Below are 57484 nucleotides of genomic sequence, written 5' to 3' on the forward strand. Positions count from 1 at the left end.
GGGGGGGGCCCCCGCATGGGGGGGGGGGGGGGGCCAAAAACCCCCCCACCCGCCCCCTTTGGGCGCCCCGCCCTTGTGGGCGGGTCCCATTAATACACCCCACCGGGGGGGGGTTACCCCCCCGCCCGGTCCAGGGCCTTCTGCTATACTTGACCGAAATACTCAACAACAAAAAAAGAACTTCGCGATGAAGGACCGACTCCCACCGGCTGGTTCACCAGCGTCAGGGATCGGACAGGGCGGAGACGAAGTCACCGCGGTCCAGGCCACGGTGTCATTTCAACGGTAAGCACTTGAAGGAGCTTGCGATGCGTCTCACTACCAAAGGCCGTTTTGCGGTCACAGCAATGATCGATCTGGCGTTGCGTCAGAACACCGGTCCGGTCACGCTGGCTGCGATCAGCCAGCGGCAGCAGATTTCGCTGTCGTACCTCGAGCAGCTGTTCGGCAAGCTGCGCCGCCACGAGCTGGTCGAGTCGACCCGCGGCCCCGGCGGCGGCTACAGCCTCGGTCGCAAGGCTGCGGATATCACCGTGGCCGACATCATTGTTTCCGTCGATGAGCCTATCGATGCCACCCAGTGCGGCGGCAAGGAAAACTGCCTGGGCGAAGCCGGCCGCTGCATGACGCACGAACTCTGGGCCTCGCTGAACCAGCGCATGGTCGAGTTCCTTGATTCCGTCACCTTGCAGAAGCTGGTCGACGACCAGATCGCCAAGGGCGTGCAGATCGAGAACAAGCCGGTCGTCAAGCGTGCCATCTCGGCGCAGCCGGTGGTCAAGCCGATTCGCGTGAATGCGCCGAATTCGGTGTTCGCCCTCGGCAACGCCTTCGCCAAGTCCTGAGACCTGATTTCCGGCGGCGCCTCCGGGCGCCGGCACGAGCAGCCCAGATCAAGAAACAACCCCCCGCCAGCACGAGCCAGCCATGGACGTAACTCCTCATTTCCCGATCTATCTCGATTACGGCGCCACCACGCCGGTCGACCCGCGTGTGGTCGACGCCATGATTCCCTGGTTGCGCGAACACTTCGGCAATCCGGCATCGCGCAGCCATGCCTGGGGTTGGGAGGCTGAAGAGGCGGTCGAGAAAGCGCGCGGCCAAGTGGCTGAGCTGATCAACGCAGATCCCCGCGAAATCGTGTGGACCTCGGGTGCGACCGAGTCGATCAATCTCGCGCTCAAGGGTGCGGCCCATTTCTACAAGGGCAAGGGCAAGCACCTGATCACGCTGAAGACCGAGCACAAGGCCGTGCTCGATACCATGCGTGAACTGGAGCGCCAGGGCTTCGAGGTCACCTACCTCGACGTCGAGGAAAACGGCCTCGTCGACCTCGAGAAGTTCAAGGCGGCCATTCGTCCCGACACCATCCTGGCCAGCGTGCTGTTCGTGAACAACGAGATCGGCGTGATCCAGGACGTGGTCGCGCTCGGCAATGCCTGCCGCGAAAAGGGCGTGATCTTTCACGTCGATTCGGCCCAGGCCACCGGCAAGGTCGAGATCGACATCACGAAGCTGCCCATCGACCTGATGAGCCTCGCTTCGCACAAGACCTACGGCCCCAAGGGCATCGGCGCGTTGTACGTGCGCCGCAAGCCGCGCATCCGCCTCGAGGCGCAAATGCACGGCGGCGGCCACGAGCGCGGCATGCGCTCGGGCACCCTGCCCACGCACCAGATCGTCGGCATGGGCGAGGCCTATCGCATCGCCAAGCTCGAGATGAAGGACGACATCGCCCATGCACGCAGCCTGCAAAAGCGCCTGCTCGACGGCCTGAAGGACGTCGAACAGGTGTTCATCAACGGCGACCTCGAGCACCGCGTGCCGCACAACCTGAACATGAGCTTCAACTACGTCGAAGGCGAGTCGCTGATCATGGGCATCAAGGGCCTGGCGGTGTCGTCGGGTTCGGCCTGCACCTCGGCCAGCCTCGAGCCCAGCTACGTGCTGCGCGCCCTGGGCCGCAGCGACGAGCTGGCCCACAGCAGCCTGCGCATGACCATCGGCCGTTTCACGACCGAGGAAGAAATCGACTACGCCATTTCGACCATCAAGCACAACGTTGCCAAGCTGCGCGAGCTGAGCCCCCTGTGGGAGATGTTCCAGGACGGCGTCGACATCAGCACGATCCAGTGGTCGGCCCACTGATACAGGGCAGCCCAAGGCTCCACGATTGAACAAAGTTTGAGAGGTACACCATGGCATATTCTTCCAAGGTCATCGACCACTACGAAAATCCCCGCAACGTCGGCTCCTTCGAAAAGGGCGACGATTCGGTCGGCACCGGCATGGTCGGCGCACCGGCCTGCGGCGACGTGATGAAGCTGCAGATCAAGGTCAACCCCGAAACCGGTGTGATCGAAGACGCACGCTTCAAGACCTACGGCTGCGGCTCGGCCATTGCCTCGTCGTCGCTCGTGACCGAATGGGTCAAGGGCAAGACACTCGACGAAGCGGCTGCGCTGAAGAACGCGCAGATCGCCGAAGAGCTGGCGCTGCCGCCCGTGAAGATCCACTGCTCCATCCTGGCCGAAGACGCGATCAAGGCCGCCGTGAGCGACTACAAGGCCAAGCACGGCGTCAAGACCGCCGAGTCCGCTGCCGAAGCCGTCCACTGACATGGCCGTTACGCTGACCGAAGCCGCTGCGCGACACGTCACCCGCTACCTCGGCAAGCGAGGCAAGGGCGTGGGCGTGCGGCTGGGCGTGAAGACCACGGGCTGCTCGGGCCTGGCCTACAAGCTCGAGTACGTGGACGAGTTCACGCCTGAAGACGTGGTGTTCGAAGACCACGGCGTGAAGGTGCTGGTCGACCCGAAGAGCCTGGCCTACATCGACGGTACGCAGCTCGACTTCGTGCGCGAAGGCCTGAACGAAGGCTTCAAGTTCATCAACCCGAACGAGCGTGATCGCTGCGGTTGCGGGGAAAGCTTTCGCATTTGATGCGTCGTCGCTGAGCGCGACCACAGCCGCCACCATGTCATGTGCTGGCGGTTTTTTCTTGATCCATATGAGCCCCCACGTTCGGTACTTTGTGTCCTCACTGCCCCCCGAGGGGGCGCAGACCGCCTTTGGGGCGGCCCGGCAGGCAGTCTGATGAACCTGAACGACACCGACTTTCAACTGTTTGCCGTCCCGGCGACTTTCGCGCAGGACCGCGCCGCGCTCGACGCGCGCTGGAAAGAACTGCAGCGCGAGGTTCACCCGGACCGCTTTGCCGCGCAGGGCGCCGCGGCGCAGCGCGTGGCCATGCAATGGTCGGTGCGCATCAACGAGGCCTACCAGCGGCTCAAGGACCCGATCCGCCGTGCCAGCTACATCTGCGAATTGCACGATGCGCCGCTGAACACCGAGAACAACACGGCGATGCCGGCGGAATTCCTGATGCAGCAGATGGAGTGGCGCGAGGCGCTGGACGACATCGACAGCACCGCCGCGCTCGACAAGTTGCTGGCCGAGGTCGAAGCTGCTCGCGCACGCGCACTCTCGTCCCTCGACTGGCTGATCGACGAAAAAGGCGACTACCCCGCCGCCGCGCAGCAGGTGAGAGCCCTCATGTTCATTGAGCGCTTCGGACAGGACGTCGAAGCCAAATTCGATCAATTGGGACAATAAGGGCATGGCTCTTCTTCAGATTTCCGAACCCGGCCAGGCGCCCGACCCGCATCAGCGCCGCATCGCCGTGGGCATCGACCTTGGCACCACCCATTCGCTGGTCGCCGCGGTGCGCAACGGCGTGGCCGAATGCCTGCCCGACGACAAAGGCCGCGTGCTGCTGCCTTCAGCGGTGCGCTACCTTGAAGGCGATCGCCGCCAGATCGGCTTCGATGCAGCGGCCGCGCGCGCGCAGGACCCTGCCAACACCATCACCTCGGTCAAGCGGCTCATGGGCCGCGGCCTCGCCGACATCGCGAACCGTGACGCCATGTCGTACCGCATCGGCGGCGACGATGGCGGCATGGTGAAGGTGCACACCTCGGCCGGCGAGAAGTCGCCCGTCGAAATCAGCGCCGAAATCCTGGCCACGCTGCGCTTTCGCGCCGAAGACACCTTCGACGACGAGCTCTACGGCGCCGTCATCACCGTGCCGGCGTATTTCGACGAAGGCCAGCGCCAGGCGACCAAGGACGCCGCGCAGCTGGCCGGCCTCAACGTGCTGCGACTGATCAGCGAGCCTACCGCCGCGGCGATCGCATATGGACTGGACAACGCGAGCGAAGGCGTCTACGCGGTTTACGACCTGGGCGGCGGCACATTCGATATCTCGATCCTGCGGCTCACTCAGGGCGTTTTCGAGGTGATTGCCACGGGTGGCGACTCCGCCCTCGGCGGTGACGACTATGACCATGCTCTGGCCGGCTTGGTGCTTGCCCAGACGGGCCTGCACGCCGACAGCGATGCCGACAAGGCGGCGTTGCTGGTTGCCGCGCGGGCCGCGAAAGAGGCGCTGACCGATTCGGAATCCACCGTATTCCGCGCGGAAGTGGCAGGCGCAGCCGCCAGCCTCGAGCTGACGCGCGAGCAGTTCTACACCGCCACCCAGTCGCTCACCGACCGCACCATCGCCGCCGTGCGCAAGGCGCTGCGCGACGCGAAGCTCAAGCCCGACGACCTGAAAGGCATCGTGCTGGTCGGCGGGTCCACCCGCATGCCGCAGGTCCGGCGCGCCGTTGCCGATTTCTTCGGCCGCGAACCGCTGGTCAACCTGAATCCCGACGAGGTCGTGGCTCTCGGTGCTGCCATCCAGGCCAACCAGTTGGCCGGCAACAACGGTGCGGGCGAGCTGCTGTTGCTCGACGTGATCCCGCTGTCGCTCGGCATCGAGACCATGGGAGGGCTGGTCGAGCGCATCGTGCCGCGCAACCAGACCATTCCGACCGCGATGGCGCAGGACTTCACGACGTATCAGGATGGCCAGACCGCGTTGGCGCTGCACGTGGTGCAGGGCGAGCGCGACCTCGTGTCCGACTGCCGCAGCCTCGCGCGCTTCACGCTGCGCGGCATTCCGCCGATGGTGGCCGGCGCGGCGCGCATCCGTGTGACCTTCACGGTCGATGCCGACGGCCTGCTCAGCGTGAGCGCGAAGGAGCAGGGCAGCGGCGTTGAAGCCAGCGTGGCGGTCAAGCCGTCGTACGGCCTGTCGGACGACCAGATCGCGACCATGCTGCAGGAAAGCTTTTCCACCGCGCAGCAGGACATGCAGGCCCGCGCACTCGTGGAAGCACGCGTCGATGCCGACCGCATGCTGCTGGCCACGCAGAGCGCGCTCGATGCCGACGGCGACCTGCTCAGCGTCGAGGAACGCGCGGTCATCGACGCATCGATGGCGCAGTTGCGCGAGGCTGCCAAGGGCAGTAACGAGGCCGCCGCCATCGACGCGGCCACCAAGAAGCTGGCTGATGACACCGAGGCCTTCGCCGCCCAGCGCATGAACGCGGGCATTGCGCGCGCGCTTGCCGGGCGCAAGGTCGAATCTCTCTAGAACAACAACATGCCCACGATCAAGATCTATCCGCATCCCGAATACTGCCCGCAAGGCGCCGAGATCACCGCGCCGGCCGGCACCTCGATCTGCGAGGCCCTGCTCGACAACGACATCAACATCGAGCACGCGTGCGAGATGAGCTGCGCGTGCACCACCTGCCACGTGATCGTGCGGGAGGGCTTCAATTCGCTCAATGAGGCAGAAGAGGGCGAGGAAGACCTGCTCGACCGTGCCTGGGGCCTGGAGCCGCAGTCGCGCCTGAGTTGCCAGTCGATCCTGGCGCAGGAAAATGTGACGATCGAGATTCCCAAGTACTCGATCAACCACGCCAAAGAGAATCACTGAAAGAGCCACCGCATGTCGCGCCAGATCGTCCTCGACACCGAAACCACCGGCCTTTCCGCCGAGAACGGCGACCGCATCATCGAGCTCGGCTGCGTGGAGCTCTTCGCCCGCAAGCTCACCGGCAACGACCTGCACATCTACTTCAACCCCGAGCGCGAGAGCCATGAAGACGCGTTGAAGGTTCACGGCCTGACGACCGACTTCCTGCGCGACAAGCCGAAGTTCGCGACGCTGGCCAACGACATCGTTGAATACCTGCGCGATGCCGAGCTGATCATCCACAACGCGGCCTTCGACGTCGGCTTTCTCAACAAGGAGTTCGAGCGCGCCGGATTGCCGGCGCTGCGCACCTTCGTCAGCGAAGTGACCGACACGCTGGCCATGGCCAAGCAGGTCTACCCCGGCAAGCGCAATTCGCTGGATGCGCTGTGCGACCGTTTCGGCGTCGACCGCTCCAACCGCACCTTCCACGGCGCCAAGCTCGACGCGCAGCTGCTGGCGGACGTGTACATCAACCTCACGCGCGGTCAGGATGCGCTGCTGATCGACGTGGCCTCGAACGAGCCCGCGCAAGGTACAACCGTGGTGGCCATCGACCTGAGCCAGTTCGAGCTGCCGGTGATCATGGCGGCCGAGCACGAACTGACCGCGCACGAGGCGGTGTTGGTGCAACTCGACAAATCGAGTGGCGGTCGCACGCTGTTTCGGGAAAACGGCTGAAAAGCTATGGCATAATCTGAGGCTTCGCACAACGCGATACGTTTTCAAGACGCTGAAGGCAAACAGCAGCGTTTCGGGCGGTTAGCTCAGGGGTAGAGCACAGCATTCACACTGCTGGGGTCGGAGGTTCGAAACCTCCACCGCCCACCAAATCAAAAAGCGACCTGGATTTCCAGGTCGCTTTTTTGTTGCGCGTTTTCTTCTGGATCCACTGCGCGCCGAACAGGTCGGGTTCTGCGGCATGCCCGGCGTGCGGCACATGAGCTGTCGGTCCGCACCGACGGCAAGTGCAGCCAAGGGCCGTTTGAACTTTCCATGTCGGAGTTCTAGAACCAATGGGAAAGGAGCGCCACCATGGCCACCCATCCCGACCTTCCGACACCTGTCACACCGGATCTGCCCGTCGAGCCCGACGAAGGGCCGAGCACACCACCCGACGAACCCACCGATCCCGAGCCGCCGCCCTCCGTAAAGTGATTCCACGCGCGGGCCGCGCTAAGCTCGCGCGATGGAAGAAATTGATTGCGCCGTCATCGGCGCCGGTGTGGTGGGGCTGGCAGTGGCGCGCGCCTTGGCGCTCGCCGGGCGGGAGGTGCTGGTGCTCGAATCCGAAGGTGCGATAGGGACGGGCACGAGTTCGCGCAACAGCGAAGTCATTCATGCAGGCATCTACTACCCGCAGGGCTCGCTGAAGGCGAAGCTTTGCGTTGAAGGGAAGGAGTTGCTGTACGCCTATGCGGCGGAGCGCGGTGTGCCGCATCGACGCTGCGGCAAGCTCATCGTGGCGACATCGCCGGGGCAGGCGGACCAGCTCGATGCCATTCGGGTCAAGGCTGCGGCGAACGGTGTCGGCGACCTGGCGATGCTGACCGCGCAGCAGGCCGGTGCGCTGGAGCCGCAGCTGCATTGCGTCGCGGCGCTGCATTCGCCAAGCACCGGTATTGTCGACAGCCATGCCCTCATGCTGAGCCTGCTCGGCGATCTGGAGAACGCAGGCGGCATGCTGGCGCTGAAATCGTCCATCACGCGCGCCGAATGTGGCGCTGGGGCTGTTGTCCTGATCGCGGAGGACGGCACGGCGTTGCGTTGCCGTAGCGTGGTCAATGCGGCAGGTCTCGGTGCCCCTGCGTTGGCGCGGTGCTTCGAGGGCCTGCCGCCTTCGGCGGTGCCCGTGGAGCACTTTGCCAAGGGCAATTACTTCACTCTGTCGGGGCGTGCGCCGTTCGGGCGCCTCGTCTATCCCGTGCCCGAGCCCGGCGGATTGGGCGTACACCTCACGATCGACCTGGGCGGCCAAGCCAAGTTCGGGCCCGACGTGCAGTGGGTGTCCTCGCCTGGCGACCTGGTGGTGGACCCGACGCGCGGCGACGGTTTCTATGCCGAGGTGCGCAAGTACTGGCCCGCGCTGCCCGACGGTGCCCTGATTCCGGGCTATGCGGGGATGCGGCCGAAGATCTCGGGCCCAGGCGAGCCGGCGGCGGACTTCATGATCGACGGACCCGATTCGCATGGCATACAAGGGCTGGTCAATCTCTTCGGTATCGAGTCGCCGGGCCTCACGAGCAGCCTGGCCATCGGGCGGCACGTCGCGCGCCTGCTGGCGGGTGAATGAAGCGTGCTAGTACGCAATGAAGTCGCATCTCGCACCAAAGTCTGATCATCTGTCGCGCCCGAGGGCCTTTTGTGCCTGTAACATGACAGGACGCCATCGCTGGCGTGAAAGCCGCCGGCGCGGTGCCGGTGTCATCAATGGAGGAAAGATTCCAATGAGTGCATCCCAAAATCTTGAAGCAGCGGCCGAAGACATCGCAAGCGACGTGCGCGGCGTGCTGGCAAGCAAGGACCTGGATTCGGTTCCCCACATCAAGGCGCTGCGCCAGCGCATCGACACCAAGCTGGCCATCGCACGCGAACTAGCGGCCGAGAAGAGCAAGCTCGCCGCCAAGAAGGCCCGCGAAGCGGCCAACTCCGCCAACGCCTACGCCCATGACGAACCATGGCAGATCGCCGGTGCTGCACTGGCTGTCGGCGTGCTGGTGGGCCTGCTGCTTGGCCGCCGCTGACCTGAGCATTCGCCGCCGCAGCATCGTTCGCCCGGACATGGCCGGAGCCAGCCCATGAGGCTGTCGTCCCTGTTCGGGCTGAACGCCCGGATTCGCCGGCTGCGCATCGCCGCCGCCGAAGGCGCGCTGGCGGCCGAAGACCGGGTGCAGCTGCTGCGCATGGCCTGGGAGGACGAGAAGCAGCGCCTCAAGCTGTTGCTTGTCTTCAGTCTGGCCGTGTTGGGGCTGACCACGGTCACGGTGGCTCTGCTGTCCGTGGCGGTGGTGGTTCATTTCTGGGAAACGCCCCACCGCATCGTGGCCGCATGGTCGGTGGCGGGGGTGTGGATCGTGCTTTGGCTGGCGGCCGCCATCGGCTTGCTGCTGTCGCTGCGCAACGCATCCAACAGCTTCGTGCCGGCACGCCGCGAGTTCGAACGCGACTGGGCCTGGGTCCAGGACCGTTTCGGCCTCGGCAAGGACCCTGAGCAGGACGAAGAGGCGCCGCGCCCCCCGCGGCCTGCCACGCGCGAGGAACTGCTGGCGCGCATGGAGCGTCAGCGCGAGCGCATCGCGACGTTGCAGGGTGGACGCGAGCAGGCGCAGCCGGTCGGCGGTTCAGGCGAGGGCGAAGCGACTCCGCCCAACGAATCGGCGGCCGCCGCGGCACTGCGCATTGCGCGTGCGCATCCGGTGGCTACCGGCGTCGTTGCTGCGGCTGCCGTGGTGGTGATCCGGCCGAAGCGCCTGCTGCGTTGGGCCGCGGTCATCGCGCCAATACTCTGGCGCATGCGCTGAAAGAGACGAAGAAAGAAGCTCAGGCCTGGCTGCGATCCCGCAGCAGCGCCTGGGCGGCTTCGCGCACCAGCGCAGGGCCGCGGTAGATCAGGCCGGTGTAGATCTGCACCACGTCCGCACCCGCGGCGATCTTGGCCTTGGCATCGGCTGCGCTCAGGATGCCGCCGACCCCGATGATCGGAAAACCCGACCCGAGCGCCGCACGCAGCTGGGCGACCACGCGGTTGCTGGCCTCGCGCACCGGCGCACCCGACAGTCCGCCCGCTTCATCCGCATGCGGCAGGCCCTTGACCGCATCGCGCGCGAGCGTGGTGTTGGTGGCGATCACGCCGTCCATGCCGTGACGCTTCAGCGTGGCGGCAATCACCGCCACCTGGGCCTCGTCGAGATCGGGGGCGATCTTCACGAACAGCGGGGAGCGCTTGTTGTGGCTCGCGGCCAGCGCCTCGCGCCGTTCGGCCACCGCGCCGAGCAGCGCATCGAGCGCTTCATCGCTCTGCAGCGTGCGCAGGTTGGCGGTGTTGGGGCTCGAGATATTGATTGTCACGTAGTCGGCGTGCGGGTATACGCCGTCGAGGCAGAGCAGGTAGTCGTCCACCGCGCGCTCGATCGGCGTGGCGGCGTTCTTGCCGATGTTCAGGCCCAGCAGCATCGGCGACGTGGTGCCCGTGCCGGTCTTGCGGAAACGCGCCTTCTGCACATTGGCCAGGAAGGCGTCGAGCCCTTCGTTGTTGAAGCCGAGCCGGTTGATCAGCGCATCGCGCTGCGGCAGCCGGAACATGCGAGGCTTGGGGTTGCCCGGCTGCGCCTTCGGCGTCACCGTACCGACTTCGACGAATCCGAAGCCCATCGCGGCGAAGGCGTCAATGCAGCGGGCGTTCTTGTCAAGCCCGGCCGCCAGGCCCACGCGGTTCGGAAAGTGCAAGCCGGCGAGCTGGATCGGGTCGTTCACGCGCGGTGCCGAATAGGCGCAGGCCAGCGGCGTGTTCTGGGTGCGTGCCAGGCCGTCCAGCGTGAGTTCATGGGCGTGCTCGGGGTCGAAGCCGAACAGGAAAGGGCGGGCCAGGCCGTAGAGCGAAGAGGGCATCAGCAGGGGCATCGGATAATTCTGAACTTCTATGAGCCAAGGATTCTCCGCGATGACCGCACCCGCCACCCCAACCCCTCTTTCTCAGGATGAACTCAAGGCCCAGGTCGGCCTTGCCGCGCTGGCCTACGTGGTCAAGGGCGAGATCGTCGGCGTCGGAACCGGCTCCACGGTGAACAAGTTCATCGACGCGCTGGCCACCATCAAGGACGAGATCAAGGGCGCTGTCTCCAGCTCGGTAGCTTCGACCGAGCGCCTGCGCGCACTGGGCATCCCGGTGTTCGACAGCAACGAGGTGGAAGAACTGGCTGTCTACATCGACGGCGCCGACGAAATCGACCACCGCGGCTTCATGGTGAAGGGCGGTGGCGCCGCGCTCACGCGCGAAAAGATCGTGGCGGCGCAGTCGCGCAAGTTCATCTGCATCGCCGATGCGTCCAAACTGGTCGATGCGCTGGGCGCGTTTCCGCTGCCCGTGGAGGTGATTCCGATGGCCGCGCGCCGGGTGATGCGCCAGTTCGCGAGCATGGGTGGCATCGCCCAGGTGCGCGAGAAGGACGGCCTGCCGCTGGTTACCGACAACGGTCAGCACATCGTGGACGTGACTGGCCTGCGGATCACCGATCCGCTGGCCTTCGAGTCCGAGGTGAGCCAATGGCCTGGCGTGGTGACGGTGGGCGTCTTTGCGCACCAGAAAGCCGACGTGTGCCTGCTGGGTACCCCGACGGGCGTGAAGACGATGCAGTTCGCCCGATGATCCGCGGCCGCGAACGCGGCCTGGGTCAGAACTTGATGCCGGCCGGGTTGCTCGGGGTCGGTTCGCTCGAGGCGGGAGGCGGCGACGCGGGCTGCGCAGCCGGTGCCGCAGGGGCCCGGGTTGCGGGTGCTGCCTGTTGCGCGATCAGTGGCCGCGCCAGGCCGTTGCGATAGCCCGCGGGCAGGCTGTTGCTCTTGGGATAGCCGGCCGCGTCGAGGTACTGCGACCACTCGGCATCCGAAAAGCCCTTGAGCTGCTGCGATCCGATGGTCAGCAGCGGCAGCGAACTCTGGCTGCTCAGGCGCTGTAGCGCCTGGACTTCCTCGTTGCTCTTGACGGTTCGCTCTTCGAACGGGATGCCACGCGTGACAAGCAGCGAGCGTGCCGTGCTGCAGGGGCCGCATTCGTCGCTGCTGTACAGGGTGACGGGGTAGCGCTGCGCCACCTGCCGCAATTCATACGGCAGGCCCGCATTGGCGGGCGTGGTGACGCCGCCCTGCGGCCCCGAAGCCGCTTCGGTGCTGGCGGTCGGAGCGCGATCTGAAAAGGTGACCTTGCCGTTTTTGTCGACCTGGCGGTAGATGGGCTGTGCCATCGCGCCCGCGGCAACGAGCGCAAGGGCGAGGCCGCTCAGGCGATGCAGTGAGAGTTTGTGAATCGGATGCATCGCCCGAGTATCGCAAGCTTCAGCGCCGCATCAAACGGGCTGGGGCTCCGCCATGCCCTGATGTCGCAGCAGCGCATCAAGCTGGGGCTCGCGGCCGCGGAAGGCCTTGAACGAATCCATGGCGCTGCGGCTGCCGCCGGCCTCCAGGATGGCCTGGCGGTACTTGCGGCCGGTCTCGATGTTCGGCTCGCCGTCGGCGCCCACGGTTTCCTCGAAGGCCGCGTAGGCGTCGGCACTCAGCACCTCGGCCCACTTGTAGCTGTAGTAGCCGGCCGCGTAGCCGCCCGAGAAGATGTGGCTGAAGGTATTCGGCGTGCGGCTGAACGGCGGCGAGGGCATCACGGCCACCTCGGCGCGCACCTTGCCGAGCAGCGCCATCACATCGCCGGGCTTGGCCGCCGCTGCGTGGTACTCGGTATGCAGCAGCATGTCGAACAGCGAGAATTCGATCTGGCGCAGCGTCTGCAGGCCGCTCTGGAAGTTCTTGGCGGCCGTCATCTTGTCGAACAGCGCGCGCGGCAGCGGCTCGCCGGTGTCGACGTGGGCGGTCATGTGCTTGAGCACGTCCCACTCCCAGCAGAAGTTCTCCATGAACTGGCTCGGCAGCTCGACCGCGTCCCACTCGACACCGCTGATGCCCGAGACGTCGCGCTCGTTCACCTGCGTGAGCATGTGATGCAGGCCGTGGCCGAACTCGTGGAAGAGGGTGGTCACGTCGTCGTGCGTGAGCAGCGGCGGCTTGCCGTCGACGCCGCTGGCGAAGTTGCACACCAGCTGCGCAACCGGCGTTTGCAGCACGCCGTTGTCGGGGCGTAGCCAGCGGGCGCGCACATCGTCCATCCAGGCGCCGCCGCGCTTGGCGGCGCGCGCGGAGGGGTCCAGGTAGAACTGGCCGACCTTCTGGCCGGCGCGCTCGATGCGATAGAACTCCACGCTCGGGTGCCACGTGGGCGCCGAGTCGCGGCGGATCGACACCTCGAACAGCGTCTCGACGATCTTGAACAGCCCGGCCATGACCTTCGGCGCGGGGAAGTACTGCTTCACCTCCTGCTCGCTGAAGGCATAGCGCGCTTCCTTGAGCTTTTCGCCGATGTAGTTCCAGTCCCAGGGTTGCGGGTCGGTGATGCCCAGTTGCTCCGAGGCGAAGACCCGCAGGTCGGCCAGGTCGCGCTCGCCATAGGGCTTGGCCTTGGTGGCGAGATCGCGCAGGAACTTGACGACTTGCTCGGGCGATTCGGCCATCTTCGGCACGACGGACAGCTCGCCGTAGTTCCTGTAGCCCAGCAGCTTCGCTTCTTCCTCGCGCAGCGCGAGGATCTCCGTGATGAGCGCCGTGTTGTCGAAGGCGGCATCGCCGAATTCGCTGGCGCGCGTGACGTAGGCGCGGTAGAGCTTCTCGCGCAGCGCGCTGCTCCTGGCGAACTGCATCACCGGCAGGTAGCACGGCATCTTGAGCGTGAGCTTGTAGCCTTCCTTGCCCTCGGCTTCGGCGGCTGTGCGAGCGGCGCTCACGACGTCCTCGGGCACGCCCTCGAGCTCGCCCAGCGAGGCGTAGTAGGCAAAGGCATCGGTCGCGTCGAGTGCGTTCTCGCTGAACTTCTGGCTCAGCTCGGCCTGGCGCTCCTGGATGTCGGCGAAACGCTTCTTGGCGTCGCCCTGCAGTTCGGCGCCGCCGAGCACGAAGTTGCGCACGGCGTTCTTGTGCGCCTGGCGCTGCTCGGGGTTGAGCGTGGCCGGATCGATGGCCTTGTATTTGGCGTACAGGCGCTCGTCGGAACCCAGGCGGGTCCAGAACGCGGTGACGCGCGGCATGGCCTCGTTGTAGGCAGCGCGCAGCTCCGGCGTGTCGGCCACGGCATTGAGGTGGCCGACGGCACCCCAGGCGCGGCTGAAGCGTTCGGAGGCCACGTCGAGCACCCTGGAGATCGCGTTCCAGTCGGCCGGGAATTCGGACGCCGTTACCGTCTGCAGCGCGGTCTCGGCATCGGCCAGCAGGGTGTCGACCGCGGGCGACACATGCTCGGGCCTGATGCGATCGAACAGCGGGAGATCGGTGAAGTCGAGGAGTGGGTTGTTCGTGGTGGCCATGGAAATCACTTGGCGGCGCGTTCCGCAGCTTCAAGGGTATTGACGAGGAGCATGGCGCGGGTCATCGGGCCGACGCCGCCCGGCACGGGGGTGATCCAGCCAGCCACTTCCTTCACGCTGTCGAAATCGACGTCGCCGGCCAGCTTGCCGTCGGCCTTGCGGTTCATGCCGACGTCGATGACCACCGCTCCGGGCTTCACCATGTCGGCCGTCAGGAGATCGAGCTTGCCCACGGCAGCCACGATCACGTCGGCCTGCCGCGTGATGGCGCCGAGGTCTTGCGTGGCGCTGTGGCAGATGGTCACGGTGGCGCTCTTGGCCAGCAGCATCATGGCCATCGGCTTGCCGACGATGTTGCTGCGGCCGATGACCACCGCGTGCTTGCCGCGCAGGTCGTAGCCGATGGATTCGAGCATCTTCATGCAGCCGTGCGGCGTGCAGGGCCAGAAGCCGGGTGCGCCGGTCATCAGCGCGCCGGCGCTGGCGACGTGGAAGCCGTCGACGTCCTTGGCGGGCGAGATCGTCTCGATGACTTTCTGGCTGTCCATGTGCTTGGGCAGTGGCAGCTGAACCAGGATGCCGTGCACCTTCGGGTCGTCGTTGAGGGCGCGGATGCGGGCCAGCAAGTCAGCTTCGCTCAGGTCGGCGGGGTAGGTCTCGAGCGTGGCCTGCAGGCCGGTCTCGGTGCTGTCGTTGACCTTGTGCTTCGTGTAGACCTGGCTGGCCGGATCGCTGCCCACCAAAATGATGGACAGTGCCGGGTTCACGCCGCGCGCCTTCAGCGCGGCGGTGCGGCCGGACACCTCGGCACGAATGGTTTTGGCGAGGGCGTTGCCGTCGATCAGTTGGGCGGTCATCGGTTTTGATTTTCCAAGTAAAAACGCCCGCTTGCGCAGGCGTGGGGAAGGTGCGTGGCTATCGGCGGGATAGCTGCGGCTCAGGAGGCCTTGGCCGTGGGGGCCGCTTGCCCGAGCGCTATCTTGAGCAGATCGGCCACAGTGTTGGCGTTGAGCTTTTCCATGATGTTGGCGCGATGCGCCTCGACCGTCTTGATGCTGATGCCGAGGTCGTCCGCGATCTGCTTGTTCAGGCGGCCGGCGACGATGCGTTCGAGCACCTGCGCCTCGCGGCCCGTGAGCTTGGACAGCAGCGCATCGCGGCTGGCCGACTGCTGGTGCTGCGTGAAGGCGCCGCGCGCATGTTCGAGCATGCGCTCGACCAGCGTGACAAGCTCTTCGTCGTTGAAGGGCTTCTGGATGAAATCCATCGCGCCCTTCTTCATGCTGTCGACCGCCATCGGCACGTCGCCGTGGCCGGTGATGACCACGATCGGCAGCGGGGAGCGGCGTTCGATCAGGCGATCCTGCAGTTCGAGGCCGGTCATGCCGGCCATGCGGATGTCGACGATCAAACAGGCGACTTCGCGCGGGTCGTATCGGGAGAGAAAGGATTCGGCGGAATCGAAACAGCGGACTCTGTAGTCCTTGCCCTCGAGCAGCCATTGCAGCGAATCGCGTACGGCTTCGTCGTCGTCGACGACATAGACCGTGCCCTTCTTCGGAATCAAACTCATGCAGGTACCTTTGCCTCGTCGCTAGCTACGGAACTGATAGCGTCCAACACCGGAATCCAGAAGGAAAAACGGCATCCGATCACATCCGGGCCATTGTAGATGTTCTCCGCCTGCATCCGGCCGCGGTGCGACTCGACGATGGTGCGGCACAGATTGAGCCCGATGCCCATGCCCTCGGGCTTGGTGGAGAAGAAGGCTTCGTAGAGCCGGTCCATCACTTCCGGAGCGAGCCCCTTGCCCGTGTCCTGCACCGAGAACTCGATGGCGTTGTGGCCTTCGATGACCTTGGGCAGCACGCGCAGCTCGACGCTGCGGCGCGCCAGCGGGCGCTCGGCGATGTCGATGGATTCGGCCGCGTTCTTCAGCAGGTTGACCATCACCTGCTCGATGAGGATCGGGTCGACGCGCACCACCGGCAGCCGCGCGGCCACGTAGTGGTTCAGGCGCACGTTGCGCCGGCGCAGCTCGATGCCTGCCAGCTCGACCGCCTCGCTCACCATGGTGGCCACGTCGGCCGGCGTGCGGTTGGGTTCGCTGCGCTTCACGAAAGAGCGGATGCGCTGGATGATCTGGCCGGCGCGCTGGGCCTGCTTCGACGTTTTCTCGAGCGCGGCGAGCAGCGCGTCGTTGTCGATCGATTGGCCCTTGATGCGCGACATCATCCCGTTGCAGTAGTTGGTGATGGCGGTCAGCGGCTGGTTGAGCTCGTGGGCCACGCTGGAGGCCATCTCGCCCATCGTGATGAGTCGGCTCGCAGCCTGGGCCTTGTCGGCCTGAGCGGCGGCCTGCTCCTCGGCGTCGCGGCGCGGCGTGATGTCGGTGGCGATCACCAGCTGCGCGAGGCGGCCGTCGACCCATGTCAGGTAGCGCGAACGCACTTCGAGCCATTTGCCGAGGTGCGGCACGAAGATTTCGTTGTTGGCCGCCTGCGCCGCGGTGAGCGTGTCGATCGGCAGGCCCGCGTACGGATCGACGTCGTCGAGGCCTTCGTCGTGCGCATTCGAGGCTGGCACACCTGCCTGCGCGACCATGCCCAGATGGCCCACGGTGTCGGAGCCGAACCAGAGCCGGTACAGCTTGTTGGCGAACAGCAGTTCCTCGCTGCCGATGGGGGCCACCGACACGGCCGCATCGAGCGCTTCCAGCACGGTGGTGAAGCGTTCGTACGAAGCCGACAACTGCTCGCGGATGCGCGTGGGCTCGGTGATGTCGGTCATCGACGTCATCCAGCCGGTCTGGTGGCCGCGCGCGTCGATCAGCGGCGACACGTAGAGCCGGGCGTTGAACACGCTGCCGTTCTTGCGCTTCACGCGCACCTGGAAGCCGCCGGGCAGGGCACGGCCATGCAGCTCTTCTTCCAGGCGCTCGTTCATCACTTCGCGGTCGGATTCGAGCCAGTAGGGGAAGGGCGGCGACTGGCCGACGAGCTCGGCCTCGCTCCATCCGGTCATCGCGCAGAAGGCGGCGTTCACGTAGGTGATGCGGCCCTGCAGGTCGAGCACGCGCATGCCGGTCAGCATGGAGTTCTCCATGGCGCGGCGGAAATTGGTTTCTGCGACCAGCCGCTGCTGTGCCTGCAGCCGCCGCCGCGTGTGCCGCCAGGTGCCGATGAGCATCCAGCTCGTGAGCACGCTGAGCGCGCAGACCAGCCAGAACAGCCCGTTGCCGACCACGCCCTGCGAGGTGCGGTAGGCCTGCGCCCGCAGCACCAGAGCATTGCCCACCGGGGACACCGGCACTTCGTATTCGTTGGTCCGCTCGGTCCAGGGCAGCAGGCGCGTGCCGCCTTCCTTCAGGGTGGTGGTGTTGCCCGCGATCGCGTGGCCCTTGGCGTCGAGCAGCGACACCGCATAGCGCGCCTGTACTTCGGACGGCATGCCGTAGCGCAGCAGCCCGTCGACCGAGAACTCGCCAAGCACGACGCCCGCGAACAGGCCTTGATCGAAAAGGGGGATGTGCAGCTGCAGCATCGCAGGGGGGTCGCCCCCGGCCACGGGCTGCGAATACACCGGCTGGCGCAGCTCGCGGGCCAGCGCATAGTTGCTCTCGATGTCGCCGGGACGCAGCACGTCGCCGATCAGGTGCTGCTGGGCCGGGTGCACGCTGGGCGCCGCATAGCCGGCCTTGAAGCGGCGGCGGTCGTCGATCCAGGTGATGGTCTGCAGCTCGGGGAACTGGCTCACCAGCGACTCGGCTCGGCTGGTGAATTCGACCGGGTCGATCTCGCGGTTGGAAGCGTCGCGCGCGATGCGCATCAACTGCTCCTGCCGTTCCAAAAGCCGCAGGCGCATGCGCTGCTGTGCGTATTCGACGTCGCGGCGCACCGACTCCTGCTCGCGCTCGACTTCCTCGGTGCGCAGGTACCAGAAGGCGGACACGATGGCGGCAAGAAACAACAGCACGGCCGCCATCGGCGCGAGCATGGCGACTGCGTCCTGCAGCACCGGCGTCTGCCGGCGCCACCACCTGCGCCACCAGGACAGGGGCGAGGCATTCACGGCACTGCGGGCAACTGCCAGCGGAGAGGAAAAAGGCATGGTCCGAGTTTAGGTGAAGCCCTTCGGAAACGACGGCAAAGCAACGTCGGCCCGGGCTTGCGCGCGGTTTTGCGCAGGGCAAACGCGAACTGAAAATTTCATATTAAGAAATTGATACGCACTATTTGAAATCTCGATGTTTCTATGCGAAACTCCGCCGCGTTCGCTGCACAGCGCACTTAAATTACAGCCACAGCCCTAAAAGGAGAGACAAGCATGTCGGCAAATCCCGAGAACCTGTTCGGCTCGGCCGCAAACGATGCGGACGCCCAGGAGACCCGTGAATGGATGGATGCACTGTCCTCCGTCATCCAGAGCGAGGGTCCGGAGCGGGCCCACTTCCTTCTCGAGCAACTGCTCGAACATGCCCGCCAGAACACGGTCGACATGCCGTTCTCGGCCAACACGGGCTACGTCAACACCATCGAGCCCTCGCAGGAGGCCCGCAGCCCCGGCAACCTCGAGATCGAACAACGCCTGCGTGCCTACATGCGCTGGAATGCCATGGCGATGGTGGTCAAGGCCAACCGCATCCACCCGCCCGAAGGCGGCGACCTCGGCGGCCACATCGGCTCCTTCGCCTCGCTGGCCAGCATGTTCGGCGCCGGCTTCAACCACTTCTGGCACGCCGAGAGCGAGAACCACGGCGGCGACCTGCTCTACATCCAGGGCCACGTTTCGCCCGGCATTTATGCCCGCGCCTACCTCGAAGGCCGCCTCTCCGAAGAGCAGCTGCTCAACTTCCGCCAGGAAGTGGACGGCAAGGGCCTGTCGAGCTACCCGCACCCCAAGCTGATGCCGGAGTTCTGGCAGTTCCCGACCGTCTCGATGGGCCTGGGGCCGCTGATGGCGATCTACCAGGCGCGCTTCCTCAAGTACCTGCATGCACGCGGCATCGCCAACACCGAGAACCGCAAGGTCTGGGTGTTCTGTGGCGACGGTGAGATGGACGAGGTGGAATCGCTGGGCGCCATCGGCCTGGCGGCGCGCGAGAACCTCGACAACCTGATCTTCGTCATCAACTGCAACCTGCAGCGCCTGGACGGTCCGGTGCGCGGCAACGGCAAGATCATCCAGGAACTGGAAGGCGAATTCCGCGGTGCCAACTGGAACGTCGTCAAGCTGATCTGGGGCAAGGGCTGGGACGCCCTGCTCGAAAAGGACCATGACGGCGCGCTGCGCAAGATCATGATGGAGTGCAACGACGGCGACTACCAGGCCATGAAGGCCAACGACGGTGCCTACGTGCGCAAGAACTTCTTCGGCCGCGACCCGCGCACGCTGAAGATGGTCGAGCACATGACCGACGACGAGGTCTGGAGCCTGCAGCGCGGCGGCCACGACTCGCAGAAGGTGTACGCCGCCTTCCACGCCGCCCAGAACCACAAGGGCCAGCCCACGGTGCTGCTCGTCAAGACCGTCAAGGGCTTCGGCATGGGCAAGATCGGCGAAGGCAAGAACACGGTCCACCAGACCAAGAAGCTCGGCGACGAGGACATCAAGGCCTTCCGCGACCGCTTCAACATTCCGATTCCCGACAGCCAGATCGCCGAGCTGCCGTTCTACAAGCCGGCCGACGACACGCCGGAAATGCGCTACTTGCACGAGCGCCGCAAGGCGCTCGGCGGCTACCTGCCGCATCGCCGCGCCAAGGCCGACGAGAGCTTCACGGTGCCCTCGCTCGACACCTTCAAGTCGGTGATCGAGCCCACGGCCGAAGGCCGCGAGATCTCGACCACGCAGGCCTACGTGCGCTTCCTCACGCAGCTGCTGCGCGACAAGGCGCTGGGCCCGCGCGTCGTGCCCATCCTGGTGGACGAGGCCCGCACCTTCGGCATGGAAGGCTTGTTCCGCCAGATCGGCATCTACAACCCGCACGGTCAGCAGTACACCCCGGTCGATAAAGACCAGGTCATGTACTACAAGGAAGACAAGGCCGGCCAGATCCTGCAGGAAGGCATCAACGAAGCCGGCGGCATGTCGAGCTGGATCGCGGCGGCCACGTCGTACAGCACGAACAACCGCATCATGGTGCCGTTCTACGTGTACTACTCGATGTTCGGCTTCCAGCGCATCGGCGACCTGGCCTGGGCGGCCGGCGACATGCAGGCCCGCGGCTTCCTGCTGGGCGGCACCTCGGGACGCACGACGCTGAACGGCGAAGGCCTGCAGCACGAAGACGGTCACAGCCACATCCTGGCCAACACCATCCCGAACTGCGTGAGCTACGACCCGACCTTCGCGCACGAAGTCGGCGTGATCCTGCATCACGGCCTGAAGCGCATGGTCGAGAAGCAGGACAACGTCTACTACTACCTGACGCTGCTCAACGAGAACTACGCGATGCCCGGCCTCCAGCCCGGTACCGAAGAGCAGATCATCAAGGGCATGTACCTGTCGAAGCAGGGCCCTGCGCTCAAGGCCAAGGCACCGACCGTGCAACTGCTGGGCAGCGGCACCATCCTGCGCGAAAGCTTTGCCGCGCAAGAGCTGCTCGAAAAGGACTGGGGCGTGTCGGCTTCCGTGTGGAGCTGCCCGAGCTTCAATGAGCTCACGCGTGACGGCCAGGACGCCGACCGCTGGAACCTGCTGCACCCGGACCAGACGCCGCGCGTGCCCTTCGTGGCCGAGCAGCTTGCGCCCACCACCGGCCCGGTGGTCGCCTCGACCGACTACATGAAGGCTTACGCCGAGCAGATTCGCCCCTTCATCCCGAAGGGCCGTACCTACAAGGTGCTGGGCACCGACGGCTTCGGCCGCAGCGACTTCCGAAACAAGCTGCGCGAGCACTTCGAGATCAACCGCCACTACATCGTGGTGGCTGCGCTCAAGGCGCTGAGCGAAGATGGCACCGTGCCGGTGGCCAAGGTGGTGGAAGCGATCAAGAAGTACGGCATCAATGTCGACAAGGTCAACCCGCTCTACGCCTGACCCTCAACAATCAACGAACGAAACGGCGCCTCAGGGCGGGAGACAAACGATATGGCAGCAGTGGAAGTCAAGGTGCCGGACATCGGCGATTTCGATGAAGTCGCGGTGATCGAGGTGCTCGTGAAGGTGGGCGACACGGTCAAGGCCGAGCAGTCGCTCATCACGGTGGAGTCGGACAAGGCATCGATGGAAATTCCGTCGTCGACCGCCGGCGTGGTCAAGGAGCTGAAGGTCGAGGTCGGCAGCAAGGTCAAGGAAGGCTCGGTGGTGCTCGTGCTCGAGGCCGAGGGAGCGGGTGCTGCAGCAGCACCGGCGCCCGCGGCTGCTCCGGCAGCAGCGCCGGCTCCTGCGCCGGCCGCAGCGGCCCCCGCGCCGGCTGCTCTCGCGGCACCCCCAGTGGCCTCGGGCCCGGTGGAGGTCAAGGTGCCCGACATCGGCGACTTCAAGGACGTCGCCGTCATCGAATTGCTCGTGAAGGTGGGCGACGTGATCAAGGCCGAGCAGTCGCTCATCACGGTGGAGTCGGACAAGGCCTCGATGGAAATTCCGTCGTCGGCTGCGGGCGTGCTCAAGGAACTCAAGGTCAAGGTGGGCGACACGGTCAACATCGGTGACCTGATCGCGGTGCTCGAAGGCGCTGCAGGGGCCGCTGCTCCGGCGCCGACCCAGGCAGCGGCTGCCGCACCGGCAACCGCAACCGCCAGTGCACCTGCACCGACTGCTGCATCGGCGCCTGCTGCCGCCGCTGCTCCGGCTCATCAGCCGACGGTCGCCCCCAGCGCCAGCCTTCCGCACGCCTCGCCCTCGGTGCGCAAGTTCGCGCGCGAACTCGGCGTGCCGCTCGAAGAGGTCAAGGGCTCCGGTCCCAAGGGCCGCATCACGCAGGAAGACATCCAGAACTTCACCAAGGCCGTGATGAGCGGCCAGGCCAGCACCAAGGCCTCGGCGGCCAAGGCGCCGGCCGGTGGTGGCGACGGCGCCGCGCTGGGCCTGATTCCATGGCCCAAGGTCGACTTCACGAAGTTCGGCACGGTCGAGCGCAAGGACCTGTCGCGCATCAAGAAGCTCAGCGGCGCGAACCTGCACCGCAACTGGGTGATGATCCCGCACGTCACCAACAACGACGAAGCCGACATCACCGAGCTCGAGGCCTTCCGCGTCTCCACCAACAAGGAGAACGAGAAATCGGGCGTGAAGGTCACGATGCTGGCCTTCGTCATCAAGGCGGTGGTCGCGGCGCTGAAGAAGTTCCCCGAGTTCAACACCAGCCTGGACGGCGACCAGCTCGTCTACAAGCAGTACTACAACATCGGCTTCGCGGCGGACACGCCGAACGGCCTCGTGGTGCCGGTGCTCAAGGATGCCGACAAGAAGGGCATCCTGCAGATCAGCGCCGAGATGGGCGAGCTCGCCAAGAAGGCGCGCGACGGCAAGCTCGGCTCGGCCGACATGCAGGGCGGCTGCTTCTCGATCAGCTCGCTGGGCGGCATCGGCGGCACGCACTTCACGCCGATCATCAACGCTCCCGAAGTGGCCATCCTCGGCCTCTCGAAGGGCCAGATGAAGCCGGTGTGGGACGGCAAGCAGTTCGTGCCGCGCCTGACGCTGCCGATGTCGCTGTCGTACGACCACCGCGTGATCGACGGCGCCCTGGCTGCGCGTTTCAACGCCTACCTGGGCCAGGTGCTCGCGGACTATCGCCGTATTCTTCTATGACCCCCCGAGCACCTGCGGTGCTCCCCCCAGAGGGGGGCGCCTCCCTTGGGGCGGCCCGGCGGGAGGCGCTATGACCACCGTAGTGGCCGTCCGCAAAGGCGGCCAGGTCACGATGGCAGCCGATTCTCTGGTGACCTTCGGCGACACGCGGCTTTCGCACCGCGCCGAGGCGAACCAGAAGATCTTCACCGTCGAGGATGCGGCGGGGCAGAGCCTGTTCGCGGTGGCTGGTGCCGCCGCGCACTTCCTGGTGCTGCAGCACGCGCTGGCCGCGCAGCCGCGCGAGCAGTTGTTGTTCGGCAGCAAGCACGAGATCTTCCGCACCTTCACGATGCTGCATCCGGTGCTGAAGGACTCGTTCTTCATGCAGACCAAGGAAGACGAGCACGAGCCCTACGAGTCGAGCCAGTTCACGATGCTGCTGGCCAACCAGAGCGGCATCTACGGCATCTACAGCTACCGCGAGGTGTTCGAGTTCAAGGAGTTCTGGGCCATCGGCTCGGGACGCAGCTTTGCGCTCGGCGCCATGCACGCGGCCTATGACATCAAGTCGCGCAACTCGCGCGACGTGGCGGAGGCAGGCATCGCCGCCGCCTGCGAATTCGATCGCAATTCGGCCCCACCGGTCGACGTTCTCACACTCAAACTGAAAGTGTCCAAATGAGCGAACAACAAATCAAGGTGCCCGACATCGGCGACTTCGACGAAGTGGCAGTGATCGAGGTGCTGGTCAATGTAGGAGACACGGTCAAGGCCGAGCAGTCGCTGATCACGGTCGAATCGGACAAGGCCTCGATGGAGATTCCGTCGTCCGCTGCCGGCGTGGTGAAGTCGCTGGCCGTGAAGGTGGGCGACAAGGTCAAGGAAGGCTCGGTGGTGCTGACGCTGGAGGTGGACGGTGCCGCGGCGGCAGCGCCCGCAGCGGCCGCACCGGCGCCCGCAACTGCGCCCCCCGCATCCAAGGCAGCGCCCGCACCGGCCCCTGCATCGGCGGCCGTGGCGGTGTCGAGCTATGGCGGCAAGGTCGATGTCGAATGCGACGTGATCGTGCTCGGCGCCGGCCCCGGCGGTTACTCGGCCGCCTTCCGTGCCGCTGACTTGGGCCTGAAGGTCGTGCTGATCGAGCGCTACGCCACCCTCGGCGGCGTGTGCCTGAACGTCGGCTGCATCCCGTCGAAGGCGCTGCTGCACGTGGCTTCCGTGATGGACGAGGTCAAGCATTTCGCCGACCTCGGCGTGAGCTTCGCCGCGCCCACGGTCGACCGCGCCAAGCTGCTCGGCCACAAGAACAAGGTGGTGGGCAAGCTCACCGGCGGCCTCACGGCCATGGCCAAGATGCGCAAGGTGACGGTGCTGCGCGGCGTCGGCAACTTCATCGATCCGTACCACCTCGAGGTGGAAGAAACCTCCGGCACGAGCTGGGACACCACCGGCAAGAAGCAGACGGTCAAGTTCCGCAACGCGATCATCGCGGCCGGTTCGCAGTCGGTGAGCCTGCCGTTCATGCCGAAGGACCCGCGCGTGGTCGACTCGACCGGCGCGCTCGAGATGGGCACCGACCCCAAGCGCATGCTGATCCTGGGCGGCGGCATCATCGGCCTCGAAATGGGCACGGTGTATTCCACGCTCGGCGCGCGCCTGGACGTGGTCGAGATGCTCGACGGCCTGATGCAGGGCGCCGACCGCGACCTCGTGAAGGTCTGGCAGAAGATGAACACCCCGCGCTTCGACAACATCATGCTCAAGACCAAGACGGTCGGCGCCGAAGCCACGAAGGAGGGCATCAAGATCACCTTCGAGGGCGAGAACGCGCCGAAGGAACCGCAGGTCTACGACCTCGTGCTGCAGGCCGTGGGCCGCAGCCCGAACGGCAAGAAGATCGGCGCCGAGAAGGCAGGCGTCACGGTGAGCGACCGGGGCTTCATTCCGGTCGACATCCAGATGCGCACCAACGTGCCCCACATCTTCGCCATCGGCGACATCGTGGGCCAGCCCATGCTGGCGCACAAGGCGGTGCACGAGGCGCACGTGGCAGCTGAAGTCATCGCCGGCGAGCAGAAGGGGGACAAGGAGTTGTCCAGCGCCGCCTTCAATGCCCGCGTGATCCCCAGCGTCGCCTACACCGACCCCGAAGTGGCGTGGGTCGGCCTCACCGAGGACCAGGCGAAGGCCGAGGGCATCAAGGTCAAGAAGGGGCACTTCCCGTGGACGGCCTCGGGCCGAGCCATTGCCAACGGCCGCGACGAGGGCTTCACCAAGCTGCTGTTCGATGCCGAAACGCACCGCATCCTCGGCGGGGGCATCGTCGGCACGCATGCCGGTGACATGATCGGCGAGATCGCTCTGGCGATCGAGATGGGCGCGGACGAGATCGACATCGGCAAGACCATCCACCCGCACCCGACGCTGGGCGAAAGCATCGGCATGGCGGCGGAAGTGGCGCATGGCACCTGCACGGACCTGCCGCCGGCGAAGAAGGCCGCATGACCCAGGGCGCGACCGAGCGCCCATGAAAAAATCCCGCCGAGGCGGGATTTTTTTTCGTCCTGGCTTGCGGAGGGCTCAGTTGCCGGTGTTGGCGAGAGCCGCAGCCTTGACTTCTTCCGTCGGTCCGCCGAGCACGCGGCGGGCGCCGTCGAAGCGGTGTTGCCAGTAGCTTCCGTTCATGTCTTCCACGCGAACCTGGGCGCCGGAGCGGGGCGAGTGGATGAACTTGCCTTCGCCGACGTAGATGCCGACATGGCTGAAGGCGCGGCGCATGGTGTTGAAGAACACGAGATCGCCGGGCTTGAGCTGGCTGCGATCGATCTTCTCGGTGGCGGCGGCTTGCTCTTCGGCGCGGCGCGGGAGCATGTGGCCCACGGTCTGGTTGTACATGGCGCGAACGAAGCCGCTGCAATCGAAGCCCGATTCGGCGGTGTTGCCGCCGCGGCGGTATGGAACGCCGAGGAAGCCGATGGCGGTCACCACGAGATCCGAAGTGCGTTCGGTGACGGTCTGGCGAACCTGCTTGAGCTGTCCGATGATGCCCTTGTCGGCGAGCATTCGTGCCAACTCGTCATCGGTCTTGTCTTGTTGGGGGGCCGCATGAACGGCGACGGCAAATAGAAGGGACGCGGGAAGGACGAAAAAACGCATGGCGCGTAGGATATTGATGACGCGCGGTTATGTCAATTTAAACAGAATTAGCGAATCCATTTGTAAGTCATTGATTTACATGGGAAATTTTAATCCGGTTCAGGAAAAAATGTAACGGCGAGCGTTTATGGCCCATAAGCGGTTGACCTCGAAAGGGCCCTCGGACCTCGGGTTGATCGATGCTCTTGCTGGATTCAGTCGTTATTTCCCGTCAAGATCGCCCCAACTTCACGGAAAAGCCATGAATTTGCCGCGCTTATCACTTTTGGCTTCTCTTCGTCTCTGGACATTTGTCACGGTAATCGGTTTCTGCGCCACCGCCGCGGCGCAGATGAGGCCTGAAACGTTGGTTACCGGTCTTGAAAACCCGTGGGGCGTCGCCTTCCTCCCGGGTGGCCGTTTCGTGGTGACGGAGCGGCCCGGCCGCCTCCGGCTGGTCGGTGCCGACGGGAAGATCTCGGCGCCCATCGCGGGCTTGCCTCTCATCGCGGCGGGCGGGCAGGGCGGCTTGCTCGACGTGCTGGCCGACTCCGACTTCGAGAAAAACCGCACGCTGTACTTCTGCTTCTCCGAACCCGATGCCGGCGGTTCGGCCAACAGCACCGCGCTGGCCCGCGCCAATCTGTCGGCCGACGGCACCAAGCTCGAGGGGCTGAAGATCATCTTCAGCCAGCAGCCCAAGGTCGCGAGCCGCAACCACTTCGGCTGCCGCATCGTAGAGGCGCGCGATGGCGCGCTGTTCCTCACGCTGGGCGACCGCTTCAGTCGCAAGGAAGACGCGCAGAAGCTCGACAACCACCTGGGCAAGATCGTGCGCATCGGCAAGGACGGCACGGTGCCCAAGGACAACCCCTTCGTCGGCAAGGCGGGCGTGCTGCCCGAGATCTGGAGCTACGGCCATCGCAACGGACAGGGCGCCACGCTTGCGCCCGACGGCCGCCTCTGGATGACCGAGCACGGGCCGCAGGGCGGCGACGAAATCAACATTCCGCAGGCCGGCCGCAACTACGGCTGGCCTGTCATCACCTACGGCGAGAACTACGGCGGCGGAAAGATCGGCGACGGCATCACGGCCAAGGAGGGCATGGAGCAGCCGCTGCACTACTGGGTGCCGTCGATCGCGCCGTCCGGCATGGCGTTCCTGACCAGCGACCGCTACGGCGCGGGCTGGAAGGGCAACCTGTTCGTGGGCTCGCTCAAGTTCGGCTATCTCGACCGCATCGAGCTGAAAGGCGCAAAGGTGGTCGCCGAGCACAAGCTGCTGGCCGAGGGTCGCGCCCGCATACGCGACGTGAAGCAGGGGCCGGATGGATTGCTCTACGTGCTCACCGACGAAGCCGACGGCAAGCTGCTGCGCCTGCGGCCGAACTGAGTTCGGCGCGAATTTTCAGCCAGGGCAGCCCGGCAGCGGCAAGGTCGGCAGCATCCGGCGCCAGAGGCGGTTCCACTCAGGCCAGTCGTGGCCGCCTTCTGTCGTGAAAACGCGCTCGGGCGGCAGTACGTTCGCCAGTAGCCGGTTGCTGAAGGCAAAGCGGTCGTCCACGCCGTAGCCCAGATAGAGCGGCGGCCGCACGCCTGCCGTGTTCGTGAAGCCCGCGTAACCGCGCAGCCATTGCCAGAGCTGTGTCTCGTTGGGCGTTCGCGGAGGGCTCGCGGCCGGGTCGACCAGCGGCCCGTTCCACCTGGCGAGGCCGCCCGCGTTGGCGATGTCCGTGCCGAGCGCGCGCTCGCCGAGATAGGGCGCGAGCGTCACCAGCCCGGCGAGTTCGCCGGGGTGTGTCTGCGCATAGAGCATTCCGCCGAAACCGCCGAGGGAAATGCCGACGAACCAGAGGTGGCGGTAGCCCTGGCTGCGCGCCGGCGCGACCACGTCGGCGTTCAGGCGATCGAGGATGGTCTTGTCGTTGTAGTAGCCCAGATGTGCGTCGACCAGCATCACGTCTGCCGCGACGCGATTCTCCTGAACGGCATGGACGAAGCCCTCGCGCGCGAACTCGTCGGGCGCCGAGTAGGCGCCGGGAAGCATGACCAGCAGCGTGTCGACCTCGCCGCGTGCGCAGCTGCTCCTTTCGAGCGAAGTCGCCATCGGCACCACGGCCTTGCGCACGCCGCCGCAGGCCACGGCGAGCAGCGCGGCGCCGAGGCCCAGCGCCGCGAGGCACGCCCGTTTGGAGAACAGCTTCATGCGCCGCAGTTTAGGCGTGCCTCGATGCGGGCAGACGGCCCGTGCCGGCGGGCGCAGGTCGAGAGAGCCCGACGCGGTCCTTTCGGTGGTACGGTTCAGCCCAACTCAACCGATACCTGAAAGACACCGCTCATGCTGCTCGACGCCTCGCTCTCCCAACTCGTTCTGGTCGACTACCAGGCGCGGCTGATGCCGGCGATCTTCGAGGGCGAGGCCGTCGCGCAGAACGCAGTGCGCCTCGGCAAGATGGCGCACCTGTTCCAGGTGCCGGTGTTCGGCACCGAGCACAACCCCTCCAGCCTTGGCGAAAACCTGCCCGACGTCCGCGCGCTGTGCCAGCGCACCCTGTCGAAGATGCATTTCAGCGGCGTGGAGGAAGGCCTCGGCGAGTGGCTGCGCGTGCCGGCCAAGGCGCCGCAGGGCAATGCGCGCAGCCTGCCCAAGCATCTGCAAAAGCCCGCCGCCGCGGCCGAGGAGCGCAACAGCATCGTGATCGCCGGCTGCGAAGCCCATGTCTGCCTGCTGCAGACCGCGCTCGACCTGCTGGAAGACGAGTTCGAAGTCTGGGTCGTGACCGATGCCTGCAGTTCGCGCACCGAGCGCAACCGCGACGCGGCCTTCGACCGGCTGGCGGGTGCCGGTGCCGAACTCGTGACGACCGAGATGGTCGGTTTCGAGTGGCTGCGCACGGCGGAACACCCCGCGTTTCCTGAATTGCTTTCGCTCGTCCGGTAACCGCATCTGCGGCGGGAGGAAGGGCTCGGCCGGATTGTTCCGGCCGTCAGCTTGCTGCAAGATCGACCTCCATAATTATGAATTCAGTTTTGGTGGTGCTGCCAGACCCGAATGAATAACAGGAGACATACCCAGATGAGCCGCTACGAAGAGTTCTATCGCCAGTCCGTCGATGCGCCCGAGGCCTTCTGGGCCGAGCAGGCGAAGCTGATCGACTGGCAAAACCCCGCGCAACAGATCCTGGATGCCAGCCGGCCGCCTTTTGCGCGCTGGTTCGTAGGCGGCACGACCAACCTGTGCCACAACGCGGTCGACCGGCATCTGGCCGCGCGGGGCGATCAGCCCGCGCTGGTCTTCGTCTCCACCGAAACCGGCGTCGAGAAGAGCTGCAGCTTCAACGAGTTGCATGCCGAGGTGCAGCGCACCGCCGCCAGCCTGATCGAACTCGGCGTGGGCAAGGGCGATCGCGTGCTCATCTACATGCCTATGATTCCCGAGGCCGCCTTCGCGATGCTGGCCTGCGCGCGCATCGGCGCCATCCATTGCGTGGTGTTCGGCGGATTCGCCAGCGGCTCGCTGGCCACGCGCATCGAGGACGCCGAGCCCAAGGTGATCGTGAGCGCCGATGCGGGCTCGCGTGGCGGCAAGGTCATTGCGTACAAGCCCTTGCTCGACGAGGCGATCCGCCTGTCGAAACACAAGCCCTCGGCGGTGCTGCTCACGGACCGCGGCCTCGCATCCATGGACCTGACTGCGGGCCGTGACCACCTGGCCGCCGAACTCAGGCGCAAGCACCTCGACGCCAAGGTGCCCTGCACATGGCTCGCCTCCACCGACATCAGCTACACCATCTACACCAGCGGCACGACCGGCAAGCCCAAGGGCGTGCAGCGCGACGTGGGCGGCTACGCGGTCGCGCTGGCCGCCAGCATGAAGCACATCTTCGACGGCCGACCCGGCGAAACCTACTTCTCGACCAGCGATATCGGCTGGGTGGTGGGCCACAGCTACATCGTCTACGGCCCGCTCATCGCGGGCATGGCGACGATCATGTACGAGGGCCTGCCCACGCAAGGCATCGACCGGCAGCCCGACGGCGGCATCTGGTGGCGACTCGTCGAAAAGTACAAGGTGACGGTGATGTTCAGCGCTCCCACCGCGGTGCGCGTGCTCAAGAAGCAGGACCCGGCGCTGTTGAAGAGGTACGACCTGTCGAGCCTGCGCGCGCTGTTTTTGGCGGGCGAGCCGCTCGACGAGCCCACCGCACGCTGGATCAGCGAAGGCCTGGGCGTGCCGATCATCGACAACTACTGGCAGACCGAATCGGGCTGGCCGATGATCACCATCGCCAACGGCGTGGAGGCCAAGCCCAGCAAGTTCGGCAGCCCGGGCGTGCCGATGTACGGCTACCGCATCAAGATCCTGCATGAATCGACCGGCGAAGAACTGACCGCCCCGAACGAGAAGGGCGTGGTGGTGGTCGAAGGCCCGACGCCGCCCGGCTTCATGCAGACCGTATGGAAGGACGATGCGCGCTTCGTCAACACCTACTGGAAGAGCGTGCCCGGCAAGATGGTCTACTCGACCTTCGACTGGGGCATTCGCGACGAAGACGGCTATTTCTACATCCTCGGTCGCACCGACGACGTGATCAACGTGGCAGGCCACCGCCTCGGCACGCGCGAGATCGAGGAGAGCATCTCGGGCCACGCCAACGTGGCCGAGGTCGCTGTGGTGGGCGTGGCCGACGCGCTCAAGGGCCAGGTCGCGATGGCCTTCGTCGTTCCCAAGGACGGCAAGGCCGTGGGCGACGCCGATGCGGCACTCAAGCTCGAAGGCGAGATCATGAAGATGGTGGCAGACCAGCTCGGGGCGCTGGCGCGGCCAGCGCGCGTGCGTTTCGTGAGCGGCCTGCCCAAGACGCGCAGCGGCAAGCTGCTGCGCCGTGCCATCCAGGCTGTGTGCGAGCAGCGCGACCCGGGCGACCTGACCACCATCGACGACCCCGCCACGCTGCAGCAAATCAAACAGTTACTCTCTTCCGCCTGAATGAGCAGTGGAGGGGTTGCGAAGCTCCTTTGGGCCGTCATATGGTTGACGTGGCACAATGCCAAGGTACTCAGGCCCTTCCCCAGCCACAGTCGCATCCGCCAATCGGTTCAGCCGTGTCGCGGAAGGTTTCTTAACCAGCTAGTGCTTCCTTCAGGGAAGCGAAGGTCAGCGGATCATGAGCGATTCTTCTACGCCCACGGCGTACACAGCCTATCAAGGCAACACCTACCTCTTCGGTGGCAATGCGCCCTATGTCGAAGAGATGTACGAGAACTACCTCGCCAACCCCGGCAGCGTGCCCGACAACTGGCGTTCGTATTTCGACGCGTTGCAGAACGTTCCCGCCGCCGATGGCACCAACACCCGCGACGTTCCGCACCTGCCGGTCATCAATGCTTTCGCCGAACGCGCGAAGCAGGGCACGACCAAGGTCGTGCAGGCCAGCGGCGCCGACTCCGAGCTCGGCCGCAAGCGCACCTCGGTCCAGCAGCTGATCGCCGCCTACCGCAACGTCGGCGCCCGCTGGGCCGACCTCGATCCGCTCAAGCGCGCCGAGCGTCCCTCGATCCCGGAACTCGAACCCTCGTTCTACGGCTTCACCGACGCCGACCTCGAGACGGTGTTCAATACCAGCAACACCTTCTTCGGCAAGGAGACCATGTCGCTGCGCGACCTGCTCAACGCCTTGCGCGAAACGTACTGCGGCACGATGGGCGCCGAGTACATGTACACCACCGACCAGAATCACAAGCGCTGGTGGCAGCAGCGGCTCGAAAGCGCCCGCACCAACCCCAAGCTCAGCGCCGAGCAGAAGAAGCATGTGCTGAACCGCCTCACGGCCGCCGAAGGCCTCGAGCGCTTCCTGCACACCAAGTACGTCGGCCAGAAGCGCTTCTCGCTCGAAGGCGGCGAGAGCTTCATCGTCGCGATGGACGAACTGATCAACCAGGCCGGCGCCAAGGGCGTGCAGGAAATCGTGATCGGCATGGCCCACCGCGGCCGCCTGAACGTGCTGGTCAACTCGCTGGGCAAGATGCCGGCCGACCTGTTCGCCGAGTTCGACCACACCGCCCCCGAAGACCTGCCCAGCGGCGACGTCAAGTACCACCAGGGCTTCAGCTCGGATGTGACCACCCCTGGCGGCCCGGTGCACCTGAGCCTCGCGTTCAATCCCTCGCACCTCGAGATCGTGAACCCCGTGGTCGAAGGCTCGGTGCGCGCCCGCATGGACCGCCGCGGCGACCCGCTGGGCAAGCAGGTGCTGCCCGTGATCGTGCACGGCGACGCCGCCTTCGCAGGCCAGGGCGTCGTGATGGAAACGCTGGCGCTGGCCGAGACCCGCGGCTACTCCACCGGCGGCACGGTGCACATCGTCATCAACAACCAGATCGGCTTCACCACCAGCGACCCGCGCGACAGCCGCTCGACGCTGTACTGCTCGGACATCGTCAAGATGATCGAGGCGCCGGTGCTGCACGTGAACGGCGACGACCCCGAAGCCGTGGTGCTCGCCACCCAGATCGCGCTGGACTTCCGCATGGAATTCCAGAAGGACGTGGTCGTGGACATCATCTGCTTCCGCAAGCTGGGCCACAACGAGCAGGACACCCCCTCGCTCACCCAGCCGCTCATGTACAAGAAGATCGCAGTCCACCCCGGCACGCGCAAGCTGTACGCCGACAAGCTGGCCGCGCAAGGCCTGGGCGACACGCTCGGCGACGACATGGTCAAGGCGCAGCGCGCCGCCTTCGACGAAGGCAAGAACACCGTCGACCCCGTGCTCACCAACTTCAAGAGCAAGTACGCCGTCGACTGGAGCCCGTACCTCAACAAGAAGTGGACCGACGCCGGCGACACCGCCATTCCCTCGAGCGAGTGGAAGCGCCTGGCCGAGAAGATCACCTTCGTGCCCGAGGGCTTCACTGTGCACCCGCTCGTGAAGAAGGTGCTGGATGACCGCGCCGCCATGGGCCGCGGCGACGTGAACGTCGACTGGGGCATGGGCGAGCACATGGCCTTCGCATCGCTGGTGGCCAGCGGCTACCCGATCCGCCTGTCGGGCGAAGACTCGGGCCGCGGCACGTTCACGCACCGCCACGCCGTGCTGCACGATCAGAACCGCGAGAAGTTCGACACCGGCACCTATACGCCGCTGCAGAACGTGGCCGACAACCAGGCGCCGTTCGTCGTGATCGACTCGATCCTGTCGGAGGAGGCCGTGCTCGCATTCGAATACGGCTACGCCTCGAACGACCCGAACACGCTCGTGATCTGGGAAGCCCAGTTCGGCGACTTCGTGAACGGCGCGCAGGTGGTGATCGACCAGTTCATCGCTTCCGGCGAAGTGAAGTGGGGCCGCGTCAATGGCCTCACGATGATGCTGCCGCACGGCTACGAAGGCCAGGGCCCCGAGCACAGCTCGGCTCGCCTGGAGCGCTTCATGCAGCTGAGCGCCGACACCAACATGCAGGTGGTGCAGCCGACCACGGCCAGCCAGATCTTCCACGTGCTGCGCCGCCAGATGGTGCGCAACCTGCGCAAGCCGCTGATCATCCTGACGCCCAAGTCGCTGCTGCGCAACAAGGACGCGACCTCGCCGCTGTCCGAGTTCACCAAGGGCAGCTTCCAGACCGTCATTCCCGACAGCAAGGGCTTGAAGGCCGAGAAGGTCAAGCGCCTGATCGCCTGCTCCGGCAAGGTCTACTACGACCTGGCCAAGAAGCGCGAAGAGCAGGGCACCGAGGACGTGGCGATCATCCGCGTCGAGCAGCTCTACCCCTTCCCGCACAAGGCTTTCGCTGCCGAGATCAAGAAGTACCCGAACCTCGTCGACGTGGTGTGGTGCCAGGACGAGCCGCAGAACCAGGGCGCCTGGTTCTTCGTGCAGCACTACATCCACGAAAACATGCAGGACGGCCAGAAGCTCGGCTACTCCGGCCGTGCTGCCTCGGCATCGCCGGCGGTGGGCTACTCGCACCTGCACCAGGAACAGCAGAAGGCGCTCGTCGATGGCGCGTTCGGCAAGCTCAAGGGCTTCGTGCTGACCAAGTAATCAAAAGCCTTTTTTCACACGAACACCCTGAAGAAAAAATCGGAGCTCACTCCAAATGTCTATCGTAGAAGTCAAAGTCCCCCAGCTTTCCGAATCCGTGGCCGAAGCCACCATGCTCACCTGGAAGAAGAAGGCCGGCGAAGCCGTCGCCGTCGATGAAATCCTGATCGAGATCGAGACCGACAAGGTCGTGCTGGAAGTGCCCGCGCCCTCGGCTGGCGTGCTGGCCGAAATCGTGCAGCCCGATGGCGCCACCGTGGTGGCCGATCAGCTGATCGCCAAGATCGACACCGATGGCAAGGCTTCGGCCGCCGCACCGGCGGCTGCGCCTGCCGCAGCTCCGGCTGCCGCCGCGCCTGCACCGGCAGCTGCTGCCGCCGCCACCGGCGGTTCGAAGGCCGACGTGGCCATGCCCGCCGCCGCCAAGCTGCTGGCCGACAACAACCTGAAGACCAGCGACGTGGCCGGCACCGGCAAGGACGGCCGTGTCACCAAGGGCGACGTGCTCGGCGCGGTCGCTTCGGGCGCCAAGCCCGCGGCCATCATTCCCGCACCGGCCGCCAAGCCCGCACTGCCGCAAGTCGCCGCGCCCACCAGCGCGCCCGACCTGGGCGAGCGCCCCGAGCAGCGCGTGCCGATGAGCCGCCTGCGCGCCCGTATCGCCGAGCGCCTGCTGCAGTCGCAATCGACCAACGCCATCCTGACGACCTTCAATGAAGTGAACATGGCGCCCGTCATGGAGCTGCGCAAGCGCTTCCAGGACAGCTTCACCAAGGAACACGGCGTGAAGCTCGGCTTCATGAGCTTCTTCGTGAAGGCCGCGGTGCATGCACTGAAGAAGTACCCGGTGATCAACGCCTCGGTCGACGGCAACGACATCCTGTACCACGGCTACTTCGACATCGGTATCGCCGTCGGTTCGCCGCGCGGCCTGGTGGTGCCGATCCTGCGCAATGCCGACCAGATGAGCTTTGCCGACATCGAGAAGAAGATCGCCGAGTTCGGCAAGAAGGCACAAGACGGCAAGCTGGGCATCGAAGACATGACCGGCGGCACGTTCTCCATTTCGAATGGCGGCACCTTCGGCTCGATGCTCTCGACCCCGATCATCAACCCGCCCCAGTCGGCCATCCTCGGCGTGCACGCCACCAAGGACCGCGCCGTCGTCGAGAACGGCCAGATCGTCGTTCGCCCGATGAACTACCTCGCCATGAGCTACGACCACCGCATCATCGACGGCCGTGAAGCCGTGCTGGGCCTGGTCGCCATGAAGGAAGCGCTGGAAGACCCGTCGCGCCTGCTGTTCGACATCTGATCCGGGAGAAAGAACCAGATGGCAAACAAGCAATTCGACGTCGTCGTCATCGGCGGCGGCCCCGGCGGCTACATTGCGGCGATCCGCGCCGCGCAACTGGGCTTCAACGTGGCCTGCATCGACGAGTGGAAGAACGGCAAGGGTGGCCCCGCACCGGGCGGCACCTGCACCAACGTCGGCTGCATCCCCTCGAAGGCGCTGCTGCAATCGTCGGAGCACTTCGAGCAGGCCGGCCACCACTTCGCGGACCACGGCATCAAGGTCGAAGGCCTGGGCCTCGACATCGACAAGATGCTGGCCCGCAAGGACCAGGTCGTGAAGCAGAACAACGACGGCATCCTGTATCTGTTCAAGAAGAACAAGATCAGCTTCTTCCATGGCCGCGGCTCGTTCGTGAAGACCGATGCAGCCGGCTACGAGATCAAGGTGGCGGGCGCCGCCGAAGAGTCGATCAGCGGCAAGCACATCATCGTGGCCACGGGCTCCAATGCCCGCGCGCTGCCGGGCACGCCGTTCGACGAGGAGAACATCCTCTCGAACGACGGCGCGCTGCGCATCGGCGCTGTGCCGAAGAAGCTGGGCCTGATCGGTTCGGGTGTCATCGGCCTCGAGATGGGTTCGGTGTGGCGCCGCCTCGGCGCGGAAGTCACGGTGCTCGAAGCACTGCCGACGTTCCTGGGCGCTGTGGACGAGCAGATCGCCAAGGAAGCCAAGAAGGCCTTCGACAAGCAGAAGCTCAAGATCGAGCTCGGCGTGAAGGTCGGCGAGATCAAGTCGTCGAAGAAGGGCGTGAGCGTTGCCTGGACCAACGCCAAGGGCGAAGCCCAGACGCTGGAAGTCGACAAGCTGATCGTGTCGATCGGCCGCGTGCCCAACACCATCGGCCTGAATGCCGAAGCCGTGGGCCTGAAGCTCGACGAGCGCGGCGCCATCAACGTCGATGACGACTGCAAGACCAACCTGCCCAACGTCTGGGCCATCGGCGACGTGGTGCGCGGCCCGATGTTGGCGCACAAGGCCGAGGAAGAGGGCGTTGCCGTGGCGGAGCGCATCGCGGGCCAGCATGGCCACGTGAACTTCAACACGGTCCCGTGGGTGATCTACACCAGCCCCGAGATCGCATGGGTCGGCCAGACCGAGCAGCAGCTCAAGGCCGCGGGCCGTGCATACAAGGCCGGCACATTCCCGTTCCTCGCGAACGGCCGCGCACGCGCGCTGGGCGACACGACCGGCATGGTCAAGTTCCTGGCCGACGCAGCGACCGACGAGATCCTGGGCGTGCACATCGTGGGTCCGCAAGCGAGCGAACTGATCTCCGAAGCCGTGGTGGCGATGGAGTTCAAGGCCAGCGCGGAAGACATCGCGCGTATCTGCCATGCGCACCCGTCGCTGTCGGAAGCCACGAAGGAAGCGGCACTCGCCGTGGACAAGCGCACGCTGAACTTCTGATCTCACCGATCTTTTGACCAGCGTCAAACAGGCCTACGAGGCGGAACTCGCTACGCGCGGGTTCAGGAGCGATCCCGCGCAGCTGCGCGCCGTGGAGGCGCTGGATCGCTGCGCCAGCGAATGGGCCGCCTACAAGGCCCAGCGCTCGAATGCGCTGAAGAAGTTCATCAACCGGCCGGAGCTCCCGCGCGGCGTCTACATGTACGGTGGCGTCGGTCGGGGCAAGAGCTTCCTGATGGACCTGTTCTTCAATGCGGTGCCGCTGCGGCGCAAGACGCGCCTGCACTTTCACGAGTTCATGCGGGAAGTGCACCGCGAGCTGCGCGAGTTGCAGGGCACGGTGAACCCGCTCGACGAGCTGGGGCTGCGCATATCGAAGCGCTACAAGCTGATCTGCTTCGACGAGTTCCATGTGGCGGACATCACCGACGCGATGATTCTTCATCGGCTGCTGGTGTCGCTGTTCGAGAACGGCGTGGGCTTTGTCACCACCTCGAACTTCAAGCCCGACGATCTGTATCCCGGTGGCTTGCACCGCGACCGCATCCTGCCGGCCATTGCGCTCCTGAACGAGAAGCTCGAAGTGCTGAGCGTCGACAACGGCACCGACTACCGGCGCCGCACGCTCGAACAGCTGCGCATGTACCTCACGCCGAACGACGGGGCCGCCGAGAAGGAGATGCGCAAGGCCTTCGACAAGCTGGCCGAGACGGCTGACGAAAACCCGATCCTGCACATCGAGCAGCGCGAGATCCGCGCACTGCGCAAGGCCGGCGGCGTGGTCTGGTTCGATTTCAAGACGCTGTGCGGCGGTCCGCGCTCGCAGAACGACTACCTCGAGATCGCCAGCCAGTTCCACACTGTGCTGCTGTCCGACGTGCCGCACATGCCGGTGCGCATGGCCTCGGAAGCGCGCCGTTTCACATGGCTGGTCGACGTCTTGTACGACCGGCGCTGCAAGCTCATCATGTCGGCTGAGGTTCCGCCCGAGGCGTTGTACACGGAAGGGCCGCTGTCGCACGAGTTTCCGCGCACGGTCTCCCGGCTCACCGAAATGCAATCGAGCGAGTTTCTCGCCCTCGAACGCCGCATCGTCGACACCCGACTCACATGAAAAAAATCGCTCTTGCCCTGCTGATGACGTTGGCCAGCCTTCCGCTGTGGGCACAGTCCAATGCCGCTACGGGCAGTGCCGACCTCGAGGCCGAGAAGCGCCGGCTCTCCAGCGAGCGCGAGGTCATCGAGAAGCGTTTTGTCGAAGAGCGGGCCGCCTGCTACAAGAAGTTCGCGGTGGAAGACTGCCTGCGCGAGAGCCGGGGCCGGCGTCGCAAGGAAACCGACAATATCAAGCGGCAGGAAACAGCGATCAACGACATCCAGCGCCAGCGCAGCGGCGCGGCCGAGCTGCAAAAGCTTGACCAGAAGGCCGGCACCCAGCGCCCGCAGGACACCCGCGAGAAGCAGGAGGAGTCGATCCAGGGCCAGAGGGACCGCGAGCAGCGCGCGGCCGACCATGCGGCCAGCCGCGCCGCCACGGCCGCCGATGCTGCCGAGCGCGAACGCCAGTTTCGGTCCAAGCAGCAGGCCCATTCCGACGAGCAGGCCAAGGCCGCCCAGCGGCAGGCCGAGGCGCCTGCCGCCGTCAAGCGTTTCGAAGACAAACAGAAGCGGGCCGAAGAGCACAGGGCCAGCCGCGAGCGGCAGAACGCCAATCGCAGCAAGCCGCGCGCGGCGCCGCTGCCGCCGCCGCCGGCCACACCCTGAGCGGGGCAAGAAGGCAGGGGCGCCGCTCAGGCGGTTGTCGCCGGCAGCGGATCGAACTTCAGGACGACAATCGAGATGTTGTCGCCCGTGCCCCGGGCTCGACGGCGCGCTTCACCCACCAGGATTTCGACCGCATCGCGCGGCGGCTGCGCGTACAGCACGCTCGCCAGCTCTTCGGGGCTGAAGTAATGCCACAGTCCGTCGCTGCAGGCCATCAGCAGGTCGCCCGGTTCCATCTTCGGAATGTAGTAGGGGTCGATGGGCGGCGGCGTGGTCGTCATGCCCAGGCAGCCGAGCAGGATGTTGCCTTGCGGGTGGACGTTGGCCTGGGCCTCGGTGATCTGGCCGCGGTCGATCAGCACCTGCACGTACGAATGGTCGCGCGTGCGCTTGACGAGCTGCCCGTCATGGAAGTGATAGATGCGCGAGTCGCCGGCATGGATCCAGGCACAGTCGCCCTTGGGGGTCATGAGGAAGGCCGCGAGCGTGCTGTGCGGCTCCTGTTCGCTGGAAACGGCGGTGAGCTTGATGACCGTGTGCGAGTCTTCGAGGATCTGCTTCAGCACGGCTTCGGGGTCGTCGCGGCTGGGCTGGTAGCGGGCGAAGAGCTGGCGTGCCGTCATCAGCACCTGATCGGAGGCCTTGCGCCCGCCGCTGCGCCCGCCCATGCCGTCGGCCACGATGCCCAGCACGCAGCCAGGCACGCGTGGATGGCTCATCATCAGCACCTGGTCTTGTTGGTACGGGCGGTCTCCCTTGTGGAGTCCGGTGGCCGCGGCGAGTCGAAAGCCTTGGGTCATGAGGCATATGCGCCGAAGCGCGTGTTTCTGTCTTCTCGGAGATTCGTGTCAGGACGTATTATCGAATGAACATGCGCCGCGAAAACCTCGCAGCCGCTCCCCACCGTTGGACTCCAATCTTCACTCCCTTTCCCGCCAGCTGATCGAATTGCGCATCGAGCATGCCGATCTCGACGCCACCATCGACCGGCTGGCTGAGGGCTCGCCGCAAGACGAGCTGTTGCTGCGGCGCCTGAAAAAGCGCCGCCTCGCACTGCGCGACCAGATCGCGCGCCTCGAAAACGACCTCGACCCGAAAGAGCCGGCGTGACGGGGGCGCTCGAAGACCAGGTGCGCGACGCCTTCGCGCAGGACGGCGCGCTGTCGCGTGCCGCCGAGCAGTTCCGCGAGCGCGCGGGTCAGACCGAGATGGCGATAGCCGTGGCCCGCACCATCGACCAGGGCGGCGTGCTGGTGGTCGAAGCGGGCACCGGGGTGGGCAAGACTTTTTCGTATCTCGTGCCGGCCCTGCTGAGCGGCGAACGCGTACTGCTCTCGACCGCCACCAAGACGCTGCAGGACCAGTTGTTCGGCCGCGACCTGCCGCGTCTTGTCGAAGCCTTCGGGCTGCCAGTGCGCACCGCGCTGCTCAAGGGGCGCGGCAGCTATCTTTGCCTGCACCGGCTCGATCTGGCGCGCCACGATGCCTCCTTGCCTGAACGCGGCAGCTTGCGCACGCTTGCCAAGATCGAGCAGTGGTCGAAGGCCACGCGCACCGGCGACCTGGCCGAGCTGCCGGGGCTGGACGAGCGCTCGCCGCTGATCCCGCTGATCACCTCCACGCGAGAGAACTGCCTGGGCGCGCAATGCCCGCAGTTCAAGCCCTGCCATGTCAACCTGGCACGGCGCGAGGCGCTGGCGGCCGACATCGTGGTCATCAACCACCATCTGTTCTTTGCCGACCTCGCGGTACGCGAGACCGGCATGGCGGAGCTTCTGCCGACCGTGAGCGTGGTGGTGTTCGACGAAGCGCACCAGCTCAACGAAACCGGCGTGCAGTTTCTCGGTGCGCAGCTCGGCAGCGGGCAGGCGCTCGACTTTGCGCGTGACATGCTGGGTGCCGGCCTGCAGCATGCGCGCGGCCTGGTCGACTGGCAGCAACTGGTCGCGGCAGTCGAGCGCGCCGCGCGCGAACTGCGGCTCGTGGTCGGCAAGCAATGGCCCGGCGCCAAGCTGCGCTGGCTGGGTGCCTCGCCCGAGGGTGTCGATCCCGATGCGTGGCAGCAAGCGCTGGACGACCTGCTGCAAGCGTTCGAGCTGTCGGCCGAGGGGCTCGCCACCGTCAGCGAAATCTCGCCCGACTTCGTGCGGCTGCACGAGCGGGCCCGCCAACTCGCGAAGCGCATCGCGCGCTTCGCCCTGCCATGCGAGATCGATTTGGTGCGCTGGGTCGATGTGGGCTCGCAGCTGCGGCTCATCGAATCGCCGCTGGACATCGCCGACGCCATGCGCAAGCGGGTGCTCAAGATCGCCGAGGCAGACCTCGATGCGGCCGATGGCGACGACGAGGATCTCGACGGCTATGGCGAGCGGCCGGCGCGCGAGACGGCGGCGCAGCAAGATGGCGGCCGCGCCTGGGTCTTCACCTCCGCAACGCTGGGCGACGAGCCCACGCTGCGCTGGTTCACCGAGCCCTGCGGCCTGCAGGACGCGGAAGTGCTGCGCGTGCAAAGCCCGTTCGACTATGCCTCGCAGGCTGCGCTCTATGTGCCGCGTGCGTTTCCCAAGCCCAACGATCCGTCGCACAGCCAGCGCGTCGCGCAACTGGCCGCGCGCGGCGCGACCGAGCTGGGCGGCCGCACGCTGGTGCTGACGACCACGCTTCGCGCACTGCGCACCATCGGCGACGAGATGAGGCAGCAATTCGAACTGCTCGACGCGCAAGCGCGCCCCGAAGTGCTGGTGCAGGGCGAGCTGCCCAAGCGCGTGCTGATGGATCGCTTCCGCGAAGGCGCGAGCGCCGGGCGCGCAGGCTGCGTGCTGGTGGCGTCGGCCTCGTTCTGGGAAGGCTTCGACGCACCGGGCGATGTGTTGCAACTGGTGGTGATCGACAAGCTGCCGTTCCCGCCGCCGAACGATCCGCTGGTCGAGGCGCGCTCGCAGCGCCTTGAAGCGCAGGGGCGCAGTTCGTTTGCCGACTATTCGCTGCCCGAGGCGGCCGTGGCGCTCAAGCAGGGGGCGGGCCGATTGATTCGGCGCGAAACCGACAGCGGCGTACTGGCGATCTGCGATACGCGGCTGGTGGCCATGGGCTACGGCCGCCGGTTGCTGGCGGCGCTGCCACCGATGCGGCGGCTCGAAAACGAATCGGATTTCGAGGCCGCGCTGGACGCACTCAAGACTTAGTTAGGGGCTACCAGAGCTTCCACCAGGGATCGTCCTTGCCCTTGAAGCCGTTCGCGAGGTAGGTGCTCTTCGGATAGTTGGTGGTCAGCACGCGTTGGGTGTCGTCGCGCAGGTCTTTCATGCCGAGGGCGTCGTACGACTTCACCATGATGTACAGGGCTTCTTCGAGCGCCGGTACTTCGCGGTAGTCGGACAGCGCGACCTGGGCGCGGTTGATGGCCGCCAGGTAGGCGCCGCGCGAATAGTAGTAGCGCGCCACGTGAACTTCGTACTGCGCGAGCGAGTTCACGATGTAGTTCATGCGCTGGCGCGCGTCAGGGGTGTAGCGCGACTCGGGGAAGCGCGTGACGAGGTCCTTGAACGACTCGAAAGATTCCTTGGCGGCCTTCTGGTCGCGCTCGGACAGGTCCTGGCGCGTCATGAACGCGAACATGCCAAGGTCGTCGTTGAAGTTGATCACGCCCTTGAGGTAGAGCGCATAGTCGATGGCGGGGCTCGCCGGATGCAGCTTCATGAAGCGGTCGACGGTGGCGATGGCGTTCGCCTTTTCGCCCGACTTGTACTGGGCGTAGGCCTTTTCGAGCTGCGCCTGCTGCGCGAGCGGCGTGCCGGCGGCGCGGCCTTCGAGCTTCTCGTACAGCGGCACGGCCTTGTCGTAGGCGCCCGATCCGGCCTCGTCCTTGGCTTCCGAATAGATGCGGTTGGGGCTCCAGTTGGCGGTCTTGTCGACGGAGGTCGACGAGCAGCCAGCAGCCAGCACAGCCGCGGCGCTGAGCGCGATCCAGGCGGGGACCGATAATTTGGCGCGAAACATCACATACGGCTTTCGTGAAACAGTTGCCCTCAATTATATCGACCGACCCTTTGGGCAATACCCCCGAGGCACTGGAGGTGCCCGAGTTCGAGGAGGGGGCCGATCCGATCGAACCCAGCGAGCAGCGGCCCTTCGTCATCGACCCGGCCCAGCACGGCCAGCGGCTCGATCGCGCGCTCGCCGCGCTGGTGCCCGAGTTTTCCCGCAGTTACCTGCAGCAGCTGATCGAGGCTGGCGCTGTCGAGCTGCAGGGCCGCACGCTGACCAAGGTCTCGGCCACCGTCAAGGCGGGACAGGCCGGCCGCATCGAGCTTCGTCCCACACCCCAGAGCCAGGCCTTCCGGCCCGAGCCGATGGACATCGTCACCGTGCACGAGGACGAACACCTGCGCATCGTCGACAAGCCCGCCGGCCTGGTCGTGCACCCGGCGCCGGGACACTGGAGCGGCACGCTGCTCAATGGCCTGCTGGCGCTGGACCCGAGGGCCGTGCTGCTGCCGCGCGCCGGCATCGTGCACCGGCTCGACCGCGACACCAGCGGCCTGATGGTGGTGGCGCGCACCCGGGCCGCCATGGATGCGATGGTGGCGCTGATCGCTGCGCGCGAGGTCAAGCGGCAGTACCTGGCCATCGGCCACAAGCCGTGGGAGGGGGCCGCGGGCCGGCAGGTCGACGCCCCCATCGGGCGCGATCCGCGCAACCGGCTGCGCATGGCTGTGGTCGATCTCGAGCGTCATGCGGGCAAGACGGCGCGCACGCTGATCGAGCGGCTCGACAGCAACGCCGAAGGCTGCGCCGTGCGCTGCACCCTCGAAACCGGGCGCACTCACCAGATCCGCGTGCACATGGCGTCGATCGGCCATCCGCTGGTGGGCGATGCGCTCTATGGCGGGGCGCCGGCTGCCGGGCTGTCGCGGCAGGCGCTGCATGCATTCAGGCTGGCCTTCGTGCATCCCGTCACACAAGCGGCGCTGGAGTTCCGCTCGCCGCCGCCCGCCGACCTCGTCCTGGCTTTGCGGGCCTGGGGGCTGGATTACAATCGCGCCTGACGGCCCGAGAGCCGCGCCGGTCACCCGAGGCCGGCCTTGCGTTGCATTTGCCGCGTGCCTGCAGCGCCTACTCCTTTCATCCTTCTGAACTAGCGCCCCGAGGCGCCTTTTCCCGGATAACGCGAACCATGAATACGGCGGATGCCAAGCGCATTCTCGAAACCGCCTTGATCTGTTCGAGCCAGCCGTTGCCGGTGCGCGATATGCGCGTGCTGTTCGACGACGAGCTGGGCGCGGACACCATCAAGGTGCTGTTGCTCGAATTGCAGGAAGACTGGGCGCAGCGCGGCCTGGAGCTGGTGAGCGTCGGCAGCGGCTGGCGTTTCCAGAGCCGGCCCGAGATGCGCGACCACCTCGATCGCCTGCACCCCGAGAAGCCGCCGCGCTACACCCGCGCCGCACTCGAGACGCTGGCCATCATTGCCTACCGGCAGCCGGCCACGCGCGGCGACATGGAAGACATTCGTGGCGTGACGATCAACTCGCTGATCCTCAAGCAGCTGGAAGACCGCGGCTGGGTCGAGGTCATCGGCCATCGCGAAACGGTCGGCCGTCCGGCGCTGTATGCAACCACGCGCCAGTTCCTCGACGACCTGGGCCTGGCCTCGTTAGACCAGTTGCCACTGATCGAAACGCCCGCGCAGCAGGCAGCGCTGGTCGATGCCCTCGAGCAGGCGTCCGGCGAGCAGCAGGGGTTGCCCATCGATGCCGCGCCCGAGATCGAAGCGCTGGCAGAGGGCGATGCGGATGCATCGGGGATGGCAGAGCTGGAGTCTTCCGCCGCCGAAGCCGCCGAGGCGCAGTTTGCCGAGAACGCCGCAGGCACCGAATCTCCCATCGAGCCCGAACCCGAGCTCGCGCCGGAACCCGAATCCATACCCGAGCCCGAGTCCGCTCAGGCACCGTCGCCAGAACCCGATGCCCCGTCCCAGGACGAGGTCGACCCCCACGCTCCCTCTCCCGGAAAAACCTCATGAGCACAACCGACACCGAAGACGCGGCGATGCTGCCGGCCGAGCCCGAAGTCAAAAAGAAGAAAAGGGCGGCCCCGTCCAGGAAGGCCGCAGGTGATGCTATTGAATCGGTAGCGCCGGAGGCAGCTGCGCAGGAAATCGCTGCACCGGTGGAGGCCGAGGCGCCCAAGAAACCGAGAGCGCCCCGCAAGAAGAAGCCGGTCGAGCCGTCCATGGCGGATGAAGCGGTGGCTTTGCCTGTTGCACAGCCCCCCGAGGCGATCGCGCCGGCGGCCGTTGCCGCCGAGGAAGCTCCGGTTGTCGCCGTCGCCGCTGAAGAGGCCCGCAATCCCGCACCGGTCGAAGCCGATCGCAACAGCAGCGATGACGGCGAAGAAGAGCGGGACGAAGACGAAGAAGAGCCCGACGAAGAAGAAGACGACCTCGACCGCGCCCGCCGCGCCGCAGAGCGCGAACAGCGCAACGCGCCGCCGCCCGAGCCGATCCGTTTCTCGGACGTCATCTCCGGCCAGTTCGACGCCGACGAAGAAAGCCCCGAAGTCCCGCCGCTCAAGCGCGTGCTTCTGCCCGAGGCGGATTCGCCCAAGCTGCACAAGGTGTTGGCGCAGGCCGGCCTGGGCTCGCGGCTCGAAATGGAGCAGCTGATTCTCCAGGGCCGCATTTCCGTCAACAACGAGCCGGCCCACATCGGCCAGCGCATCCAGTACGGCGATCAGGTCAAGATCAACGGCAAGCCGATCCGCTACCGCATCGCGCCTCCGCCGCCGCGCGTGATCGCGTACCACAAGCCCGTGGGCGAGGTGGTCACGCACGACGATCCGCAGAACCGCCCGACCGTGTTCCGCAAGCTGCCGCGCCTGCAGCAGGGCAAGTGGCAGTCGGTCGGGCGCCTCGACCTGAACACCGAAGGGCTGCTGCTGTTCAGCAGCTCCGGCGACCTGGCCAATCAATTGATGCACCCGCGCTTCGGCCTGGAGCGCGAGTACGCGGTCCGTGTGCTGGGCGCGCTCACCAGCGAAGAAAAGCAGAAGCTGCTCGACGGGGTGCGCCTCGACGATGGCATGGCGCAATTCGGCACCATCGAGGACGGCGGCGGCGAAGGCTCGAACTGCTGGTATCGCGTGACCATTTCCGAAGGCCGCAATCGCGAGGTGCGCCGCCTGTTCGAGTCGGTGGGCCACGCGGTCAGCCGGCTGATTCGCATCCGCTACGGCGCCATGGTGCTGCCGCGCGGCCTGAAGCGCGGCGCCTGGATGGAACTCGACGAGCGTGATATTCGCGCGCTGTTCCAGGCTTCCGGCGGCGCGGTTGCCCGGCCCGGCCCGCAGCAGCGTGGCCCGGGGCAAGAGGGTGGTGGCGGCAATGGCCGAAGCGGGCGCAACAAGAAGCGCCGCGGCAATCGCAATGGTGGTGGCGGCCAGCAGCCGCGCGACATGCGCGATGCTCGCGACGAAGGCAGCCGGGAAGCGCCGATCCCGAATCCGCTGGGCGATGGTCGTCCGCCGCGCGGTGACCGGGGTGGCCGTCCCAATCGTGGCGGTGGCAACGGCGGTCCGCCCCAGGGGCAGGGACGCCGCGGCAACAGCGGCAACCGCCAGGGTGGCGGCAATCGCCAGCAGGGCGACGACCGTCAACCCAGCGGCGCCAACCAGCCCGATCCAATGAAGACCTCGCTGGGCTACATCGGCGCCGACAGCTTCTCGCGCCAGCGCAAGGAGCAGCGCGCAGGCCCGCGTCGTGGTGGCGGCGGCGGTGGCGGCTTCGGCGGCCAGGGCGGCCAAGGTGGCGGCCGCCGCCGCGGGCGCTGAAAGCCAGCCGTCGGTACGCGGCCTTTCGCGGGGTTTTCACCAATCCGAAAGGCTGCGCCGGTTAAAATCAGAGGCTTTGTCGACATGTGATGCAACAAGCGCGTCGCAGTTGTGACAAAACACTTCAAAATCAAAGCTCCAGGAAGCATTTCAATGGCTATCGAACGTACCCTTTCCATCATCAAGCCCGACGCAGTTGCCAAGAACGTCATCGGCAAGATCGTTTCCCGTTTTGAAGCTGCCGGCCTCAAGGTCGTCGCCGCCAAGCTGGTGCACCTGTCGCGCAACGAAGCCGAACAGTTCTACGCCGTGCACAAGGAACGTCCCTTCTTCAAGGACCTGGTCGAGTTCATGATCTCGGGCCCCGTGTTCGTGCAAGTGCTCGAAGGCGACAACGCCATTGCCAAGAACCGCGACCTGATGGGCGCCACCGACCCGAAGAAGGCCGCTGCCGGTACCATCCGCGCCGATTTCGCCGACAGCATCGATGCCAACGCCGTGCACGGTTCGGACGCTGCCGAAACCGCAGCGAACGAAGTCGCTTTCTTCTTCGCCGGCCTCAACGTCTACGCACGCTGAAGCTGTCTGCCGATCGATTCCATGACCACGGCCAATCTGCTCGAATTCGATCTCGAGGGGTTGGCTGCGTTCTGCGAAAAACTCGGCGAGAAGAAATTCCGCGCCACGCAGCTGTTCCGCTGGATCCACCAGCGTGGCGCCAGCGACTTCGCCCAGATGACCGATCTGGCGAAGTCGCTGCGCGAGAAGCTTGCGACCACGGCGCGCGTGGAGGCCTTGCAGGTCATCACGCAGCACGAATCCAAGGACGGCACGATCAAGTGGCTGTTCGACGTCGGTGACGGCAATGCCGTCGAAGCCGTATTCATTCCAGAGGACGACCGCGGCACCCTGTGCGTGTCGTCCCAAGCCGGCTGTGCGGTCGGATGCCGCTTTTGCTCGACAGGGCATCAGGGCTTCAGCCGCAACCTGAGCACGGGCGAAATCGTCGCCCAGCTCTGGTTTGCCGAACACTTCCTGCGCAAGCACCTGAAGCGCGACGAACGCGTCATCTCCAACGTGGTGATGATGGGCATGGGCGAGCCGCTGCAGAACTACTCGGCGCTCGTGCCCGCGCTGCGCACCATGCTCGACGACAACGCCTACGGGCTGTCGCGCCGTCGCGTGACGGTGTCGACCTCCGGCGTGGTGCCCATGATCGACCGCCTCGGCGCCGATTGCCCGGTGGCCATGGCCGTCTCGCTGCATGCGCCCAATGATGCGTTGCGCGACGACCTCGTGCCGCTCAACCGCAAGTATCCGATCGCCGAACTGATCGAGGCCTGCAAGCGCTACCTGGCGCATGCACCGCGCGACTTCATCACCTTCGAGTACTGCATGCTCGACGGAGTGAACGATCAGCCTGAGCATGCGCGGCAGCTCATCGAGCTGGTGCGTACGCACGGCATCTCGTGCAAGTTCAACCTGATCCCGTTCAACCCCTTTCCGGCGTCGGGCCTGCTGCGCTCACCGCAGCCACGCGTACTGGCATTCGCCAGGACGCTGAGCGAAGCCGGCCTCGTGACCACCGTGCGCAAGACGCGCGGCGACGACATCGACGCCGCCTGCGGCCAGCTCGCTGGCGACGTCAAGGACCGCACCCGTGCGGCCGAGCGCATGGCGCAGCGCCGCGCGGCGGAGCGCCCCATTGTTTTGCATCCGGTCCGCAAGACCACCCCCCAGGAGCACTGAACCGATGAGCATGGCCATTCCGATGACGACCGCGAGCGTGCAGCGGATGCTGACTGTGGGTTTCGCGGGCGTTGCCATGGCGTTGCTGCTTGGGGGCTGCGTGAACACGCGCACCACCACCACCAGCCTGGCCGACACCAGTTCGGGCAAGGGTGCCGAGATCGTCACCGAGTCCGACGAAACCAGCCGGCAGCGCCGTGCGCGCCTGCGCATGGAACTGGCCTCCGGCTATTTCGAGCATGGCCAGACCACCGTCGCGCTCGACGAGATCAAGCAGGCGCTGGCCGCCGATCCCAACAACGCCGACGCCTACAACCTGCGCGGCCTGGTCTACATGCGGCTCGACGACGCCGCGCTGGCCGAAGACAGCTTCCGCCGCGCCATCGCCATCAATCCGCGCGACCCCAACGCGCGGCACAACTACGGCTGGCTGCTGTGCCAGCAGAACCGCTACGGCGATGCGGCTGCGCAGTTCACCGAAGCCCTGGCCGTGCCGAGCTATGCGGACCGCGCCAAGACGCTCATGACGCAGGGCGTGTGCGAACTCAAGGCCGGCCAGCGGGTCCAGGCGGAGCGCAGCCTCATGCAGGCCTACGAGATCGACGCCGGCAATCCGGTGGTCGGCTTCAATCTGGCTTCATTGCTGGCGCAGCGCGAAGAATGGTCGCGCGCGCAGTTCTACATTCGCCGCGTCAATAACAGCCCCTCGGCCAGCGCCGAGACGCTCTGGCTCGGCATCAGGGTCGAACGAAAGCTGAACAACCGCGAGGCAGTCGCGCAGTTGGGAGGTCAACTGCAACGACGCTTCCCCCAGTCGCGGGAGGCAACAGCGTACGAGCGCGGGAATTTCAATGACTGATCGGGTTTCGGAGTTCGGCACTTTCGCAGCACAGCCGCTGGAAGAAGGCGACATCACGCACAAGACAGCCGGTGACCTGCTGCGCGAGGCGCGCGAGGCCCACGGCCTGCACATCGAGATGGTGGCTGCCGCGCTGAAGGTGCCGCCGCAGAAGCTCATGGCGCTTGAAGCGGACGATATCGCCTCGCTGCCCGATCCGGTCTTCGCTCGCGCTCTGGCGAGCAGCGTCTGCCGCGCGTTGCGCATCGATCCCGCGCCCGTGCTCGCGAAGCTGCCCAGCACGCAAAAGGTGTCGCTGGCCGAGGCCGATCGCACGCTGCGAGGGAACATCGCCTCCAACACGCCTCGCTGGAACAACAACGGCCGTTCCAGTGGGCTGCCTTCGCGTGCGCTGCTGATCGCGGTGGGGCTCCTGCTGGTGGCCGCGGGTGCGCTGTTCTGGTTGCCGCAGTCGGTGTTCGACCAGATCGGGGCTTCCGTGTCGCGGCTGACGGCCCGAGGCGAATCCAGTGAGGGTTCGGCGCCTGCCGGCGGACCGGTGTCGTCCAGCGGGACCGGCGCTGTCGCGGAAAACGTGCCCGTGCAGGCCGTGGCGCCGAGCGGTCCGGTGGGCGAGGCTCCCGCGGCCGCCGGCCCTGGTGCGCCTGCTGCCGCCGCGACACCGGCCGCTGCGGCGCCCGCTGCGCCCGCCACGGCTGCCGCCAGCGCCCAGCAGCTTGTCTTCGTGGCACGGGAAGAGTGCTGGGTCACCGTGACCGAAGCCGGGGGCAAACAGCTGCTGCGCCGCAGCCTGAAGGCTGGCGAAACGGTGGGTTTGTCGGGCACGCTGCCGCTGTCCGTCGTGGTCGGGCGCGCGTCGAGCGTCGACGTGCAGGTGCGTGGCCAGCCATACGACCTGAAGCCCGTCACCAAGGGTGGTGGCGTGGCACGCTTCGAGGTGAAACCATGATCGGCGAATGCCTCCCGCTTCCCATCGAGTCGGCCGCGCCAAAAGCGCGCCGCTCGCGCCAGGCCAACGTGGTCTGGGGGCCGCGCGTGGTCACGGTGGGCGGCGACGCTCCGGTGCGCGTGCAGTCCATGACCAACACCGACACCGTCGATGCCATTGGCACCGCGATCCAGGTGAAGGAACTGGCCATTGCCGGCTCCGAAATGGTCCGCATCACGGTCAATACGCCCGAGGCCGCCGCGCAGGTGCCCTACATCCGCGAGCAGCTCGACCGCATGGGGATCGACGTGCCGCTGATCGGCGACTTCCACTACAACGGCCACCGCCTGCTGACCGACTATCCGGCCTGCGCCGAGGCGCTGAGCAAGTACCGCATCAACCCCGGCAACGTGGGCAAGGGCGACAAGAAGGACAGGCAGTTCGGCCAGATGATCGACGCGGCCATGCGCTGGAACAAGCCTGTGCGCATCGGCGTCAACTGGGGCAGCCTCGACCAGGAACTGCTCGCCAGCCTGATGGACACCAACAGCCAGCGCGCCGAGCCCTGGGATGCCAGGCAGGTGATGTACGAGGCGCTGATCACTTCGGCCGTCGAGTCCGCCAGGCTGGCCGAGTCGATGGGCATGAGCGGCAACCAGGTCATCCTGTCGTGCAAGGTGAGCGGCGTGCAGGACCTGATCTCGGTCTACCGCGAACTGGCCAGGCGCTGCGACTATCCGCTGCACCTGGGCCTCACCGAGGCCGGCATGGGCACCAAGGGCACGGTGGCCTCGGCCACGGCGTTGTCGATTCTGCTGCAGGAGGGCATTGGCGACACGATTCGCGTGTCGCTCACGCCGCAGCCGGGCGAGTCGCGCACGCAAGAGGTGCTGATTGCCAACGAGATCCTGCAAGCCCTGGGCCTGCGCGTGTTCGTGCCGAGCGTCACAGCCTGCCCGGGCTGCGGCCGCACCACCAGCACCACGTTCCAGGAACTGGCCAAGCAGATCGACGACTACCTGCGCCTGCAGATGCCGGTCTGGCGCAAGAAATATCCGGGCGTCGAGACGCTGAAGGTGGCCGTCATGGGCTGCATCGTCAACGGCCCCGGCGAGAGCAAGCACGCCGACATCGGCATCAGCCTGCCTGGCACCGGCGAGGCGCCTGCCGCGCCAGTCTTCATCGACGGCGAAAAGGCACTCACGCTGCGCGGCGACAATATCGCCAACGAGTTTCACCAACTCGTCGAAACCTACATCGAAAAGCGCTTCGGCGGCGAGCACGCTGCCCTGGCCTGACACCTCCGCAGACTCATGGCTGAAAAATTGAATGCCGTCAAAGGCATGAACGACATATTGCCGCCCGAATCGGCGCGCTGGGAATGGCTCGAGGCCACCGTGCGCGACCTGATGGGGCGCTATGCGTACCGCAACGTCCGCACGCCGATCCTCGAGCACACGGCGCTGTTCGTGCGCGGCATCGGCGAGGTGACGGACATCGTCGAGAAGGAGATGTACTCCTTTCACGACCGCTCGGACAAGTACGGCGACAACGACCACCTGACGCTGCGGCCCGAGAACACCGCCGGCATTGTGCGGGCCGCGATCGAGCACAACATGCTCTATGACGGCGGCAAGCGCCTGTGGGCCATCGGGCCGATGTTCCGGCGCGAGAAGCCGCAGCGCGGGCGTTTCCGGCAGTTCCACCAGATCGACGTCGAGGCACTGGGTTTTGCCGGTCCCGACATCGACGCTGAATTGATCCTGCTCGCGAGTGCGCTCTGGAAGGCGATCGGCCTGACCGACGTGCGGCTGGAGCTCAACAGCCTTGGCCAGCCGGCAGAGCGGGCGCAGCACCGTGCTCAGCTCATCGCGCACTTCGAGGCACATGCCGACAAGCTCGACGAAGACGGCAAGCGCCGCCTGCACAGCAACCCGCTGCGCATCCTCGACACCAAGAATCCGGCGATGAAGGATGTGGTCGAGTCGGCGCCGAGACTGATGGATTTCCTCGGTGCCGAATCGCTGGCGCACTTCGAGGGATTGAAGGCCATCCTCGACGCCAACGGCGTCGCCTACACCATCAACCCGCGCCTCGTGCGCGGCCTCGATTACTACAACCTCAGCGTGTTCGAGTTCGTGACTGACCGGCTCGGCTCGCAGGGCACGGTGTGTGCCGGCGGCCGCTATGACGGCCTGTTCGAGCAACTCGGCGGCAAGCCGGCGCCTGCAGTGGGATGGGCAATCGGCGTGGAGCGCGTGCTCGACCTCATGAAGGAGCAGGGCACTCAGATCCCGGTACGGGCCCCCGATGTCTATGCCGTCGTGCCCGATGCCTCTGCCATGCCGGTGGCGCTGCGTACGCTGCAGCAGTTGCGTGACGCCGGCGTGCGTGTGCAGATGCACGCCGCCACGGCGGATGGCCTCGGCAGCTTCAAGTCGCAGTTCAAGCGGGCCGACAACAGCGGCGCCACCTACGCCCTGATCTTCGGCGCCGATGAACTTGCACGCGGCGAAGTGACTCTCAAGGCGCTGCGCGACGGAAGCGGTGCGCAGACCTCCCGGCCGCTTGCCGAAGTGGCCACCTGGGCCGCCACCCTACAATCGCCGGCTCCCAACACCTGACAGCGCATGGCAACCCATCTCGACCTCGAAGAACAGGAACAGCTCGACCAGCTCAAGCATTTCTGGAACACCTACGGCACCCTGATCACATGGGCCGTGCTGCTCGTCGCTGGCGCCTTCGTGGCCTGGAACGGCTGGCAATGGTATGGACGCAACAAGGCGGCGCAAGCCTCGTCGCTCTACGACGAAATCGAGAAGACCGCGCAGGCCGGCGATCCGGCGCGCATCGCGCTCGTGCTCGACGACATGAAGAAGCGCTTCTCGGGCACTACCTACGCGCAGCAGGCCGGCCTGCTGGTCGCCAAGACGCTGTACGAAAAGGGCAATGCCACGGGCTCGCGCGCGGAACTCGAATGGGTTGCGCAGAACGCCGTCGATCCGGGCTACAAGGCTATTGCCAGGCTGCGGCTGGCGGCCGAACTGCTCGACAGCAAGTCCTACGACGATGCGATCAAGCAGCTCGACAGCAGCGTACCCAAGGAATTCGAACCGCTGGTGGCCGACCGCAAGGGCGACATCTACCTGGCCCAGGGCAAGCGCGCCGAGGCGCAGGCCGAATACCGCAAGGCCTGGACCGGCCTTGGTGCCACCTCCGACTACCGCCGCCTGGTCGAAATCAAGCTCAACGCGGTCGGTGTCGACCCGAAGAGCCTGGCGCCAGTCGTCACCGTCACACCCGCAGTCCCCAAAACTCCCTGACCGCATATGAATTTCAAGCGTTTCATGCCTGAATCGACCGCCCTGCGCGCGGGATCAGCTCTTGTTTTGGTGGCGCTCCTCGCCGCCTGTTCGGGCAGCAGCAAGCCGAAGCCGGCAGAACTTCCCGCCAATCCGGCCCTGATGGGCGTGCGCCAGGCTTGGACGGTGCGCATCCCCGAGGTCAAGTTCCCTCTCACTACCGACATCAGCGGCGACACCGTCACCGTGGCCGGCAGCGATGGCACGGTGGTTGCCATCGACGCTCGCGCCGGCCGTGAAACCTGGCGCGCGAGCGCCGGCGCACCGCTGGCAGCCGGTGTAGGCAGCGACGGGTCGATGGCCGCAGTCGTGACCACCGGCAACGAACTGGTCGCCATCGAGAACGGCAAGGTCCTGTGGAAGCAGAAACTCTCGGCCCAGGCCTTCACAGCACCGCTCGTGGCGGGACGCCGCGTGTTCGTGCAGACCGCCGACCGCAGCATCAGCGCCTGGGACGGGCAGAGCGGCCGCCGCCTCTGGATCCAGCAGCGCACGGGTGAAAACCTCGTGCTGCGCAAGTCGGGCGTGCTGATCGCCGTGGGCGACACGCTGGTCGCAGGCATCGGCGGCCGTCTGGTGGGCATCAACCCCGCCAATGGCACTTCGCGCTGGGAATCGCCTATTGCGGCACCGCGCGGCACCAACGACGTGGAGCGCCTGGTCGATCTGACCGGCAGCGTGAGCCGCTTCGGCGACACCATCTGCGCCCGCGCGTACTACGCCAGCGTCGGCTGCGTCGAGACCGTGCGCGGCTCGCTGGTCTGGAGCAAGCCCGCCTCGGGCGCCGACGGCGTCAGCGGCGACAGCGGTTTTGTCTTCGGTACCGAGTCCGACGGCAGCGTCGTCGCGTGGCGCCGTGCCGACGGCGAGCGCGCCTGGCAGATGAGCCGCTTGAAGAACCGCAACCTCACCGCGCCGCTGGCCGTGGGCCGCTCGCTGATCATCGGCGAAGACACCGGCACGCTGCACTTCGTGTCGCGTGAAGATGGCGCGTTGCTCAATCGTGTCACGCCCGATGGCTCGGCCATCACCGTCACGCCGGTGCTGGCCGGCAACACGGTCGTGGTCGTGACTGCCAAGGGTGGCGTGTTTGGTTATCGCCCTGAATAACTCTTTCCTTTTCCTTTTCTCTTTCCAAGGCCCGACCATGAAAACCGCGCCATCGAAAGGCCGGCCATGAAGCCGGTCGTGGCCCTGGTCGGGCGGCCCAACGTTGGCAAGTCGACCCTCTTCAACCGCCTGACCCAGACGCGCGACGCCATCGTCGCCGACTTCGCCGGCCTCACGCGCGACCGCCACTACGGCAATGGCCGCCTGGGCAAGCACGAGTTCATCGTCATCGACACCGGTGGCTTCGAACCCGACGCGGGCAGCGGCATCTACAAGGAAATGGCCAAGCAGACGCGGCAGGCCGTGGCCGAGGCCGACGTGGTGATCTTCGTCGTCGACGCCCGCGAGGGCCTGTCGGCGCAAGACCACGACATCGCCAACGAACTGCGCCGCCTCGGCAAGCCGTGCGTGCTGGCGGCCAACAAGGCCGAGGGCATGCACGACGGCACCAAGCTGGTCGATTTCTACGAACTCGGCTTCGGCGACGTGCATGGCGTATCTGCTGCGCACGGGCAGGGCATGCGCGACCTCGTCGAACTCGCCCTGGAACCGCTGAACCTGCCCGATCCCGACGACGAGGCGGACGAGGACGAGGTCAACAAGCCGATCAAGCTGGCCGTGGCCGGACGGCCCAACGTGGGCAAGTCCACGCTGATCAACACCTGGCTCGGCGAAGAGCGCCTCGTGGCCTTCGACATGCCGGGCACCACGCGCGATGCGATCTCCGTGCCCTTCGAGCGCAACGGCCAGCGCTTCGAACTGATCGACACGGCCGGCCTGCGCCGCAAGGGCAGGGTGTTCGAGGCGATCGAGAAGTTCTCGGTGGTCAAGACGCTGCAGGCCATCGAATCGGCCAACGTGGTGCTGCTGCTGCTCGACGCCACGCAGGGCGTGACCGACCAGGACGCGCACATCGCCGGCTACATCCTCGAAAGCGGCCGTGCGGTGGTGATCGCGATCAACAAGTGGGACGCCGTCGACAGCTACCAGCGCGAGCAGATCCAGCGGCAGATCGAGACCCGGCTGCCGTTCCTGAAGTTCGCGGCGCTGCATTTCATCTCGGCCATCAAGCGCCAGGGCCTGGGCCCGGTGTGGCAGGCGATCGCGCAGGCCCACAAGTCGGCCACGCGCAAGATGTCGACGCCGGTGCTGACCCGCCTGCTGCTGGAGGCGGTGCAGTTCCAGGCGCCCAAGCGCGGGGGCATGTACCGGCCCAAGCTGCGCTATGCGCACCAGGGGGGCATGAACCCGCCGGTGATCGTGATCCACGGCAATTCGCTGGAGCACGTGACCGACGCCTACAAGCGCTTCCTCGAAGGACGCTTCCGCAAGGAGTTCGACCTTGTGGGTACCCCCTTGCGCATCGAGTTCAAGAGCTCGCACAATCCATTTGCCGACAAGGACGACTGAGGGGCTTGGCCGCCGATGGCGGCCGATGAACCGCGAGCCGAGTGGAAGTTCCGTCTTTTGAGAGCCGTTATTTTCTCAAGGCTTTTGACCCCGATTGCTGCGGCGCAGAAACCCTGTGTTAAGGTCATCTCTCCAACAACTACTCTTGAACACGGAGAATATCGTGAGCAATAAAGGGCAACTTCTGCAAGACCCGTTTCTGAACACCCTGCGTCGTGAGCACGTGCCGGTTTCCATTTATTTGGTGAATGGCATCAAGCTGCAGGGCCAGATCGAGTCTTTTGACCAGTACGTCGTGTTGCTTCGCAATACGGTGACGCAAATGGTCTACAAGCACGCCATTTCCACCATCGTGCCGGGTCGTGCCGTCAACTTCTCGGCTACCGAGAACGAAGACGCCGCAGCCTGATCGCGCGGAGCGCGGCGGCCCCTGCTGCCGCGCTTTTTCCCAATTTCTGATCCCGCTTGTCTGAACTGATCCCCCGCCAGGAAGGCGCCGCCGTTCTCGTCGGCGTCGATTTCGGGCTGCCCCATTTCGACAGCGAACTCGAGGAACTCGGCCTGCTCGCGCAGACCGCGGGCCTGACGCCCGTCGCCCGCCTTGCGTGCAAGCGCAAGGCACCCGACGCGGCCCTGTTCGTTGGCAGCGGCAAGGCCGAAGAAATCAAGGAGCTGGCTGCCCTGTACAGGGCGAGCGAGGTCATCTTCGACCAGGCCCTGAGCCCCGCGCAGCAGCGCAACCTCGAGCGCCAGCTCGACATCGCGGTCTACGACCGGACCTTTCTCATCCTCGAAATCTTCGCCCAGCGCGCGCGTTCGCACGAAGGCAAGCTGCAGGTCGAGCTGGCTCGCCTGCAGTACCTCAGCACCCGGCTGGTCCGCCGATGGTCCCACCTGGAGCGCCAGACCGGCGGTGCAGGCGTGCGCGGCGGCCCGGGTGAAAAGCAGATCGAGCTCGATCGCCGGATGATCGGCGAGTCGATCAAGCGCACGCGCGAGCGTCTCGCCAAGGTGCAGAAGCAGCGCGGCACCCAGCGCCGGCAGCGCGAGCGCCGCGACACCTTCAACATCTCGCTGGTGGGCTACACCAACGCGGGCAAGTCGTCGCTGTTCAATGCGCTGGTCAAGGCCCGCGCCTATGCGGCCGACCAGTTGTTCGCCACGCTCGACACCACCACGCGCAATCTCTACCTGGGCGATGCCCGGCGGCAGGTGTCGATCTCCGACACCGTGGGTTTCATCCGCGACCTGCCGCACGGGCTGGTCGATGCCTTCAAAGCCACGCTGCAGGAGGCGGTCGATGCCGACCTGCTGCTGCATGTGGTCGATGCCTCCAACCCCCACTACCCCGAGCAGATCGCCGAGGTGCAGGCGGTGCTGCGCGAGATCGGTGCCGACACCGTGCCGCAGCTGTTGGTGTTCAACAAGCTCGACGCTCTTGAAAGCGCGCAGCATCCGCTGCATCTGCAGGACGAGATGGAAATCGACGGCGCGCAGGTCCCCCGCATCTTCCTCAGCGCCAAGAGCGGTGAGGGCGTGCCGTTGCTGCGCGCCGAACTCGCCCGGCAGTCGGGTTCCGTAGCCGATACGATGACCCCTGAGGCAGACACTGAATTGCACGATGCAACCGATTGATTGGGCACAATCCCGCCACTGACAAGAGAACGAAGCGAATGAATTCAAAGCCAGCGCGGAGAGGGTTTCTGGGCATGTTCAACCTGAACGACGGCCGATGGGGTCGCGGCGACGAGCCGTCTTCCAACGGCAGCCGCCCCCCCGACGCCAATCCCCCGGGCGCAC

At 66.0% G+C, this 57484-nt stretch carries 51 protein-coding genes and 1 tRNA gene; 42 read left to right on the forward strand and 10 right to left on the reverse strand.

The features are described 5' to 3' along the window. Positions 1-308 precede the first annotated feature (308 nt). The 13 genes from iscR (at position 309) to ACCC97_RS16080 (ending at position 9390) form a co-directional block, all read left to right on the forward strand. On the forward strand, positions 309-845 hold the full coding sequence (gene iscR, locus ACCC97_RS16020; RefSeq protein ID WP_007828186.1) for a Fe-S cluster assembly transcriptional regulator IscR: 537 nt from the start codon (positions 309-311) through the stop codon (positions 843-845). A gap of 82 nt (positions 846-927) precedes the next feature. Then, a complete protein-coding gene (locus ACCC97_RS16025) occupies positions 928-2148 on the forward strand; it encodes an IscS subfamily cysteine desulfurase (protein ID WP_007828187.1) in 1221 nt (406 codons plus the stop codon). Positions 2149-2198: 50 nt separating this feature from the next. Continuing rightward, entirely contained in the window at positions 2199-2618 is a 420-nt protein-coding gene (iscU, locus tag ACCC97_RS16030; protein WP_007828189.1) for a Fe-S cluster assembly scaffold IscU, read from the forward strand. Position 2619: 1 nt separating this feature from the next. Beyond that, positions 2620-2943 (forward strand): iron-sulfur cluster assembly protein IscA, encoded by a 324-nt coding sequence (gene iscA / locus ACCC97_RS16035; protein ID WP_007828190.1) that lies wholly within the window; start codon positions 2620-2622, stop codon positions 2941-2943. Between the two features lie 153 nt (positions 2944-3096). Continuing rightward, positions 3097-3615: a Fe-S protein assembly co-chaperone HscB gene (gene hscB / locus ACCC97_RS16040; protein WP_007828191.1), complete on the forward strand. Its 519-nt coding sequence runs from the start codon at positions 3097-3099 to the stop codon at positions 3613-3615. A 4-nt stretch (positions 3616-3619) separates the two neighbouring features. Continuing rightward, positions 3620-5482 carry a Fe-S protein assembly chaperone HscA gene (gene hscA / locus ACCC97_RS16045; protein WP_007828192.1) on the forward strand — a complete coding sequence of 621 codons (1863 nt, stop codon included), beginning with the start codon at positions 3620-3622 and terminating at the stop codon, positions 5480-5482. 9 nt (positions 5483-5491) lie between these two features. Beyond that, complete coding sequence (gene fdx, locus ACCC97_RS16050; protein ID WP_007828193.1) at positions 5492-5830, forward strand: ISC system 2Fe-2S type ferredoxin; 339 nt, start codon at positions 5492-5494, stop codon at positions 5828-5830. 12 nt (positions 5831-5842) lie between these two features. Next, entirely contained in the window at positions 5843-6550 is a 708-nt protein-coding gene (gene dnaQ / locus ACCC97_RS16055) for a DNA polymerase III subunit epsilon (RefSeq protein WP_007828194.1), read from the forward strand. 75 nt (positions 6551-6625) lie between these two features. Continuing rightward, positions 6626-6700 (forward strand) — tRNA-Val (locus ACCC97_RS16060). A 204-nt stretch (positions 6701-6904) separates the two neighbouring features. After that, entirely contained in the window at positions 6905-7027 is a 123-nt protein-coding gene (locus tag ACCC97_RS16065; RefSeq protein WP_007828195.1) for a hypothetical protein, read from the forward strand. Between the two features lie 31 nt (positions 7028-7058). Then, the gene (locus tag ACCC97_RS16070; protein WP_007828197.1) at positions 7059-8162 is read left to right on the forward strand and encodes an NAD(P)/FAD-dependent oxidoreductase; all 1104 of its coding nucleotides are present in this window, start codon (positions 7059-7061) and stop codon (positions 8160-8162) included. Between the two features lie 154 nt (positions 8163-8316). Next, on the forward strand, positions 8317-8613 hold the full coding sequence (locus ACCC97_RS16075; RefSeq protein ID WP_007828200.1) for a glycine zipper domain-containing protein: 297 nt from the start codon (positions 8317-8319) through the stop codon (positions 8611-8613). A 54-nt stretch (positions 8614-8667) separates the two neighbouring features. Further along, positions 8668-9390: a phage holin family protein gene (locus ACCC97_RS16080; protein WP_413333844.1), complete on the forward strand. Its 723-nt coding sequence runs from the start codon at positions 8668-8670 to the stop codon at positions 9388-9390. A gap of 19 nt (positions 9391-9409) precedes the next feature. Here ACCC97_RS16080 and ACCC97_RS16085 read toward each other — a convergent pair whose 3' ends face one another. Then, positions 9410-10489 (reverse strand): quinone-dependent dihydroorotate dehydrogenase, encoded by a 1080-nt coding sequence (locus ACCC97_RS16085; protein WP_413333845.1) that lies wholly within the window; start codon positions 10487-10489, stop codon positions 9410-9412. Between the two features lie 40 nt (positions 10490-10529). On the opposite strand from ACCC97_RS16085, the gene rpiA reads away from it, so the two are divergent. Further along, a complete protein-coding gene (rpiA, locus tag ACCC97_RS16090) occupies positions 10530-11234 on the forward strand; it encodes a ribose-5-phosphate isomerase RpiA (RefSeq protein WP_007828206.1) in 705 nt (234 codons plus the stop codon). A 25-nt stretch (positions 11235-11259) separates the two neighbouring features. Here rpiA and ACCC97_RS16095 read toward each other — a convergent pair whose 3' ends face one another. The 5 genes from ACCC97_RS16095 to ACCC97_RS16115 all read right to left on the reverse strand — a co-directional run bounded on the left by ACCC97_RS16095 (position 11260) and on the right by ACCC97_RS16115 (position 18099). After that, complete coding sequence (locus ACCC97_RS16095; protein ID WP_007828208.1) at positions 11260-11901, reverse strand: glutaredoxin family protein; 642 nt, start codon at positions 11899-11901, stop codon at positions 11260-11262. Positions 11902-11931: 30 nt separating this feature from the next. After that, on the reverse strand, positions 11932-13989 hold the full coding sequence (locus tag ACCC97_RS16100) for a M3 family metallopeptidase (protein ID WP_007828209.1): 2058 nt from the start codon (positions 13987-13989) through the stop codon (positions 11932-11934). Positions 13990-13994: 5 nt separating this feature from the next. Beyond that, positions 13995-14846: a bifunctional methylenetetrahydrofolate dehydrogenase/methenyltetrahydrofolate cyclohydrolase FolD gene (gene folD / locus ACCC97_RS16105; RefSeq protein WP_007828211.1), complete on the reverse strand. Its 852-nt coding sequence runs from the start codon at positions 14844-14846 to the stop codon at positions 13995-13997. A gap of 80 nt (positions 14847-14926) precedes the next feature. Continuing rightward, complete coding sequence (locus ACCC97_RS16110) at positions 14927-15562, reverse strand: response regulator transcription factor (protein WP_007828214.1); 636 nt, start codon at positions 15560-15562, stop codon at positions 14927-14929. Next, a complete protein-coding gene (locus tag ACCC97_RS16115) occupies positions 15559-18099 on the reverse strand; it encodes a PAS domain S-box protein (RefSeq protein WP_413314670.1) in 2541 nt (846 codons plus the stop codon). Before ACCC97_RS16115 ends, ACCC97_RS16110 begins: the two co-directional genes overlap by 4 nt. A 216-nt stretch (positions 18100-18315) precedes the next feature. Between ACCC97_RS16115 and aceE the strand changes: the two genes are divergently transcribed. The 4 genes from aceE (at position 18316) to lpdA (ACCC97_RS16135) (ending at position 25233) form a co-directional block, all read left to right on the forward strand. Then, the gene (aceE, locus tag ACCC97_RS16120; protein ID WP_413333847.1) at positions 18316-21030 is read left to right on the forward strand and encodes a pyruvate dehydrogenase (acetyl-transferring), homodimeric type; all 2715 of its coding nucleotides are present in this window, start codon (positions 18316-18318) and stop codon (positions 21028-21030) included. 51 nt (positions 21031-21081) lie between these two features. Next, positions 21082-22746 (forward strand): dihydrolipoyllysine-residue acetyltransferase, encoded by a 1665-nt coding sequence (gene aceF, locus ACCC97_RS16125; protein WP_413333849.1) that lies wholly within the window; start codon positions 21082-21084, stop codon positions 22744-22746. Positions 22747-22816: 70 nt separating this feature from the next. Further along, complete coding sequence (locus ACCC97_RS16130) at positions 22817-23410, forward strand: MFS transporter (RefSeq protein WP_007828222.1); 594 nt, start codon at positions 22817-22819, stop codon at positions 23408-23410. Next, the gene (lpdA, locus tag ACCC97_RS16135; RefSeq protein WP_413314672.1) at positions 23407-25233 is read left to right on the forward strand and encodes a dihydrolipoyl dehydrogenase; all 1827 of its coding nucleotides are present in this window, start codon (positions 23407-23409) and stop codon (positions 25231-25233) included. Before ACCC97_RS16130 ends, lpdA (ACCC97_RS16135) begins: the two co-directional genes overlap by 4 nt. A gap of 75 nt (positions 25234-25308) precedes the next feature. On the opposite strand, the gene ACCC97_RS16140 is transcribed toward lpdA (ACCC97_RS16135), so the two are convergent. Beyond that, positions 25309-25884: a C40 family peptidase gene (locus ACCC97_RS16140; protein WP_042672602.1), complete on the reverse strand. Its 576-nt coding sequence runs from the start codon at positions 25882-25884 to the stop codon at positions 25309-25311. 241 nt (positions 25885-26125) lie between these two features. Here ACCC97_RS16140 and ACCC97_RS16145 point away from each other — a divergent pair, with 241 nt between their 5' ends. After that, on the forward strand, positions 26126-27256 hold the full coding sequence (locus ACCC97_RS16145) for a PQQ-dependent sugar dehydrogenase (RefSeq protein WP_413333851.1): 1131 nt from the start codon (positions 26126-26128) through the stop codon (positions 27254-27256). A gap of 15 nt (positions 27257-27271) precedes the next feature. On the opposite strand, the gene ACCC97_RS16150 is transcribed toward ACCC97_RS16145, so the two are convergent. After that, positions 27272-28069 carry an alpha/beta hydrolase gene (locus ACCC97_RS16150; protein WP_413333852.1) on the reverse strand — a complete coding sequence of 266 codons (798 nt, stop codon included), beginning with the start codon at positions 28067-28069 and terminating at the stop codon, positions 27272-27274. 132 nt (positions 28070-28201) lie between these two features. On the opposite strand from ACCC97_RS16150, the gene ACCC97_RS16155 reads away from it, so the two are divergent. The 7 genes from ACCC97_RS16155 to ACCC97_RS16185 all read left to right on the forward strand — a co-directional run bounded on the left by ACCC97_RS16155 (position 28202) and on the right by ACCC97_RS16185 (position 38436). Continuing rightward, positions 28202-28804 (forward strand): isochorismatase family protein, encoded by a 603-nt coding sequence (locus ACCC97_RS16155; protein WP_007828237.1) that lies wholly within the window; start codon positions 28202-28204, stop codon positions 28802-28804. A 111-nt stretch (positions 28805-28915) separates the two neighbouring features. After that, complete coding sequence (locus tag ACCC97_RS16160; protein WP_413333854.1) at positions 28916-30853, forward strand: propionate--CoA ligase; 1938 nt, start codon at positions 28916-28918, stop codon at positions 30851-30853. Between the two features lie 178 nt (positions 30854-31031). Next, positions 31032-33908, forward strand: coding sequence for a 2-oxoglutarate dehydrogenase E1 component (locus ACCC97_RS16165; RefSeq protein WP_007828239.1), 2877 nt, complete (start codon positions 31032-31034; stop codon positions 33906-33908). 55 nt (positions 33909-33963) lie between these two features. Continuing rightward, a complete protein-coding gene (gene odhB / locus ACCC97_RS16170) occupies positions 33964-35223 on the forward strand; it encodes a 2-oxoglutarate dehydrogenase complex dihydrolipoyllysine-residue succinyltransferase (RefSeq protein WP_413333856.1) in 1260 nt (419 codons plus the stop codon). Positions 35224-35241: 18 nt separating this feature from the next. Beyond that, on the forward strand, positions 35242-36672 hold the full coding sequence (gene lpdA, locus ACCC97_RS16175) for a dihydrolipoyl dehydrogenase (protein WP_413314683.1): 1431 nt from the start codon (positions 35242-35244) through the stop codon (positions 36670-36672). A gap of 13 nt (positions 36673-36685) precedes the next feature. Then, positions 36686-37786, forward strand: coding sequence for a cell division protein ZapE (gene zapE, locus ACCC97_RS16180; RefSeq protein ID WP_413333858.1), 1101 nt, complete (start codon positions 36686-36688; stop codon positions 37784-37786). After that, complete coding sequence (locus tag ACCC97_RS16185) at positions 37783-38436, forward strand: hypothetical protein (RefSeq protein ID WP_413333860.1); 654 nt, start codon at positions 37783-37785, stop codon at positions 38434-38436. The genes zapE and ACCC97_RS16185 overlap by 4 nt, the downstream gene beginning before the upstream one ends. A gap of 26 nt (positions 38437-38462) precedes the next feature. Here ACCC97_RS16185 and ACCC97_RS16190 read toward each other — a convergent pair whose 3' ends face one another. After that, positions 38463-39236 carry a PP2C family protein-serine/threonine phosphatase gene (locus ACCC97_RS16190; RefSeq protein ID WP_007828247.1) on the reverse strand — a complete coding sequence of 258 codons (774 nt, stop codon included), beginning with the start codon at positions 39234-39236 and terminating at the stop codon, positions 38463-38465. Between the two features lie 106 nt (positions 39237-39342). Here ACCC97_RS16190 and ACCC97_RS16195 point away from each other — a divergent pair, with 106 nt between their 5' ends. Together ACCC97_RS16195 and ACCC97_RS16200 are read left to right on the forward strand one after the other, a co-directional pair. Next, positions 39343-39546 (forward strand): YdcH family protein, encoded by a 204-nt coding sequence (locus ACCC97_RS16195; RefSeq protein ID WP_007828249.1) that lies wholly within the window; start codon positions 39343-39345, stop codon positions 39544-39546. After that, the gene (locus tag ACCC97_RS16200; RefSeq protein ID WP_413333862.1) at positions 39543-41621 is read left to right on the forward strand and encodes an ATP-dependent DNA helicase; all 2079 of its coding nucleotides are present in this window, start codon (positions 39543-39545) and stop codon (positions 41619-41621) included. Before ACCC97_RS16195 ends, ACCC97_RS16200 begins: the two co-directional genes overlap by 4 nt. Positions 41622-41628: 7 nt before the next feature. Here ACCC97_RS16200 and ACCC97_RS16205 read toward each other — a convergent pair whose 3' ends face one another. Continuing rightward, positions 41629-42435 (reverse strand): outer membrane protein assembly factor BamD, encoded by an 807-nt coding sequence (locus ACCC97_RS16205; protein WP_007828252.1) that lies wholly within the window; start codon positions 42433-42435, stop codon positions 41629-41631. Between the two features lie 50 nt (positions 42436-42485). Between ACCC97_RS16205 and ACCC97_RS16210 the strand changes: the two genes are divergently transcribed. The 14 genes from ACCC97_RS16210 to hflX all read left to right on the forward strand — a co-directional run bounded on the left by ACCC97_RS16210 (position 42486) and on the right by hflX (position 57319). Further along, positions 42486-43484, forward strand: a complete 999-nt coding sequence (locus tag ACCC97_RS16210; protein WP_413333864.1) for an RluA family pseudouridine synthase — start codon at positions 42486-42488, stop codon at positions 43482-43484. Between the two features lie 128 nt (positions 43485-43612). Then, on the forward strand, positions 43613-44461 hold the full coding sequence (gene scpB, locus ACCC97_RS16215; RefSeq protein WP_007828273.1) for an SMC-Scp complex subunit ScpB: 849 nt from the start codon (positions 43613-43615) through the stop codon (positions 44459-44461). Next, complete coding sequence (locus ACCC97_RS16220; RefSeq protein ID WP_413333866.1) at positions 44458-46266, forward strand: pseudouridine synthase; 1809 nt, start codon at positions 44458-44460, stop codon at positions 46264-46266. Before scpB ends, ACCC97_RS16220 begins: the two co-directional genes overlap by 4 nt. 153 nt (positions 46267-46419) lie before the next feature. Continuing rightward, the gene (gene ndk, locus ACCC97_RS16225) at positions 46420-46845 is read left to right on the forward strand and encodes a nucleoside-diphosphate kinase (protein WP_007828277.1); all 426 of its coding nucleotides are present in this window, start codon (positions 46420-46422) and stop codon (positions 46843-46845) included. 21 nt (positions 46846-46866) lie between these two features. Continuing rightward, entirely contained in the window at positions 46867-48015 is a 1149-nt protein-coding gene (rlmN, locus tag ACCC97_RS16230; RefSeq protein WP_007828279.1) for a 23S rRNA (adenine(2503)-C(2))-methyltransferase RlmN, read from the forward strand. Positions 48016-48019: 4 nt separating this feature from the next. Continuing rightward, the gene (gene pilW, locus ACCC97_RS16235) at positions 48020-48874 is read left to right on the forward strand and encodes a type IV pilus biogenesis/stability protein PilW (RefSeq protein ID WP_413314691.1); all 855 of its coding nucleotides are present in this window, start codon (positions 48020-48022) and stop codon (positions 48872-48874) included. Continuing rightward, complete coding sequence (locus ACCC97_RS16240) at positions 48867-49823, forward strand: helix-turn-helix domain-containing protein (RefSeq protein ID WP_413333868.1); 957 nt, start codon at positions 48867-48869, stop codon at positions 49821-49823. Before pilW ends, ACCC97_RS16240 begins: the two co-directional genes overlap by 8 nt. After that, positions 49820-51100 (forward strand): flavodoxin-dependent (E)-4-hydroxy-3-methylbut-2-enyl-diphosphate synthase, encoded by a 1281-nt coding sequence (gene ispG / locus ACCC97_RS16245; RefSeq protein ID WP_413333870.1) that lies wholly within the window; start codon positions 49820-49822, stop codon positions 51098-51100. Before ACCC97_RS16240 ends, ispG begins: the two co-directional genes overlap by 4 nt. A 15-nt stretch (positions 51101-51115) precedes the next feature. Further along, positions 51116-52426, forward strand: coding sequence for a histidine--tRNA ligase (gene hisS / locus ACCC97_RS16250; protein ID WP_413333872.1), 1311 nt, complete (start codon positions 51116-51118; stop codon positions 52424-52426). A gap of 6 nt (positions 52427-52432) precedes the next feature. Further along, positions 52433-53125 carry a YfgM family protein gene (locus tag ACCC97_RS16255; protein WP_413333874.1) on the forward strand — a complete coding sequence of 231 codons (693 nt, stop codon included), beginning with the start codon at positions 52433-52435 and terminating at the stop codon, positions 53123-53125. Positions 53126-53131: 6 nt separating this feature from the next. After that, positions 53132-54274, forward strand: coding sequence for an outer membrane protein assembly factor BamB (bamB, locus tag ACCC97_RS16260; protein WP_007828289.1), 1143 nt, complete (start codon positions 53132-53134; stop codon positions 54272-54274). 66 nt (positions 54275-54340) lie between these two features. Next, the gene (der, locus tag ACCC97_RS16265) at positions 54341-55684 is read left to right on the forward strand and encodes a ribosome biogenesis GTPase Der (RefSeq protein ID WP_007828291.1); all 1344 of its coding nucleotides are present in this window, start codon (positions 54341-54343) and stop codon (positions 55682-55684) included. A 163-nt stretch (positions 55685-55847) separates the two neighbouring features. Then, positions 55848-56093: an RNA chaperone Hfq gene (hfq, locus tag ACCC97_RS16270; protein ID WP_007828293.1), complete on the forward strand. Its 246-nt coding sequence runs from the start codon at positions 55848-55850 to the stop codon at positions 56091-56093. A gap of 56 nt (positions 56094-56149) precedes the next feature. Beyond that, the gene (gene hflX / locus ACCC97_RS16275; protein WP_413333876.1) at positions 56150-57319 is read left to right on the forward strand and encodes a GTPase HflX; all 1170 of its coding nucleotides are present in this window, start codon (positions 56150-56152) and stop codon (positions 57317-57319) included. Positions 57320-57484: the final 165 nt, after the last annotated feature.

This window comes from Variovorax sp. Varisp85, assembly GCF_047304045.1.
In the GTDB taxonomy this organism is placed as follows: Bacteria; Pseudomonadota; Gammaproteobacteria; order Burkholderiales; family Burkholderiaceae_C; genus Variovorax.

Coding starts and splice junctions, on each gene's coding strand:
- bamB (WP_007828289.1), top strand. CDS start 53,132: ATGAATTTCAAGCGTTTCATGCCTGAATCGACCGCCCTGCGCGCGGGA.
- lpdA (WP_413314683.1), top strand. CDS start 35,242: ATGGCAAACAAGCAATTCGACGTCGTCGTCATCGGCGGCGGCCCCGGC.
- ACCC97_RS16100 (WP_007828209.1), bottom strand. CDS start 13,989: ATGGCCACCACGAACAACCCACTCCTCGACTTCACCGATCTCCCGCTG.
- ACCC97_RS16220 (WP_413333866.1), top strand. CDS start 44,458: ATGAGCACAACCGACACCGAAGACGCGGCGATGCTGCCGGCCGAGCCC.
- hisS (WP_413333872.1), top strand. CDS start 51,116: ATGGCTGAAAAATTGAATGCCGTCAAAGGCATGAACGACATATTGCCG.
- ACCC97_RS16110 (WP_007828214.1), bottom strand. CDS start 15,562: ATGAGTTTGATTCCGAAGAAGGGCACGGTCTATGTCGTCGACGACGAC.
- folD (WP_007828211.1), bottom strand. CDS start 14,846: ATGACCGCCCAACTGATCGACGGCAACGCCCTCGCCAAAACCATTCGT.
- der (WP_007828291.1), top strand. CDS start 54,341: ATGAAGCCGGTCGTGGCCCTGGTCGGGCGGCCCAACGTTGGCAAGTCG.
- ACCC97_RS16095 (WP_007828208.1), bottom strand. CDS start 11,901: ATGCATCCGATTCACAAACTCTCACTGCATCGCCTGAGCGGCCTCGCC.
- ACCC97_RS16145 (WP_413333851.1), top strand. CDS start 26,126: ATGAATTTGCCGCGCTTATCACTTTTGGCTTCTCTTCGTCTCTGGACA.
- ACCC97_RS16190 (WP_007828247.1), bottom strand. CDS start 39,236: ATGACCCAAGGCTTTCGACTCGCCGCGGCCACCGGACTCCACAAGGGA.
- rpiA (WP_007828206.1), top strand. CDS start 10,530: ATGACCGCACCCGCCACCCCAACCCCTCTTTCTCAGGATGAACTCAAG.
- lpdA (WP_413314672.1), top strand. CDS start 23,407: ATGAGCGAACAACAAATCAAGGTGCCCGACATCGGCGACTTCGACGAA.
- ACCC97_RS16115 (WP_413314670.1), bottom strand. CDS start 18,099: ATGCCTTTTTCCTCTCCGCTGGCAGTTGCCCGCAGTGCCGTGAATGCC.
- iscU (WP_007828189.1), top strand. CDS start 2,199: ATGGCATATTCTTCCAAGGTCATCGACCACTACGAAAATCCCCGCAAC.
- dnaQ (WP_007828194.1), top strand. CDS start 5,843: ATGTCGCGCCAGATCGTCCTCGACACCGAAACCACCGGCCTTTCCGCC.
- fdx (WP_007828193.1), top strand. CDS start 5,492: ATGCCCACGATCAAGATCTATCCGCATCCCGAATACTGCCCGCAAGGC.
- ACCC97_RS16080 (WP_413333844.1), top strand. CDS start 8,668: ATGAGGCTGTCGTCCCTGTTCGGGCTGAACGCCCGGATTCGCCGGCTG.
- hscA (WP_007828192.1), top strand. CDS start 3,620: ATGGCTCTTCTTCAGATTTCCGAACCCGGCCAGGCGCCCGACCCGCAT.
- rlmN (WP_007828279.1), top strand. CDS start 46,867: ATGACCACGGCCAATCTGCTCGAATTCGATCTCGAGGGGTTGGCTGCG.
- odhB (WP_413333856.1), top strand. CDS start 33,964: ATGTCTATCGTAGAAGTCAAAGTCCCCCAGCTTTCCGAATCCGTGGCC.
- ispG (WP_413333870.1), top strand. CDS start 49,820: ATGATCGGCGAATGCCTCCCGCTTCCCATCGAGTCGGCCGCGCCAAAA.
- iscA (WP_007828190.1), top strand. CDS start 2,620: ATGGCCGTTACGCTGACCGAAGCCGCTGCGCGACACGTCACCCGCTAC.
- ACCC97_RS16255 (WP_413333874.1), top strand. CDS start 52,433: ATGGCAACCCATCTCGACCTCGAAGAACAGGAACAGCTCGACCAGCTC.
- iscR (WP_007828186.1), top strand. CDS start 309: ATGCGTCTCACTACCAAAGGCCGTTTTGCGGTCACAGCAATGATCGAT.
- ACCC97_RS16150 (WP_413333852.1), bottom strand. CDS start 28,069: ATGAAGCTGTTCTCCAAACGGGCGTGCCTCGCGGCGCTGGGCCTCGGC.
- aceE (WP_413333847.1), top strand. CDS start 18,316: ATGTCGGCAAATCCCGAGAACCTGTTCGGCTCGGCCGCAAACGATGCG.
- ACCC97_RS16130 (WP_007828222.1), top strand. CDS start 22,817: ATGACCACCGTAGTGGCCGTCCGCAAAGGCGGCCAGGTCACGATGGCA.
- pilW (WP_413314691.1), top strand. CDS start 48,020: ATGAGCATGGCCATTCCGATGACGACCGCGAGCGTGCAGCGGATGCTG.
- ACCC97_RS16155 (WP_007828237.1), top strand. CDS start 28,202: ATGCTGCTCGACGCCTCGCTCTCCCAACTCGTTCTGGTCGACTACCAG.
- ACCC97_RS16240 (WP_413333868.1), top strand. CDS start 48,867: ATGACTGATCGGGTTTCGGAGTTCGGCACTTTCGCAGCACAGCCGCTG.
- aceF (WP_413333849.1), top strand. CDS start 21,082: ATGGCAGCAGTGGAAGTCAAGGTGCCGGACATCGGCGATTTCGATGAA.
- ACCC97_RS16070 (WP_007828197.1), top strand. CDS start 7,059: ATGGAAGAAATTGATTGCGCCGTCATCGGCGCCGGTGTGGTGGGGCTG.
- ACCC97_RS16165 (WP_007828239.1), top strand. CDS start 31,032: ATGAGCGATTCTTCTACGCCCACGGCGTACACAGCCTATCAAGGCAAC.
- ACCC97_RS16160 (WP_413333854.1), top strand. CDS start 28,916: ATGAATAACAGGAGACATACCCAGATGAGCCGCTACGAAGAGTTCTAT.
- ACCC97_RS16185 (WP_413333860.1), top strand. CDS start 37,783: ATGAAAAAAATCGCTCTTGCCCTGCTGATGACGTTGGCCAGCCTTCCG.
- ACCC97_RS16065 (WP_007828195.1), top strand. CDS start 6,905: ATGGCCACCCATCCCGACCTTCCGACACCTGTCACACCGGATCTGCCC.
- ACCC97_RS16075 (WP_007828200.1), top strand. CDS start 8,317: ATGAGTGCATCCCAAAATCTTGAAGCAGCGGCCGAAGACATCGCAAGC.
- ACCC97_RS16085 (WP_413333845.1), bottom strand. CDS start 10,489: ATGCCCCTGCTGATGCCCTCTTCGCTCTACGGCCTGGCCCGCCCTTTC.
- hscB (WP_007828191.1), top strand. CDS start 3,097: ATGAACCTGAACGACACCGACTTTCAACTGTTTGCCGTCCCGGCGACT.
- ACCC97_RS16205 (WP_007828252.1), bottom strand. CDS start 42,435: ATGTTTCGCGCCAAATTATCGGTCCCCGCCTGGATCGCGCTCAGCGCC.
- ndk (WP_007828277.1), top strand. CDS start 46,420: ATGGCTATCGAACGTACCCTTTCCATCATCAAGCCCGACGCAGTTGCC.
- ACCC97_RS16025 (WP_007828187.1), top strand. CDS start 928: ATGGACGTAACTCCTCATTTCCCGATCTATCTCGATTACGGCGCCACC.
- scpB (WP_007828273.1), top strand. CDS start 43,613: ATGAATACGGCGGATGCCAAGCGCATTCTCGAAACCGCCTTGATCTGT.
- ACCC97_RS16140 (WP_042672602.1), bottom strand. CDS start 25,884: ATGCGTTTTTTCGTCCTTCCCGCGTCCCTTCTATTTGCCGTCGCCGTT.